Annotated in this window: 62 protein-coding genes and 4 pseudogenes (2 of these 66 only partly in view); 20 read left to right on the top strand and 46 right to left on the bottom strand. The window is 41.4% G+C overall.

Translation table 11 applies throughout. The annotated features are described in order from the left end of the window. The 4 genes from BXP28_RS19575 to BXP28_RS22980 all read right to left on the bottom strand — a co-directional run. A protein-coding gene (locus BXP28_RS19575) for an ABC transporter permease (RefSeq protein ID WP_023484840.1) crosses the window boundary here: on the bottom strand, positions 1-912 show its 5' portion. It extends 1,032 nt beyond the left edge of the window; only the first 912 of its 1,944 coding nucleotides appear in the window; its start codon is at positions 910-912; its stop codon lies beyond the left edge, outside the window. Then, positions 899-1,669: an ABC transporter ATP-binding protein gene (locus tag BXP28_RS19570; protein ID WP_036655962.1), complete on the bottom strand. Its 771-nt coding sequence runs from the start codon at positions 1,667-1,669 to the stop codon at positions 899-901. Before BXP28_RS19570 ends, BXP28_RS19575 begins: the two co-directional genes overlap by 14 nt. A 251-nt stretch (positions 1,670-1,920) precedes the next feature. Continuing rightward, positions 1,921-2,511, bottom strand: a complete 591-nt coding sequence (locus BXP28_RS19565) for a lipoprotein BA_5634 family protein (protein ID WP_023484838.1) — start codon at positions 2,509-2,511, stop codon at positions 1,921-1,923. 290 nt (positions 2,512-2,801) lie between these two features. Continuing rightward, entirely contained in the window at positions 2,802-2,954 is a 153-nt protein-coding gene (locus BXP28_RS22980) for a hypothetical protein (RefSeq protein ID WP_155116221.1), read from the bottom strand. A 248-nt stretch (positions 2,955-3,202) separates the two neighbouring features. Here BXP28_RS22980 and BXP28_RS25360 point away from each other — a divergent pair, with 248 nt between their 5' ends. Next, positions 3,203-3,379: a small, acid-soluble spore protein, alpha/beta type gene (locus BXP28_RS25360; RefSeq protein WP_309554773.1), complete on the top strand. Its 177-nt coding sequence runs from the start codon at positions 3,203-3,205 to the stop codon at positions 3,377-3,379. 63 nt (positions 3,380-3,442) lie between these two features. Beyond that, the gene (locus tag BXP28_RS19550) at positions 3,443-3,889 is read left to right on the top strand and encodes an Hsp20/alpha crystallin family protein (protein ID WP_023484837.1); all 447 of its coding nucleotides are present in this window, start codon (positions 3,443-3,445) and stop codon (positions 3,887-3,889) included. A 1-nt stretch (position 3,890) separates the two neighbouring features. On the opposite strand, the gene BXP28_RS19545 is transcribed toward BXP28_RS19550, so the two are convergent. Further along, entirely contained in the window at positions 3,891-4,430 is a 540-nt protein-coding gene (locus BXP28_RS19545; RefSeq protein WP_023484836.1) for a hypothetical protein, read from the bottom strand. Between the two features lie 79 nt (positions 4,431-4,509). Here BXP28_RS19545 and BXP28_RS19540 point away from each other — a divergent pair, with 79 nt between their 5' ends. The 5 genes from BXP28_RS19540 (at position 4,510) to BXP28_RS19520 (ending at position 7,678) form a co-directional block, all read left to right on the top strand. Then, complete coding sequence (locus BXP28_RS19540) at positions 4,510-4,734, top strand: spore germination protein (protein ID WP_036655957.1); 225 nt, start codon at positions 4,510-4,512, stop codon at positions 4,732-4,734. Continuing rightward, positions 4,731-5,252 carry a hypothetical protein gene (locus BXP28_RS19535; RefSeq protein WP_023484835.1) on the top strand — a complete coding sequence of 174 codons (522 nt, stop codon included), beginning with the start codon at positions 4,731-4,733 and terminating at the stop codon, positions 5,250-5,252. Before BXP28_RS19540 ends, BXP28_RS19535 begins: the two co-directional genes overlap by 4 nt. A 24-nt stretch (positions 5,253-5,276) precedes the next feature. Next, positions 5,277-5,576, top strand: a complete 300-nt coding sequence (locus tag BXP28_RS19530; protein ID WP_023484834.1) for a hypothetical protein — start codon at positions 5,277-5,279, stop codon at positions 5,574-5,576. 623 nt (positions 5,577-6,199) lie between these two features. After that, positions 6,200-6,955 carry a hypothetical protein gene (locus BXP28_RS19525; RefSeq protein ID WP_023484833.1) on the top strand — a complete coding sequence of 252 codons (756 nt, stop codon included), beginning with the start codon at positions 6,200-6,202 and terminating at the stop codon, positions 6,953-6,955. Positions 6,956-6,970: 15 nt separating this feature from the next. Next, entirely contained in the window at positions 6,971-7,678 is a 708-nt protein-coding gene (locus BXP28_RS19520) for an ATP-binding cassette domain-containing protein (RefSeq protein ID WP_036655955.1), read from the top strand. A gap of 110 nt (positions 7,679-7,788) precedes the next feature. On the opposite strand, the gene BXP28_RS19515 is transcribed toward BXP28_RS19520, so the two are convergent. The 4 genes from BXP28_RS19515 to BXP28_RS19500 all read right to left on the bottom strand — a co-directional run bounded on the left by BXP28_RS19515 (position 7,789) and on the right by BXP28_RS19500 (position 10,671). Continuing rightward, positions 7,789-8,079: a hypothetical protein gene (locus BXP28_RS19515; RefSeq protein ID WP_024095313.1), complete on the bottom strand. Its 291-nt coding sequence runs from the start codon at positions 8,077-8,079 to the stop codon at positions 7,789-7,791. Between the two features lie 100 nt (positions 8,080-8,179). After that, positions 8,180-8,410, bottom strand: coding sequence for a DUF1128 domain-containing protein (locus BXP28_RS19510; RefSeq protein WP_036655952.1), 231 nt, complete (start codon positions 8,408-8,410; stop codon positions 8,180-8,182). 71 nt (positions 8,411-8,481) lie between these two features. Beyond that, positions 8,482-9,120: a YigZ family protein gene (locus BXP28_RS19505; protein ID WP_023484830.1), complete on the bottom strand. Its 639-nt coding sequence runs from the start codon at positions 9,118-9,120 to the stop codon at positions 8,482-8,484. Between the two features lie 198 nt (positions 9,121-9,318). After that, a complete protein-coding gene (locus tag BXP28_RS19500; RefSeq protein WP_036655951.1) occupies positions 9,319-10,671 on the bottom strand; it encodes a glucose-6-phosphate isomerase in 1,353 nt (450 codons plus the stop codon). Positions 10,672-10,994: 323 nt separating this feature from the next. Here BXP28_RS19500 and BXP28_RS19490 point away from each other — a divergent pair, with 323 nt between their 5' ends. Continuing rightward, the gene (locus BXP28_RS19490; RefSeq protein ID WP_077585285.1) at positions 10,995-11,909 is read left to right on the top strand and encodes an NAD(P)-dependent oxidoreductase; all 915 of its coding nucleotides are present in this window, start codon (positions 10,995-10,997) and stop codon (positions 11,907-11,909) included. A 63-nt stretch (positions 11,910-11,972) separates the two neighbouring features. Here BXP28_RS19490 and tkt read toward each other — a convergent pair whose 3' ends face one another. From tkt to BXP28_RS19475, 3 genes are all read right to left on the bottom strand, one after another. Next, a complete protein-coding gene (gene tkt / locus BXP28_RS19485) occupies positions 11,973-13,997 on the bottom strand; it encodes a transketolase (RefSeq protein ID WP_023484827.1) in 2,025 nt (674 codons plus the stop codon). 123 nt (positions 13,998-14,120) lie between these two features. Then, positions 14,121-14,996: a formyltetrahydrofolate deformylase gene (purU, locus tag BXP28_RS19480; protein ID WP_023484826.1), complete on the bottom strand. Its 876-nt coding sequence runs from the start codon at positions 14,994-14,996 to the stop codon at positions 14,121-14,123. A gap of 59 nt (positions 14,997-15,055) precedes the next feature. Then, positions 15,056-16,201, bottom strand: coding sequence for a deoxyribonuclease IV (locus tag BXP28_RS19475; RefSeq protein ID WP_077585178.1), 1,146 nt, complete (start codon positions 16,199-16,201; stop codon positions 15,056-15,058). Positions 16,202-16,423: 222 nt separating this feature from the next. Here BXP28_RS19475 and BXP28_RS19470 point away from each other — a divergent pair, with 222 nt between their 5' ends. Continuing rightward, positions 16,424-16,834 carry a DUF2621 domain-containing protein gene (locus tag BXP28_RS19470; RefSeq protein WP_046655057.1) on the top strand — a complete coding sequence of 137 codons (411 nt, stop codon included), beginning with the start codon at positions 16,424-16,426 and terminating at the stop codon, positions 16,832-16,834. Positions 16,835-17,106: 272 nt separating this feature from the next. Here BXP28_RS19470 and BXP28_RS19465 read toward each other — a convergent pair whose 3' ends face one another. Together BXP28_RS19465 and BXP28_RS19460 are read right to left on the bottom strand one after the other, a co-directional pair. After that, positions 17,107-17,319 carry a DUF3006 domain-containing protein gene (locus BXP28_RS19465; protein WP_024095317.1) on the bottom strand — a complete coding sequence of 71 codons (213 nt, stop codon included), beginning with the start codon at positions 17,317-17,319 and terminating at the stop codon, positions 17,107-17,109. 11 nt (positions 17,320-17,330) lie between these two features. Continuing rightward, entirely contained in the window at positions 17,331-18,221 is an 891-nt protein-coding gene (locus tag BXP28_RS19460) for a ComEC/Rec2 family competence protein (RefSeq protein ID WP_023484823.1), read from the bottom strand. Positions 18,222-18,487: 266 nt separating this feature from the next. Between BXP28_RS19460 and BXP28_RS19455 the strand changes: the two genes are divergently transcribed. The 6 genes and pseudogenes from BXP28_RS19455 to BXP28_RS19430 all read left to right on the top strand — a co-directional run. Beyond that, a complete protein-coding gene (locus BXP28_RS19455) occupies positions 18,488-18,838 on the top strand; it encodes a YolD-like family protein (protein ID WP_023484822.1) in 351 nt (116 codons plus the stop codon). Positions 18,839-18,939: 101 nt separating this feature from the next. Beyond that, positions 18,940-20,445, top strand: a pseudogene (ptsG, locus tag BXP28_RS19450) (glucose-specific PTS transporter subunit IIBC); the annotation flags it as partial. 90 nt (positions 20,446-20,535) lie between these two features. Further along, positions 20,536-20,709 carry a YjfB family protein gene (locus BXP28_RS19445; protein ID WP_024095319.1) on the top strand — a complete coding sequence of 58 codons (174 nt, stop codon included), beginning with the start codon at positions 20,536-20,538 and terminating at the stop codon, positions 20,707-20,709. A gap of 451 nt (positions 20,710-21,160) precedes the next feature. Beyond that, positions 21,161-21,844: a response regulator transcription factor gene (locus BXP28_RS19440; protein ID WP_036657447.1), complete on the top strand. Its 684-nt coding sequence runs from the start codon at positions 21,161-21,163 to the stop codon at positions 21,842-21,844. After that, positions 21,841-23,622 carry a sensor histidine kinase gene (locus BXP28_RS19435; RefSeq protein ID WP_036655946.1) on the top strand — a complete coding sequence of 594 codons (1,782 nt, stop codon included), beginning with the start codon at positions 21,841-21,843 and terminating at the stop codon, positions 23,620-23,622. Before BXP28_RS19440 ends, BXP28_RS19435 begins: the two co-directional genes overlap by 4 nt. A 255-nt stretch (positions 23,623-23,877) precedes the next feature. Next, positions 23,878-24,573: pseudogene (locus tag BXP28_RS19430) on the top strand (polysaccharide deacetylase family protein); the annotation flags it as partial. Positions 24,574-24,689: 116 nt separating this feature from the next. On the opposite strand, the gene BXP28_RS19425 reads toward BXP28_RS19430, so the two are convergent. Further along, entirely contained in the window at positions 24,690-24,782 is a 93-nt protein-coding gene (locus tag BXP28_RS19425; protein WP_077585177.1) for a hypothetical protein, read from the bottom strand. Between the two features lie 406 nt (positions 24,783-25,188). On the opposite strand from BXP28_RS19425, the gene BXP28_RS25355 reads away from it, so the two are divergent. Continuing rightward, positions 25,189-25,329 carry a helix-turn-helix domain-containing protein gene (locus BXP28_RS25355; RefSeq protein WP_144029654.1) on the top strand — a complete coding sequence of 47 codons (141 nt, stop codon included), beginning with the start codon at positions 25,189-25,191 and terminating at the stop codon, positions 25,327-25,329. A 148-nt stretch (positions 25,330-25,477) separates the two neighbouring features. Here BXP28_RS25355 and BXP28_RS19420 read toward each other — a convergent pair whose 3' ends face one another. Next, positions 25,478-25,903 carry an IS5 family transposase gene (locus BXP28_RS19420; RefSeq protein ID WP_024095323.1) on the bottom strand — a complete coding sequence of 142 codons (426 nt, stop codon included), beginning with the start codon at positions 25,901-25,903 and terminating at the stop codon, positions 25,478-25,480. Positions 25,904-26,081: 178 nt separating this feature from the next. Here BXP28_RS19420 and BXP28_RS19415 point away from each other — a divergent pair, with 178 nt between their 5' ends. Next, on the top strand, positions 26,082-26,369 hold the full coding sequence (locus BXP28_RS19415; protein WP_024095324.1) for a hypothetical protein: 288 nt from the start codon (positions 26,082-26,084) through the stop codon (positions 26,367-26,369). 183 nt (positions 26,370-26,552) lie between these two features. Here the strand turns inward: BXP28_RS19415 and BXP28_RS19410 are convergent, their stop codons facing one another. The 6 genes from BXP28_RS19410 to BXP28_RS19385 form a co-directional block, all read right to left on the bottom strand. Next, a complete protein-coding gene (locus tag BXP28_RS19410) occupies positions 26,553-26,798 on the bottom strand; it encodes a hypothetical protein (protein WP_024095325.1) in 246 nt (81 codons plus the stop codon). A 9-nt stretch (positions 26,799-26,807) separates the two neighbouring features. After that, positions 26,808-27,338, bottom strand: coding sequence for a hypothetical protein (locus tag BXP28_RS19405; protein ID WP_036655940.1), 531 nt, complete (start codon positions 27,336-27,338; stop codon positions 26,808-26,810). A gap of 555 nt (positions 27,339-27,893) precedes the next feature. Beyond that, complete coding sequence (locus BXP28_RS19400) at positions 27,894-28,073, bottom strand: hypothetical protein (protein ID WP_036655938.1); 180 nt, start codon at positions 28,071-28,073, stop codon at positions 27,894-27,896. An 18-nt stretch (positions 28,074-28,091) separates the two neighbouring features. After that, positions 28,092-28,601 (bottom strand): hypothetical protein, encoded by a 510-nt coding sequence (locus BXP28_RS19395; protein ID WP_023484104.1) that lies wholly within the window; start codon positions 28,599-28,601, stop codon positions 28,092-28,094. 377 nt (positions 28,602-28,978) lie between these two features. Beyond that, positions 28,979-30,343 (bottom strand): hypothetical protein, encoded by a 1,365-nt coding sequence (locus BXP28_RS19390; protein ID WP_077585176.1) that lies wholly within the window; start codon positions 30,341-30,343, stop codon positions 28,979-28,981. Positions 30,344-30,604: 261 nt separating this feature from the next. Next, positions 30,605-31,666, bottom strand: a complete 1,062-nt coding sequence (locus tag BXP28_RS19385; protein WP_036655934.1) for a hypothetical protein — start codon at positions 31,664-31,666, stop codon at positions 30,605-30,607. A gap of 268 nt (positions 31,667-31,934) precedes the next feature. On the opposite strand from BXP28_RS19385, the gene BXP28_RS19380 reads away from it, so the two are divergent. Beyond that, complete coding sequence (locus tag BXP28_RS19380; protein ID WP_374049674.1) at positions 31,935-32,213, top strand: DDE-type integrase/transposase/recombinase; 279 nt, start codon at positions 31,935-31,937, stop codon at positions 32,211-32,213. Positions 32,214-32,333: 120 nt separating this feature from the next. Here the strand turns inward: BXP28_RS19380 and BXP28_RS19375 are convergent, their stop codons facing one another. The 4 genes and pseudogenes from BXP28_RS19375 to BXP28_RS19360 form a co-directional block, all read right to left on the bottom strand. Further along, positions 32,334-33,482, bottom strand: coding sequence for a mannitol-1-phosphate 5-dehydrogenase (locus BXP28_RS19375; RefSeq protein ID WP_023485401.1), 1,149 nt, complete (start codon positions 33,480-33,482; stop codon positions 32,334-32,336). A gap of 1 nt (position 33,483) precedes the next feature. Beyond that, entirely contained in the window at positions 33,484-33,924 is a 441-nt protein-coding gene (locus tag BXP28_RS19370) for a PTS mannitol transporter subunit IIA (protein WP_023485400.1), read from the bottom strand. A gap of 43 nt (positions 33,925-33,967) precedes the next feature. Then, on the bottom strand, positions 33,968-36,088 hold the full coding sequence (locus BXP28_RS19365) for a BglG family transcription antiterminator (RefSeq protein WP_077585175.1): 2,121 nt from the start codon (positions 36,086-36,088) through the stop codon (positions 33,968-33,970). An 85-nt stretch (positions 36,089-36,173) separates the two neighbouring features. After that, positions 36,174-37,617, bottom strand: a pseudogene (locus BXP28_RS19360) (PTS mannitol transporter subunit IIBC). A gap of 478 nt (positions 37,618-38,095) precedes the next feature. Between BXP28_RS19360 and BXP28_RS25350 the strand changes: the two are divergent. Continuing rightward, positions 38,096-38,293, top strand: coding sequence for an integrase core domain-containing protein (locus BXP28_RS25350; protein WP_077585283.1), 198 nt, complete (start codon positions 38,096-38,098; stop codon positions 38,291-38,293). A 674-nt stretch (positions 38,294-38,967) separates the two neighbouring features. Here the strand turns inward: BXP28_RS25350 and BXP28_RS19350 are convergent. The 9 genes from BXP28_RS19350 to BXP28_RS19315 form a co-directional block, all read right to left on the bottom strand. Next, complete coding sequence (locus BXP28_RS19350) at positions 38,968-39,450, bottom strand: hypothetical protein (RefSeq protein ID WP_051427985.1); 483 nt, start codon at positions 39,448-39,450, stop codon at positions 38,968-38,970. Positions 39,451-39,548: 98 nt separating this feature from the next. Further along, on the bottom strand, positions 39,549-39,977 hold the full coding sequence (locus tag BXP28_RS19345) for a 3'-5' exonuclease (RefSeq protein WP_023484400.1): 429 nt from the start codon (positions 39,975-39,977) through the stop codon (positions 39,549-39,551). A 172-nt stretch (positions 39,978-40,149) separates the two neighbouring features. Further along, positions 40,150-40,677, bottom strand: a complete 528-nt coding sequence (locus BXP28_RS24650) for a hypothetical protein (protein ID WP_235430746.1) — start codon at positions 40,675-40,677, stop codon at positions 40,150-40,152. Further along, positions 40,652-41,035 (bottom strand): hypothetical protein, encoded by a 384-nt coding sequence (locus BXP28_RS24645; protein ID WP_023484398.1) that lies wholly within the window; start codon positions 41,033-41,035, stop codon positions 40,652-40,654. The genes BXP28_RS24650 and BXP28_RS24645 overlap by 26 nt, the downstream gene beginning before the upstream one ends. Positions 41,036-41,051: 16 nt before the next feature. Next, positions 41,052-42,191 carry an MFS transporter gene (locus tag BXP28_RS19335; protein ID WP_158529831.1) on the bottom strand — a complete coding sequence of 380 codons (1,140 nt, stop codon included), beginning with the start codon at positions 42,189-42,191 and terminating at the stop codon, positions 41,052-41,054. Between the two features lie 28 nt (positions 42,192-42,219). Continuing rightward, complete coding sequence (locus BXP28_RS24640) at positions 42,220-42,345, bottom strand: hypothetical protein (protein ID WP_024095335.1); 126 nt, start codon at positions 42,343-42,345, stop codon at positions 42,220-42,222. An 88-nt stretch (positions 42,346-42,433) separates the two neighbouring features. Then, positions 42,434-42,886 carry a MarR family winged helix-turn-helix transcriptional regulator gene (locus BXP28_RS19330; protein WP_226989776.1) on the bottom strand — a complete coding sequence of 151 codons (453 nt, stop codon included), beginning with the start codon at positions 42,884-42,886 and terminating at the stop codon, positions 42,434-42,436. Between the two features lie 145 nt (positions 42,887-43,031). Then, positions 43,032-43,352: a YjdF family protein gene (locus BXP28_RS19325; RefSeq protein WP_235430747.1), complete on the bottom strand. Its 321-nt coding sequence runs from the start codon at positions 43,350-43,352 to the stop codon at positions 43,032-43,034. Between the two features lie 395 nt (positions 43,353-43,747). After that, entirely contained in the window at positions 43,748-44,083 is a 336-nt protein-coding gene (locus BXP28_RS19315; RefSeq protein WP_024095336.1) for a helix-turn-helix domain-containing protein, read from the bottom strand. Positions 44,084-44,189: 106 nt separating this feature from the next. Between BXP28_RS19315 and BXP28_RS19310 the strand changes: the two genes are divergently transcribed. Next, positions 44,190-45,233, top strand: a complete 1,044-nt coding sequence (locus BXP28_RS19310; RefSeq protein ID WP_158673691.1) for a glycosyltransferase family 2 protein — start codon at positions 44,190-44,192, stop codon at positions 45,231-45,233. Between the two features lie 101 nt (positions 45,234-45,334). Here BXP28_RS19310 and BXP28_RS24635 read toward each other — a convergent pair whose 3' ends face one another. From BXP28_RS24635 to BXP28_RS19260, 11 genes and pseudogenes are all read right to left on the bottom strand, one after another. Further along, positions 45,335-45,451: a YjcZ family sporulation protein gene (locus tag BXP28_RS24635; protein WP_226989778.1), complete on the bottom strand. Its 117-nt coding sequence runs from the start codon at positions 45,449-45,451 to the stop codon at positions 45,335-45,337. Positions 45,452-45,689: 238 nt separating this feature from the next. After that, a complete protein-coding gene (locus tag BXP28_RS19305; RefSeq protein ID WP_036655922.1) occupies positions 45,690-46,088 on the bottom strand; it encodes a hypothetical protein in 399 nt (132 codons plus the stop codon). A 12-nt stretch (positions 46,089-46,100) separates the two neighbouring features. Continuing rightward, entirely contained in the window at positions 46,101-48,062 is a 1,962-nt protein-coding gene (locus BXP28_RS19300; protein WP_024095338.1) for a pre-toxin TG domain-containing protein, read from the bottom strand. A gap of 354 nt (positions 48,063-48,416) precedes the next feature. Beyond that, complete coding sequence (locus tag BXP28_RS19295; RefSeq protein WP_023485294.1) at positions 48,417-49,022, bottom strand: ADP-ribosyltransferase; 606 nt, start codon at positions 49,020-49,022, stop codon at positions 48,417-48,419. Positions 49,023-49,548: 526 nt separating this feature from the next. Continuing rightward, a complete protein-coding gene (locus BXP28_RS19290; protein ID WP_051427981.1) occupies positions 49,549-52,161 on the bottom strand; it encodes a binary toxin-like calcium binding domain-containing protein in 2,613 nt (870 codons plus the stop codon). A gap of 70 nt (positions 52,162-52,231) precedes the next feature. Beyond that, positions 52,232-53,422: a hypothetical protein gene (locus BXP28_RS19285; protein ID WP_036655921.1), complete on the bottom strand. Its 1,191-nt coding sequence runs from the start codon at positions 53,420-53,422 to the stop codon at positions 52,232-52,234. 911 nt (positions 53,423-54,333) lie between these two features. Continuing rightward, the gene (locus BXP28_RS19280; RefSeq protein WP_036655919.1) at positions 54,334-54,780 is read right to left on the bottom strand and encodes a hypothetical protein; all 447 of its coding nucleotides are present in this window, start codon (positions 54,778-54,780) and stop codon (positions 54,334-54,336) included. 723 nt (positions 54,781-55,503) lie between these two features. Then, on the bottom strand, positions 55,504-56,196 hold the full coding sequence (locus BXP28_RS19275; RefSeq protein WP_023483966.1) for a hypothetical protein: 693 nt from the start codon (positions 56,194-56,196) through the stop codon (positions 55,504-55,506). Between the two features lie 70 nt (positions 56,197-56,266). Beyond that, positions 56,267-56,512: a hypothetical protein gene (locus tag BXP28_RS19270; RefSeq protein ID WP_051427980.1), complete on the bottom strand. Its 246-nt coding sequence runs from the start codon at positions 56,510-56,512 to the stop codon at positions 56,267-56,269. Between the two features lie 189 nt (positions 56,513-56,701). Then, positions 56,702-57,190, bottom strand: a pseudogene (locus BXP28_RS19265) (peptidoglycan recognition protein family protein); the annotation flags it as partial. Next, on the bottom strand, positions 57,190-57,221 hold the end of the coding sequence (locus BXP28_RS19260; protein WP_036655918.1) for a BhlA/UviB family holin-like peptide. 205 nt of this gene lie beyond the right edge of the window; the window shows 32 of its 237 coding nt (coding positions 206-237); its start codon lies beyond the right edge, outside the window; it ends in the stop codon at positions 57,190-57,192. The pseudogene BXP28_RS19265 and the gene BXP28_RS19260, both read right to left, overlap by 1 nt.

Here is a 57,221-nt window from a genome sequence, read left to right as displayed (position 1 = left end):
TCCGATAGCAACCAGCGTAACTGCACTGAGGGTAGCAATCGTCGCCAGGGTAGTTGCATTTCCTTTGATCCGGTACAGCAATTGGGATGTACTTACCAGGTTCATGCCGCTATAAAAACTTTTTTTATTTCTGCGTCTGACTCTGATCAGGATAACCGTAAAGAAATGAAACAGCAGGTAAGTTCCGGCTACGGTCAGGAACAGAATCGCCAACGGAAGAAGCATAGGGTTGCCAAATTTCGTTAGCATTTTCAAAAAGTTATAGGCCAGATAATATCCGGAACTGATCATTGCAACGGCCAATAAGGCAATCACAAAAGACCCCTTAGGCACCTTCTCTCCACGGCTTTCCGCCTTAAAGAGATCGATCAGCTTAAAACGGTAAATCAGTCTGTAACCCTGGAAAGATGTATACAAAATAATGACAAAGAATACAACAGCCGTGTTGAGAACTGCTGCCGCAGGTATCTCAAAATTTACACCGATATCTACACCCATAAGCATAAGCAGCAGCTTGGTAAAGCCACTGGATAACAGGGCGCCAATTCCGATTCCAACTATCAGGGCGATGAGCCCCATAAACAGATTCTCATAGGCCAACATCTTGGCGATTTGTCTTTTTCTCACACCCAGAAGCGAGTATAACCCTACTTCTTTCTTGCGTTTCCGTGTGAAAAAGCCATTGGAATAAATGATAAACAAAGCGGAAAACAAGATTAATAATACACCGGAGAAAGTAAAGGCCCCTGATATTTTCTTGGAAGCATCAGCCGCTTGCTGGATTTGGGAATTATACTTAATCGCTGCAAAGACGTAGTAGATCACAATACTAAATATCATAGAAACAAAATAAATGAAATAGTTTTTGAAATTCTTTCTGATATTACGCAAAGCAAGATTAAATAACGTCACTTACTCCACCCCCGATAGATGACAGCATGTTCAGAATGGCGTTAAAGAATTGTTTACGGGTCAGGTCTTCCTTACGCAGTTCGGTAAACAGTCTGCCATCCTTAATGAACAGGACCCGTTGGCAGTAGCTGGAAGCAAAAGCATCATGAGTAACAAGAAGAATCGTAACTCTATCTTGTTCATTCAGCTCTTTCATACTTTCCAGCAGATCGGTTGCCGATTTGGAATCCAAAGCGCCTGTCGGCTCGTCCCCCAGGATCAGGCTCGGGTTGGATACCATCGCACGGGAAGCCGCACAGCGCTGCTTCTGGCCTCCGGAGATCTGGTAAGGGTATTTATCCAGAATCGGATCAATGCCGAATTTTTTGGCGATGCGGACTACCCGCTCATCAATTTCAGCAGCTTTAACATGGGAAAGAGCAAGTGGCAGTGCTATGTTTTCCCGGACTGTCAGAGAATCAAGCAGGTTGTAATCCTGAAAAACAAAACCCAGTTTGCTCCGGCGAAACAGCGCCAACTGCTCCTCTTTCATTCTCACAATACTTTGGCCGTCAATTATGATATCACCTGAAGTAGGTGTGTCGATAGTGGAAATTATGTTCAGAAGAGTTGTTTTTCCGGCACCGGATGGGCCCATAATTCCGACGAATTCCCCTTCATTCACTTCCAAATCAATATGGTCCAAAGCCATATACATATTATTTTTAGCACCGTAAGTTTTCGTAACACCTTTTGTAATCAGTACAGGTTTCGTCATTGTCTTTCTCCCTCTTTCTTGCACGTTTTCTCGATAATCCAAGTATCTATCAAATCCGAATAATCAACCATCGATTAAAGTGACCCCATCTTACAATTTCGTCACGTAGATAGCCGCTCCGTCAGAAACATAAGGCATCTGTGTAAAAAAATACCAATACCCGCAAAAATGCTGTTTGGCATCTCATATACGCAAGTAACTTTACATGAACCGGACATAACCAGGCAGAATTGACTCAATTCTGGGGAATGTTATGTCTTCTTGATGGTAACAGATTGAACCTTGTCCACATTCTCCCCAAAGCTTCCTATTTGTTCGGACGGGTCTTTTTTGGTTTCCAGAATTCCCATAGCCTTTTCCGTTCCGGGCATAGCGACCATATCCGCATCATCTGCTATGACGATCTGATCAGCATATGTGCGGCCAGGACCAACTATATAATTACCTTCATACTTCACGCTTACCTGATTGCCGTCCAAGGTCAAGGAAGAACTTTCTTTTTTAGCAAAAAGCAGGGGCTTTCCTTTGGATACATTCGGGAACGAACTTAAAATCTCCGTTTTGTCTTTGTCGATGATTTTCCTGAATAACCCTTTCTTTTGAAGAGAATCTGCTGTTGATTTGCTCATGATCAGAACCGTTTCATCCCCCTGTTTGGCTACTTTAATCTTTTGTATTTCATTACTGGCAAGATCAGATTTTTTCTCCTCTATCTTGGCTTCCACCTGTTTAAAATCACCAAAAATAAGAACACCGTTCGCCCCCTCCCCAAATAAAGAACAACCGGAAAGCAGAATTGCAAATAAAGCAAGTGAAAGGCCGAAACCTGCCATTTTTCTCATTAGACATCTCTCCCATCTTTTTTAAGTAGAGGCTGTATCCTCCCCAATACGCTTTACCCTATCAATCCGAGAAATAAGGTTCTATCGATTAAGGTGACCCAGTATGACAGTTTTGTAAGGTTAGGCAGAACCTGCCCGGCTATTTTATAAGTTACAAAACGGTATAAAACAGTATAAAAAAGAAGCAGTCTAGCCGCATCGCGGACCGGACTGCAAAGTTATTGCTCTCTTATAGTTTCCAGGGTTTTACTGAATCAATGTTGTTTTACTGAATTGCATACAAAATGAAATTAAGCAGAAATATCCCCGCTATACCATACAAAACAGAAGGAATGTACCGGATATAAAGCACAATAGCCATAATTAAAGTAAGCAGTGTTGGCGAAGAAAGAAATAATGCCGGCAAGCAGTTCCTGCTTGATTGTGGTTCCGCAGCGATCCAATTGGAAAACCTCTTGGATTTTTACATCGTTATTATAACCGAGGCTCTTGAAGAAATCCATCATATACTGCAAATTCTGGGCATTCTAATAGCAGGAGGTGAGAAGATGGCCAGAAGAAGAAACCGCAGAACGGCTTGGCCCGGCGCTGAGCAAAGCCTGATATTTTCAAAGCGAAAGTAGCGGAAAAAGAAGGATTTAAAGCCGTCCGGGGAAAGCCCGATTCCGTTAAATATGAAGTAGCACGTTCCTTGGGAGTTCCATTGCATCAGGGATATAACGGGCACCTCAAATCCGAGGATGCCGGAAAAGTGGGGGGACGAATCGGGGGCTCCATGGTTAAGGAAATGATCCGGATGGCTAAAGAGCAGATTTCCGATTCCAGCCCTGAACAAAGAGGAAGCAGCAGCCGGCGTAATAAAATGTAGCAAGAATCAAGGATTAGCCTCATAGACTGTACTGTACGAAGATTATGAGATGCAGGTGAGGCAATGAAAAATCAACCTCTGTCATCCAATATCAATTGGAAGTCTATTCATGCTCAGGCAAACGAAGTTCTGGGAGAAGACTTTTGGCAGGATATGGCCGGACTTCTCCCTAAAAACGGCCCCCGCATTGATGTATACCAAACCGAGGAAGAATGGTGGATGAGTGCCGAACTTCCAGGCCTTTACTCAGCTGAGCAGATATCTCTTTGTGTCAGCGGCCATGGACTGGTTTTAAGAGGGGAACTGGTTCGCCCGTTTTCAGTAATGGATCATCAAATTTTGCGGGCAGAACGTTTTTTTGGACCCTTCGAATGCAAGGTGCCGTTTCCCGCCCAATCAAAGCTGGATTTTAAGGAGATGACAGCCCATTATTACAACGGGCTTCTAACCGTTCGTATTCCCCTTCAGCAAGATCAAAAAGAGACAAAGATCCCCATAGAATTTGCCTAAATTACAGCTTGAACTCAATGTTCATTTCCTGAAGATGAACACCGGTATCTTTAAAAAGCGATACTTCCAGGAGACCGTCCTGAAAAACAGCTTTCCCCATTCGGCTGGCAACTTTACAGGGTAAAGGAATGATTTCCGTCTGATCCTTAGGTAGACCTTCCACCCTCAGCTGATGATCACCTGCAAATAGTTTAATCCGCTTTAGGTCAGTTTCTTCAGGGAGATGCAGACGTGCTTTCATTTTATGTGATAAATCAATCAGTTCATAGTGAAAGTTCCCGTTTTGCGAATTTAGGGCAGCCTGCTGCTGCGTTCTCGGCGAAGCAGGCGCAGCATTAGCTTCCGACTGACACTTTCTGTCCGGAACCGGGGACCCCGTCATTTGTTCGTTAAATTGCTTCATATAATCTTGCAGCCAGGACCAATCCGTACCCTGACCAAAAAAGAAGGGAATGTTCTGAAGCGGGGAGTTTTGTTTAAACCATTGTTCAAATACCCCCCAGTTGAACCATCCGCCCGGACCCGGTTGTTGATTTGTCATCGTATACCACCTCATTGATTATTTTCAGGGTTTATCTGAACTAACTGGCCTGGAGGCCAGGCTGAAGGGAGGGATCGCTTTGGCTCGTATTCATTTTGGTTCCGTTCAAATCGGTTCTATCTCGGATTCTTCGGCCGTTCACTCAGGGGAAAACCATCTGATTGGATGGAAACAGGCCAGCAAAAAAAATGAAGGCTTCGGTAAACTGGGGGGCCGGAAAAACCAATATGCAAACAGCAGTCACGTTGTATGTGATAAGGATGTGTTGGATGAAATAGGCCCGGAAATGAATGAGAAGCCATGATCCGCTGGCTGGCCGGCCGAATAAGCCGTAAGCCGGAATCTTCTACTATCCAGCCTTCAGATATCAGGCGGCTGGAAACCAGGATACAGGAACTGGAAAGGCTGTTGAAGGAAACTCTTCGGGAGCAGAAGCAGGCCCCGGCTTCTGTTCCTCCGCCTCAGCAAACATCTCCTCCAAACATACACATTCATACGATGCATGTACATCATGCCACGATGGATAGTCTGAGTTTCCGTCTGGATGCTTTGGATATAAAAGAATTAAGCGGCTCCTTGAATCTTGGTAATAATTTTGGTACTAACATGAAAAAACCTTCACCTGCAAAATCCAAAACCACTCCGGAACTCCATACGAATCAACGGGAAATAACTGAATCAGCCGAAAAACGGAATAACCCTCCCACGCGTCCGGAGCGAAGGTTCTCCCGACCAGAGCTTTCTTCGCCTAGTGGAACGGTACCCATTACTTCGACCGCATCCGGCTTCAAAATTTCCCCAGTTCAAAAGGATAACCGGTAAAACTGCGAAGAAAGAGGTGCAGACATGGGTTCATCCCTGCTCTCCCCCCAATTTGTTATCGGAATGATCCGGATCGGCTCTATCGAAGGGGCCTCCTGTTTCAATATGGGAAATAATTATCCCGCTGCCTTCGAAAATCACCAAAAGCTGACCCAGGGATTCGGTTCAATTGAAGGTGACGGTAATCATATCGATGGAACAAAATCTTTGCTGCACGATTCTGACTTTATTGATATGATGAACCTGCCGGGCACCGAAGTGCCAGATTGGCTGCAGCGGCTCATCCAGGAATCCGCCGGTCAAACCGGCCTCGGTAAAGCCTAGAACGGGGCCTCCTGTGGAGGTTTGAAACTTACAGGGAACGGGTGCCAATGTCGGTGACGTTCCCTGGTTTCGCGTGTCCGCATAATCAACATCTGGAATAAAACCCGCAGGTAAATACCTGGGACTCCATATTAGCCTATTCGGAAAGAACAGCATTCGTACCCGAAAGTATAAAAGGAAATAGTTCCCCGCCCTCTCACCTGTGAAAAACTGTAAATCTCATGAACAGAATACTCATATTGACATTTAATACTTCGGCCAATACAATAATTGTGTATGGTTATAAATGTATTTTATGGAATATATACCTTAATATAAAGTCATTTATACATCTCGTTTGTCCATTCTGGAGACAATTCTCATTCAAGAATTTTAAAGATTTAGTTCCTGAATCGTTCTGACAACAACTTTGGGGCTTAGGTGATCCATAGGAATAACTTTTCATGTTTTCTCCGTAGCAGGACAAGCCTGATCAAACACACACCTCGTTAACAACTTCAACGGTCGGTTAAGAGACATCTGTTAATGTACAAGTTGCTTCAAGCATACTACCGGTTCAGCTTTCCATACAAGCTCTGATCCAGCTATTTACAACTCTCTGAAAGAAGGTGAACCAATTATTCATGATAAAAGAGTATTTCCGGCTATATACAAAAATAACTTTGACGAATAAAGTAGGATTTTTATGGTACTTGGTTTTCCCATTAGTTGCGTTTGTTGTCTATCATTATGATTGGATCAACAGTAAACCCGATATTCAATCCTTTTATGTTCAAACAAGTATGTTCATAGCGTATATTATATTCGTTATGTCTATTGACGTAACCACCAGTTTAATTGCTATGAGAGAAACGGGATTTCTTAAAATGTTTAAATTCGTTTCCGGCAGCAAGTCGGCTATGATTATGGGCAAAATACTCAATCAGCTCGCCTTTCTTCTTCTTGCCACCTTGATATTCTCCGTCATTACTGGCCTGATGATGCTTGATGATCTAAAAGATGCAGGAATATTTGTAATCTGTTCCCTGTTTTCCAGTTTGTTTGCATCCATTCCGGTAACCTTTTTCTTTTTGATCCTCCTGCTTATTCCCATTAAACAAGAGTCTTTGGTTACTATCTTAAATATCCTTTTATTTGCCTTATTTTTTATCACGGCCAAGAGCCTGTCCCATTCCGCTTCATGGGGCATCCTACTACTGTACCTGAATCCTTTGGAGTTAATAAGAAGCCTAACTTTCCTTGTAACGGAAATCATAACGGGCAACAGTTTTCATAATTTTGGTTTATTATCCATAGGAACAGCCGGTTCAGCCTATTTTATCTTAGGCTTATTTAGTCTGAAGTGGATGAAAATTACTTCACCTACACAGCGAACGTAGAATATGGAGGAAGCTATGATATCAATACAAAATCTGACCTTTCAACACAAAGGATCCCCTAGAAAAAATTTGGATCGTTTAAACGTTGATTTTCACCCCGGAATAATCAATGTACTTATTGGGAAAAACGGGTCGGGCAAGACCACGTTATTTGATTTAATTACAAACCTTATCAAAAGACCTGAAGAAATACGGGGAGTACCGGAGGACAGGGAGATCATCTATCAGCTGGAAGGGCTTTTATTCCCCAATGTTCTTAAAGGGAAGGATCTTTTTAGATTTTTTCTATACACGGATTATAAAAACAAAATCAAACTCTCCAATGCCCCGTACTTGGATGAACATATGGCTCCTTCTGAAATAGAATTAATGAAAAGAGTATGGCATGCCAAATATGGCCAATTGTCCATTGGAGAAAGAAGATATCTTAGTATTCTCGCCATTACCCTGATGAAAAGAAACCTTTACATTTTCGATGAGCCGACGTCCGGGGTCGATCCGGAAGCAAGATTTCAGATTCTGAAAAGAATAGAAGCTCTTTGTCTGCATACAAATGCCGTTGTGTTACTTTCCACTCATACTCTGCATGAATTCGAGAAAATTCATTGCAAGATTCATTTGCTGCATCAGGGAAAGCTAAAATTTGAAGGCTCTTATATGAAGTTTTTAGAGAGTACACAACATCACGATCCTGACCAGGCTTTTAATCAAAAAGTTCAGTAGAACTTTCCCCAACGCTTGGATAGATAACGCCCATGCTGGCTGCACTAAAACAAGGCTGCCCTTTATCAGGGACAGCCTTTTAAAATACTGGTGGATAAATACAGGCTATTTTACCAAAAGAACGGTCCGGGGCCGCCGAAAAACCCACCTCCGTAACCGTAAGGTCCAAAGCCCCATCCTCCAAATGCGGCAGGTCCAGTTCCAATGGCAAGCAAATCAAACAAAACTAAGGGAATAACGGCTTTGGTATGGACTTCCTTCCCATTGTTTGCAGAAAGGTACAATTTGTCTCCCTTGACCCGAACCAGCTTTCCGCTCACCTGGGACCCATCCTTTTTATAAGCCACAATATGCTGGCCAACCCATTTTTGTACGTCCTCTTTACTAAGCTTCGTGTTCATCCGTCCACCTCCTATCTTGCGGGGTGTGTCCTACCGCTATACAAGATATGTAAAAAAGGCAGAGCCCGATTGGATGAATGTGCTCTCAGGGACAAATGAACTATGCCTGCCGGGTACGGAGCTTACCTAACTCTGATGTGATGGCATCAATCTCACTAATGCTGAAATGGGGCTTGCTCATCACCATATCATATAAGTCTCTCAGATCCTCATATTGTTCCTCGCTTATGGAAGAAGCTTTTATGGAACCTCCGGTCGCCATCCTCAGTTTCTTTTTTATTTCCTCAAACATAAACTGTACATTTTCTTCCGACCATTGATTCAAATCCATCCTTTTCATCCTTTCGTGTAAACAGCTGCATCTATTGTACCATTATTATGAATTGACTCCATTATTTGATTTTAAGGCAGGGTCTCGTGATCCTTATACATAACATCTCCTGCCGTAATCACACTTTGACCTTGCGTCAAATCCGTCATCCATGCCATGAAAAACTCCGCCTCCTCTGCAAGCGGATAACAAAATAGGCTTACTTTGTCGGTAAACAGTGATTCGCCCAGCATGGTTCCTTTGTTTCTTAATTCATTCTGGACTTTGCCCAGCCGCGTATAATCAAGGTCAATACGGATCTCCTGGTGTAAAATCCGGTAAATTGGCCTGGCCGCTTCAATAGCGGCAACAGCCCCATCCGTATAAGCCCTTACCAGGCCTCCTGCCCCCAGCAGAATCCCGCCAAAGTAACGCGTTATTACAATAACGATATTTTGCATTTTTTGATTACGGATGACTTCAAGGATAGGTTTCCCGGCTGTTCCGCTGGGTTCTCCGTCATCTGATTGCTTCTGAATCTGATTGCGTTCGCCAATCATGTAAGCTGAGCAGTTATGAGTAGCCATTGCATGCTGCTTTTTAATCTTCTGAATAAACTGGACCGCTTCCTCTTCCGTATAAACGGGCTTCGCATGACCGATAAAACGGGAACGCTTAATCACGATTTCGGCTGCATTTTCTTGTTGTACTGTCTTATACTGTGGAATCATTCCTAACCTTCCTGTGTTTTCTTTAATTGCCTATTTCATACCATTTTACACAATTCAAAATATTTGTACAATATGGAAATTTGATTATAGGAATAAACTCCTCCTTCGGGAGGAGTTTATTCCCGCATACAAAGTATGGCTGATATAAAAAGGGTAAAGGACGGAACTACCAAATCGCCCCATCCCCATCCCTTTTCATTATTTAAGTCTTTGCTCCAGTTTGGCTTTATTTTCTTCATAACCCGGTTTGCCAAGAAGGGCGAACATGTTCTTTTTATAGGCTTCCACACCCGGTTGGTCGAATGGGTTTACCCCGGACAAATAGCCGCTTATACCGCAGGCTTTCTCAAAGAAGTAAACCATGTATCCGAAAGTATAAGCGCTCATATCCGGCAGCTTCACGATCAGATTTGGCACACCGCCGTCGGTATGGGCCAGCATCGTTCCTTCAAAAGCCTTTTTATTTACGAAATCCATTGTTTTTCCGCTCAGAAAGTTCAGTCCGTCCAGATTGTCCTTATCTTCCCCGATTGTAATTTGTTCCTGAACCTCTTCCACCAGCAGAACAGTTTCAAACAGGTTGCGGGATCCTTCCTGGATGAACTGTCCCATAGAGTGAAGGTCCGTCGTAAAGTCAACGGAAGAAGGATATATCCCCTTCTGGTCTTTCCCTTCGCTCTCTCCGAACAGCTGCTTCCACCATTCAGATATGTAGTGAAGGGAAGGCTCATAGTTCACCAGGATTTCAATTGCTTTTCCTTTGCGGTGAAGGGCATTGCGGACAGCTGCATATTGATAGCTGGCATTTTGGGCCAGTTCCGGGGTCGAGTATTCTTCGCGGGCATCGGCAGCCCCTTTCATCATCTCTTCAATATTGATCCCGGCAACAGCAATCGGAAGAAGGCCAACCGGGGTTAATACGGAAAAGCGTCCGCCCACATCATCCGGAATAATGAAGGATTCATATCCCTCTTCATTAGCCAACTTTTTCAAAGCCCCTTTTTCCCGGTCTGTAGTGGCATAAATCCGTTTGCGGGCTCCCTCTTTTCCATATTTCTTTTCCAGTACTTCACGGAAAATACGGAATGCAATAGCGGGCTCTGTAGTTGTCCCCGATTTGGAAATTACATTCACCGAGAAGTCTTTACCTTCCAACACTTGAAGCAAATGGTTCACATAAGTGGAGCTGATATTTTGTCCGACAAAATAAATCTCCGGTGTACTGCGTTTTTCCTTGGGCAGCTGGTTATAAAAGCTGTGGGTAAGCATTTCAATCGCTGCCCGGGCTCCCAGATAAGAGCCGCCAATTCCGATCACCACAAGGGCATCCGAATCAGATTGAATTTGTTTCGCCGCTTTTTGAATGCGGGCAAATTCCTCTTTATCATAATTAACGGGGAGATCGATCCATCCTAGGAAGTCAGAACCTGCCCCGGATTGATTATGTAGAAGGTCATGGTCCGTTTTTACCTGGTCTGCCAGATAATCCACTTCATGGCTGGACATAAACGTTAGGGCTTTGCTGTAATCAAACTGTATTTTTTTACTCAAAATTCTCTCCTCCTTGTTCTTCTTTTTCTCTCCTTAGCATACTTTTTTGCTTGTCTCTTTGCAAGTTCACAGAGGTATAACAGCATGTTACAATGATTAAAACAGAACAATCTTTTAATCCTGGCGTTTGAGAAGAAAGAGCCATTTCGATGAATTTATTTCCAGTATGCGTTTTCCCAAACATACCGGATCTTGCGTTCGTGGGAAACTTATCCTCCTTCCCGGAAAAAGCCCTCTTTTCTTTCAGTTATATAAAATCTGCCAGAAAACGGCAGGCACTTTTTTCACAAACCAAGGACAATTACTTGCACAGGGGTGAAAATATGAAGCGTATCGGATTTATTGGACTTGGCACGATGGGGCTTCCTATGGCCCTTAACCTGGTTAAAAAGAATTATCCGGTAAAAATATATAACCGGACGGCGGAAAAAGCGGAGAAACTTGTTCAGTCCGGGGCCGAACAGGCCTTTTCTCCGAAAGAGGCGGCAGCTGATACAGATGTCGTATTCACAATGCTGAGCAATGATGCAGTAATCCGCGAAATATTTTATGGGAAAGACGGACTTATAGAACAGCTTGCAGAGGGCCAGACAGTCATTGACTGCAGCACGGTTTCACCCAAACTGAGCCGGCTGCTGTATCAGGATTTGGCGGCCAAGGGAGTCCGTTTTCTGGATGCTCCCGTTACGGGGAGCAAGCCAGCCGCAGAAAGTGCCACTCTCTTGTTTATGGTAGGAGGAGACAAGGATACATTTAATCAGCACTACGATCTTTTGATGGATCTAGGAAGTAAAGTTTTGTATATGGGGCCTTCCGGGTCTGGTTCGTATACCAAGCTCGCCCATAATACGATTGTGGGGATTAACGCAATCGGCCTTATGGAAGGGATGTCCCTGGCCGCTAGAGCCGGCCTGGATACTTCCTTGTTTCTGGAAATTGTCAAAGGAGGAGCGGCCAACAGCCGGCAGGCTGAACTGAAGGGCGAGAAAATAATCAACGGCGATTACAGCGTCCAGTTTTCCCTCCAGCTTATGCTCAAAGATTTGCTGCTCGCTTCAGAGCTGACCGGAGAATTCCAGCTCCCAACCCCTCTTCTTCATGCAGCAACTTCCCTATTCCAAATGGGTCTCAGCAAAGGACTCGGTGAGAAGGACTTATGTGCGGGAGTGCAGTGCTATGAGGAATGGATGGGCCATACAGTCGGCCATCAGGCTTCTGTTAAAACCCAGGAAACTTAAAAACAGCAAAAATCCTCATTCCCTTGAAAGGAATGGGGATTTGCTTCACAAGCTTACAAATTTTTAAGAAAGAAGAGCCTTCACTCTTTTCGCCACGTTTTCAGGAGTAAACCCATATTCGCGCATTACTATGTCTCCAGGAGCAGAAGCGCCGAATGTGGTGATACCAAGAATATCCCCTTCGTCCCCTACATAACGCTCCCAACCAAGCGGCATTGCCATTTCCACAGCCAGACGCTTTTTGACTGCAGGGAGAATCACTTCATCTTTATACGATTGAGGCTGCTTCTCGAACAGTTCCCAGCTTGGCATGCTAACTACGCGAACGTGAATGCCTTCCTCGGCGAGCAGTTTCTGCGCGGCTACTCCATGCTGGACTTCAGAACCGGTTGCCAGGATGAGGGCATCTGGTTGTCCGTTAGGCGCATCAGCCACTACATAAGCTCCCTTGGAGAAATTCTCACGAGCTTTCTTCACGGAACCTTCCAGGTTAGGCAGCGCCTGACGGGTTAGCACAAAAGCGTAAGGGCCTTCCTCCGGATGATTCATCGCGTAGCGCCATGCTTCCGTCGTTTCTGTAGCATCCGCCGGGCGGAAGACAGTCAATCCCGGAATGGAACGCGCTGCCGGAAGCTGTTCGATTGGTTCGTGGGTAGGCCCGTCTTCTCCTACTCCGATACTGTCATGGGTTAGCACATAGATCACGGGCTGCTTCATCAAAGAAGCCAGACGCATAGCCGGACGCAGGTAATCCGAGAAGACGAAGAAGGTACCTCCGTAAACACGGAGACCGCCGTGAAGACTCATACCGTTCATTGCTGCCGCCATACCGAACTCACGGACACCAAACCAGACGTTGCGTCCGGCGTAATTATCTGCATTGAATACCGGTGCCCCTTTGATTTCCGTATTATTGGAGCTTGCCAGGTCAGCAGAACCGCCAATCAGCATTGGAACGGCTTTTGCTGCGGCATTGAGCGCGTTTCCGGAAGCGGCACGGGTAGCGATTCCTTTATCTTCCGTACTGTAAGTCGGAAGATCAGCGTCCCAGCCTTCCGGAAGCTTTCCTTGTTCCATGTCCTTGAACTGCTTGGCCAATTCGGGATACTTCGCTGCGTATTCTTCAAACATGCTATCCCATTCCTTGTTCGCCTGAATGCCTGCTTCTTTGACTTTGCCATAGTGTTCACGGACTTCATCCGGTACATGGAAATCAGGCTTAAGCGGCCAGCCATAATACTCTTTAGTAAGCCTTGTTTCTTCCTTTCCGAGAGGAGAACCATGAGTACCGCCGTGGCCGCCGACACCGGCTTTGTTAGGGCTACCGTATCCGATCGTTGTTTTCACTTCGATCAGCGTAGGGTGTGCTGTTTCGGCCTTGGCTTCCACGATTGCTTTATTGATAGCTTCAATGTCAGTTCCGTCCTCTACACGAAGCACATGCCAGCCATATGCTTCGAACCGCTTTTGGACATCTTCATTAAATGCCATGTCGAGGTCCCCGTCCAGGGAAATATCGTTGGAATCGTAAAACATAATCAGCTTGCCGAGTTTGAGAGTTCCTGCAAGGGAAACAGCTTCGGAAGCAATCCCTTCCATCATATCCCCGTCCCCGCAAAGCGCAAAGGTATAATGATCAATAAGTTTATAATCTTCTTTGTTATAAGCAGCCGCTAGATGAGCCTCGGCCATTGCCATACCTACAGCCATTCCCACACCTTGTCCAAGAGGTCCGGTGGTCGCGTCAACACCTGGGGTATGCCCGTATTCCGGATGGCCTGGCGTCAGGCTGCCCCACTGGCGGAAGTTTTTAATTTCTTCCATCGGCAGGTCATACCCGCAAAGATGAAGCAGGCTGTAAAGCAGCATGGAACCATGTCCTGCAGAAAGAACAAACCGGTCACGGTTAATCCAGCCAGGGTTTGCCGGATTATGTTTCATCTGCTTGGTCCATAGTGTGTACGCCATAGGCGCTGCTCCCATTACAATCCCGGGGTGGCCCGAGTTCGCTTTCTCAATGGCGTCAATTCCGAGTGTCCGGATAGTATTGACCGCTAATTGCTGAATGGATTGGTTCTTTGCTGTCATATTCAAAAACCTCCTATATCGAAATCCCTGATCTTATTATTCTGACGGTGCATTATTCCTAGTGTAAATCTTGCCTTGTACCATTTCAAGGAAACTGCCGGAAGATTCCGCCATCAATCCCCATTAAAATACGACGGTTTTGTTTCCATGAACCAGAATGCGGTCCTCCACATGCCATTTAACAGCTCGTGCCAATACAATCCGTTCAATATGCCGTCCGATCCGCTTGAGATCCTCCACATTATCCCGGTGGCTTACTCTTTGTACATCCTGCTCAATAATGGGCCCTCCATCAAGTTCTTCCGTTACATAATGGGCCGTGGCTCCAATAAGTTTGACTCCCCGTTCATGCGCCTGTGCATACGGCTTACCGCCTACAAATGCCGGCAGAAACGAATGATGGATATTGATGATTTTGTTTTTATAATGATCAATAAAGGCCGGGGAAATAATCTGCATATAACGGGCCAGAACAATGACATCCGCTTTACCGTCCAGCAGCTCGAGATGCTTCTGTTCCGCTTCTTCCTTCTTACCCTTAATCACCGGTACATGAAAATACGGGATGCCAAAAGGTAGAACCAGTTCTTCCATGTCCGGATGGTTGCTGATCACCATCGCAATGTCGGCATCCAAATCCCCTGCCCTCCAATGCCAGAGCAGCTCCAGCAGACAATGGTCCTCCTTGGATACAAACAGGGCAAGGCGTTTCTTCTCGCTTGCAACGAAGAGCTTCCACTGCATATCAAAGCGGGATGCCGCTTCTGCAAAATCCTGCTCCAGGACGCTGCGCCGGGACCCTAAATCGGGCAGGTCAAACTCGATCCGGATAAAGAACATTCCTCCGGAAGGGTCCATCGTGTATTGATCCGATTGAATGATGTTGGCTCCCTGTTCATATAAAAAACGGGAAACAGCCGCGACAATGCCCGGCTGATCTGGACAGGAAATCAGCATTCTTCCCCGTTCTTCCCCCACCTGTCTGCTTGTATGCTCCATTCTTGTATGGCTCTCACTCACTGTTTCTCTCTCCTTCTCTCTATCTGCTTTCGGCCGCTCTATTCAGCCTGTGTTTGTTCTGCCAACTGCTCAGGACTTTGCCCGCTCAGCCATACGGTTATGCGCTGATTAATCTCTTCTTCCACTAAATCCTTGAAGATTCCCTTATCTACAACCTGGTCATACAATCTTTCAAACGGTTCACGCCCGTCGGCTTTTTTGGCCTTTGCATCCGTGCGAAGCACTTCCCATGTATTCAGTACAAAATCCCGGCAATGCTCGTCCTGCTCATGAAGGAAATGATCCAGTCTGGCAACATCCTCAATAAAGGAAGCACCGAAGCGCTCTGCTACATTGCCTCTTAGCAGGGCAATTTCAGCTTCGTACATCGGACGCTGGTTTTTTGGATCTTTCCCGATCCAAGGCGTCTCCAGAATCATTGGAAGATGGTGAAGTTTCTCATGGTTAACGACCCGGTTAATGGCGTCAAAGCCGATAAAACCGGAACCAACCGGCGAGTGACGGTCCTTCCGCGCCCCGCATTTATTTTTGCTGTCATTTAAGTGAACCACCCCGATCCGTTCAAGGCCGATCACCTGATCAAAATGCTCCAGGACTCCATCCAGGTCGTTCACAATATCATACCCGGCATCATGAATGTGGCAGGTATCCATACAGACGGACAAGCGTTCATTATGTGTAACTTTATCGATAATTGCTGCGATTTCCTCGAAACTGCGCCCAATCTCGGTTCCTTTCCCTGCCATTGTTTCAAGTGCAATATTCACGTCCGTTTCCCTGATGCCTTCCAGAACCTCGTTCAGCCCCTCAGCAATCCGGTTAATCCCGTATTCGGCATCTTTATCCGTATATGCTCCCGGATGGAGCACAATCTGTTTTACTCCGATGTAATGAGTGCGCTTAATCTCCTGCTGCAAAAATTCGACAGCCAATTGATACGTATTAGACTTATAAGAGCCCAGATTAATAATGTAAGGAGCATGCACCACGATTTCATCGATACCGTGTTTTTGCATAAGTTCTTTTCCTTCTTCTATATACTGGTCCTCGATAGGTTTACGGCGCGTATTCTGCGGCGCTCCCGTATAGATCATGAAAGAAGTAGATCCATAGGAAATGGCTTCTTTGGCCGCATTTAATAACCCTTTATTTGAAAAAGAGACATGTGAGCCTATTTTTAGCATGTAACACTGCTCCTTTGTTCATTCACTTTTCTACTTATTTTACAAGTATTGTCGCAAGAAAGCCAGAAATAAGGTATAATTACCCAGTAGAGTTTACGGCCTGTTTTCCGCATGAATCAGGTATTCCGGACTTTAGCCAAAACTTACCAGGGAAAACGGCCCCCCTGTCATTTGATAGAAATTTATTATACAGGCAGGTGAACATGCGTGCAAAACGGATTTATGTGGGTCACCGTCTTCTGGGCTGCGATCCTGCTTGGCTTTATGGCCATAGGGGGCTATTTCATGTTCAGGAAATTCTTGAAGGTGCTTCCGATGGCCGACGGTAAATCCAAGCTTGATTGGCAGAACCATTATGTAGAGGCTTCCCGGCACTTATGGACCGACGAATCCAAAGCATTTTTGGATAAATTGGTACAGCCTGTACCCAAACCGTTCCGGGACGTGGCCAGACATTCCATCGCCGCCAAAATTGGTCAGGTGGCACTTGAGGAGAAGGCCGGAGAGGTAACGAAAGACCATTGCATCAAAGGCTACATTCTCGCAACCCCGAAGAGGGACCACTCTTTTTTGATCAAATTTTTGCAGCAGGAAGAGATCGACTATTCACCTTACAAGCACATGCTCGGATAATCACTGGAAGGGTTATTCCCCATAGAAACGTCTCAAAATAACGGCTTCTGGGAAACTTTTTTGATTACCCTAAATAATACCATCCCAAACCTGGTTGAAGAATAAAAATGAAATTCGTGTATATCTTGTCTTTGCCTGTTTTTTGCAGCGGTATCAAGATTAAATGACCTATCATTGAACCTCTCATGACTAAAAGTCAGTCATGATTGAATTCACTAGTGTTCTGGGCCGATTCATAAAGCCAGCCTGCCGGCTGGCTTTAATCGTATGCCCTAATCCTCCCACACCTCGTCCATAAGCTGTTTGATTTTAGCTGTACGTTTCTTTGTTTCTTCTTTATTAGTACGCCAGATGCCATCCACTTTTTCTACCACGTCGCCGGCCTTCACATCCCCTGCCACTTCCTTCTTGGGAACATCCACCATATCTCCGTCCAATTCAATTACCACGTAGCCTTCTTCCAAACGGTCCACGATAGCCAACATACCAGATCTCCCTACCTTTCTGTTTGCATGCGGATTTGTTTGCCGTCACTGATAGCCGCGATTGTGCCTTGCTCGTCATTCCGGTACACTTTAACGCCCTGTTTCTCCAATCTTTGCAGCACTTTCTCTTTAGGATGCCCGTATTTGTTCCCTTTCCCCACTTGGATAACTGCTGCTTTGGGTTTAACCTTGTTTAAAAATGCCGCTGTAGTGCTGCTGTTAGATCCGTGATGTCCAACCAGCATCAGATCAGCCGATAATTCTGCTTTTGAAGCAATCATGTCCTGTTCACTTTCCGATTCGGCATCACCTGTGAGCAAAATGGCGTTGGCTCCGTGCGTCAAACGAACCACTGCACTGTTATTATTATTATCCTTATAAGATTTCACCGGAGCAAGCATCTCTACCTGCACATCCGGGTCCCAGTCCAGTTTCACCCCTGCTTTGGCCGTCGTAACCTTCAGCCCTTTTTGTTTGATCGAAGTTAACAGCGACTCATAGGTTTTGGTATTACTGGAGGCCTTGGGCAAGTATACCTTGCCGATATCCAGATGATCGATGACCTTATCTAGCCCGCCGATATGATCCGCATCCGGATGAGTTCCGATGACAATATCCAGTTTAGTGATCCCGTACTTTTTCATATAGTCCAGCATCAGTTGCTCCTTGTCGTTATCTCCGGCGTCAATCAGCATGGTCTTGCCATTTGGGGAAACTAACAGTTGGGATGCACCTTGTCCGACATCGAGAAACAGTACTTTCAGACCACTCTGGTCCAAAACGCTGTCTCTTAAATAGTCTGGGCCTTTCGAAGCGGCAGGTGCTCCGGCCATCGTGCATCCCGTCAGTCCCAGTAATCCTGCTAACAGCAGAAGGGATATAAGCCATTTCTTGATGTTCATCTTCCATTTAACTCCTTTTTCAGCATGCTTCCAGTTCTCTTAATCTCTTAGGCATAATTATGCAAATCACGCATAAGAACTCCTGTTCTATCATACCATATACATGGTTTTCCGCATATAAGCCGAAGGTCTTGAATTCCTTGATTGTAAGAGAGACCCAGTAAAAATGAACAAAAAGTTCCGGCAATATTAGCGCTTGTTCCTGCCCCTGCTTTTCCTATACACTAAACTAAGAATGCCTGTTCCGAATGAAATGAGATGATGCAATGGATAAAAATAAAGACCAAACCGATCACTTTTTCGAAAGTACTGCCTTGACGCCCGAGTTAACCAAACAAATTCTCGATAAGCTTCAGTTTGAGAAACTGCGCCGCAAAAAAGCCATAGTTACGCTTCATGATCAGGGTCTGATGCATAAAGCCATAACGGAGTCTTACCGGATCCATCGGCCAATCACCCTGCTTATACGGCTTCAAACCGGAGAAACGGCTGAAATCACCGGTGTGGTCACCGGTATTAATCAAGTGCTGGAGCGTATTCGCATGCTTCATCTGAACGGAATGGAGTGGGTGCCAAAAGACAGAATTATAGGAATCAAAATGGAGTTAATTTCTTAACTATCCGTTCCTTTAACAAGGAGCGGATTTTTTATTCTACGTGCATGCAGAAGGAATAATTGGAAAACCTAACCTCAAGATGAATGCGAAGGAGAATCCATATGTTCAAAAAATTGTTCGGTTTGCTCCAAAAGGTTGGAAAAGCATTAATGCTGCCTGTTGCTATCTTGCCTGCGGCAGGAATCTTGCTTGCTTTCGGCAACCTGCTCCATAATCCTGATTTTTTGCAACTTGCTCCTTTTTTTCAGACCCCTATTATCCAGGGCCTGGCCAGTGTAATGGAGAATTCGGGAAATATTGTATTCAGCAATTTATCTTTGCTCTTTGCGGTTGGAGTGGCAGTTGGCCTTGCCGAAGGAGAAGGTGTGGCCGGTCTTGCGGCCATTATCGGCTATTTGGTTATGAATGTAACCATGGGGACTATTCTCGGGGTTACTCCCACCCTGGTTCAAGAAAACATGGCTTATGCGAATGTGCTTGGTGTTGATACGCTTCAGACCGGAGTATTCGGGGGAATTATTATAGGGATTCTTGCTGCCTATCTGTACCGGAGGTTTTTCAAAATCGAGCTGCCAGCTTACCTGGGTTTCTTTGCAGGAAAACGGTTCGTCCCTATCGTCACGGCGGCCGCTTCCCTGTTAGTGGGAATCATTATGGTATTTATCTGGCCGTATGCCCAAAGCGGGTTAAACGCATTTTCCCACAGCATGGTAGATTCTAACCGGACTTTATCCGCCTTTATTTTTGGTGTTATTGAACGTTCTCTGATCCCCTTTGGCCTGCATCACATTTTCTATTCCCCCTTCTGGTTTGAATTCGGAGAATATTTAAATAAAGCGGGAGAGCTCGTTCGGGGAGATCAGAAAATCTTTTTCGCCCAGATTAAGGACGGGGTTGCGTTAACGGCGGGCACCTTTATGACCGGGAAATTCCCGTTTATGATGTTTGGGCTTCCGGCTGCCGCTCTTGCCATGTACCATGAAGCAAAACCCGAAAAGAAAAAACTGGTTGCCGGTATTATGGGGTCGGCCGCTCTAACATCCTTTTTGACAGGGATCACTGAGCCTATCGAATTTTCCTTCTTGTTCGTGGCTCCTCTGCTTTTTGCCATCCATGCTGTATTCGCGGGATTGTCCTTTATGACTATGCACCTCCTGAACGTCAAAATCGGGATGACCTTCTCCGGCGGTGTCATCGATTACATTCTATTCGGCATCATACCCAACCGTACCCCCTGGTGGCTCGTCATACCGGTAGGGCTTGTCATAGCGGTCATCTACTATTTCATGTTCCGCTTTGTGATCCGCAAATTCAACCTCAGAACGCCCGGCAGAGAACCGGAAGAGGAGGAAAATATCAAGGCCGGAGGCGGAGATCAAAACGAGCTGCCGGTGCAAATCCTTGAGGCTTTCGGAGGCAGGGAGAATATTTCTTCTCTGGACGCCTGCATTACCCGTCTCCGCATACAGGTACACAATGTGGATGAAGTGAACAAAGACAGGCTTAAAGAGCTCGGCGCTGCCGGGGTGCTGGAAGTGGGCAACAACATTCAGGCCATCTTCGGTACACGGTCTGATACAATTAAATCCCAAATGAAGCAGTTGATGGACCAATCGTGATTTGCAGCAACTGCAAAGCCCTTACTATAACAAAACATTAGCCGAAAAAAACCGATAAAAGATAAAAGGAGGTGCGTTATGGATATCGCCGCTTTATCTATGGTCATGAGCCAGGCCAAACTATCCCAGCAGGTGGGAGTCAGCGTACTGAATATAGCCAAAACCCAATCGGAACAGCAAGGCCAGGATCTTGTCAAAATGCTGCAAAGTGTACAGCCTCATCTGGGAGGTAACCTGGATATTCGGATTTAAGTAGAAATACCCGTACTCCTGTTTAGGGTAGACGGGTATTTTTATTGTTCCAGTTATCCCAATTCAAGCAGCATCTCTTCGGGACTCCTCCATCTATTCAAGATGTCTGACTACTCGTCGTGCAGCACCGCAACGAGCGCTGGAAGAGCCGAGCGGCGGAAACTCCTCCATCCATTCAAATCCGCTGTCATCCTATGTGCGGTCCCATACCATGATCCAGAAAATGGCTGCAATTAAAATAATTAATATTACACATGTAACCAACAAAGAGGACACCTCCTGAATAAGAAGTGTTTCCATAAAGTATGCCGGTATAGATGAAGAGGTTTGGTGTACTATCACGGTAATCTTTGCCAGAATGATTTTTAATTTTGGAAAGGAATCTTTATCTTATCTTTACATGGCTTTGATATTCTCTATATACCCAACAACTATTGAAGAGGAAAAAAACATGCAAAAAACAATTTTGGTTGTGGAAGATGAACATATTTTACGTGAAATTATTAAAGATTATTTGTTAAATGAAGGATATCAGGTACTGGAAGCAATAAACGGAAAAGAAGCATTAACTTTATTTGAAGAAAATGAAGTACATTTGGTTATCCTGGATATTATGATGCCGGAATTGGATGGCTGGTCTGTTTGCCGTAGGATCCGCAAGACATCCAATATTCCTGTCATTATGTTGACAGCCAGAGCGGATGAAGATGACACGCTGCTTGGATTTGAGCTTGGTGCAGATGATTATGTCACAAAACCGTTTAGCCCCCCCATCTTATTGGCACGGGCAAAACGGTTACTGGAAAGCCGATATGCCATAGAAGAAGAGACAAATGGCAATTCACTTTCCAGTTGCGGTATTCACGTAGACTTTCCCTCACGTACTGTCAAAGTAGACGGGAAAGATATTAATTTGACTTACACAGAGTTTGAAATACTAACGTATTTAATGCACAATCAGGGGATTGTTATTACAAGAGAACAATTAATTACAAAAATTTGGGGGTATGAATTTTCTGGTGATGACCGCACAGTGAATAGTCATATCCGAAATTTACGGACTAAATTAGGGGATAAATCAAAATGTATTATAACAGTTGTAAGAGCTGGTTATAAATTTGAGGGGAATGTATGAGAAAAGGAATTGTCCTAAAACTTTTTCTACTGACAACCGTCTTATGCATGCTGATTTTAGCAACCGTTTTTATGGGACAAACTATATTTTTCAAGCAATATTATGCGAACCGGAAAGTAGATGACATTAAAACCGGTATTCAATCTTTTGAGCAGGCATACTTAAATGCCGGAGAAGATGTACAAACGATTGAAAAACTGGAACAAAATTTTCACCGTGAACATGGCACATGGATCACAACGTTAGATAGTTTAGGAAACATCAAACATATAAATGATTTTTACCTGGAAATAAAATTAGACCCTTCCAGAGATAAGACATTCTCTGATCGTGTAATCAAAATCCCGCTATACAGTTTTATGAATCTGAAAGATATCCAGAAAAAAAAGGAATATATCACCAAAGGGGCCCGGTTTACTATTTTTGGAATAAAAAAAGATACGATAATAGCCCCTTGGAAATTACTGGTGGAAGGTGGACTGTTTAGTATAGAAAATAACCAATTAACATCCAGATTGGATGGATTACCTCAAGAATATTTTAAAGAGAACACGATGGATTTATCTGGAAAAATCACTAAAGTGCAGCTGTTAGAGGAAAATGCAGCACCTAATCATATTTATACAAATCATATGTTCATAGAACGAATCAAAGAATTCCAGGCAAACCTGATATTAAATGAAAATAATCCCGGATTTAATTCCTTACAGGTGCTTGATTATGAAGAAAATGGGATCAAATACAAATTGTTGATCAAACCCATAAAAGATCAGGATGGTACAACAAGCTATATATATGCCATGACATCATTGCAGCCTGTTGATGAAGCGGTGCAAATGATTAAAGATTATTATATATATTTAATTGTATTTGTACTGCTCCTGATTTTTCTGGTTTCTTTTTATTATTCAAAAAAGATTGCAAAACCTTTATTGCTTATAAACGACACAACAAAAAAAATGGCGAACCTGGATTTTTCGGAGAAAATCCCCATTAAATCAAAGGATGAAATCGGGGACTTATCCCAAAATATCAATACGCTTTCCCATTCATTACATTCACATATTCATCAATTGCAGCAAGACATAGAAAAAGAAAAACAATTGGAGAATACACGGAAAGAATTTATTGCAGGTGTATCGCATGAGCTAAAGACACCTTTGAGCATTATGAAAAGCTGTATTTCTATTCTAAAAGATGGTGTTGCCAGTCATAAGAAAGAATATTATTTTGAAGCTATGGAAAAAGAAGTAGATAAAATGGACATGCTGATTGTTGATATGCTTGAGCTGGCCAAATTTGAGTCCGGTACGTATAAAATGAAAATGGATACTTTCCATATCGATCAGGCTATTGAACATATATGTGACCAGTTATCAATGGAAATAAACAATAAGCAGCTGAATGTTCATAAAAAGCTCTCCAGGGTTAAAGTACTCGCGAATCAGCACCGGATTGAACAGGTCATTACTAACTTTATCACCAATGCGATTCGGCATACTCCGGAAAAAGAAACCATCATGATATTCACGGCAGAAGAAAATGAAAGGGTAAAAGTATGTGTAGAAAACAAAGGTTCTCACATCCCGGAAGAACAGCTGGATAAAATATGGGAACGTTTTTATCGCGGGGATACCTTTCGCCAACGTTCAAAAGACGGAACGGGTTTGGGACTTGCTATTTCCAAAAATATTTTGGATCTGCATGATGTCCGGTATGGGGTATATAATACAGAAGACGGAGTATTATTTTACTTCTATTTAAATAAAACCGTGTAGAAATTAGTTTCTGCACGTTTTTTTTCTTTAACTAATTTCGACATTACCTGCACGTTATCTTTATCTTTCTCTATTAATCTGGTTATCAAGTCAACAATGATAGAGAAAGTGAGGATGAACATGAAAATATCGCGAAATAATAAAAGAAGAATACTATCGTTAGGAGTTACACTGGCAATTGCTATTATACTGCTCTTTGTTATACAAAAATTCACTTTTATTATTGCCAATGGGGCCGTAGAGGAAAATACCAGGCAAGGTGTTACCCAACAGCAGAACCAGGTTAAGGATAGTCAAACAACTCCTGCAAAACCGGAGAAAAAGGATGGGAAACCTGCGGGAAAAGTCGTTTACCTTACATTTGATGACGGTCCTAGTAAATTAACAGGCCAATTCCTGGATGTTTTAAAAGAACATGGCATTAAAGCAACATTTTTTATGATAGGCAACAATCTGAAAAATACGAGCTTGCAAAAGAATGTACAACGGGCGGTAAAAGAAGGACACTACGTGGGTGGGCATAGTATGACACATGATAGCAAAAAGTTATACGACGGCGGACAGTTTGTACCGGAGATGAAAGAAACATTATCTCTTATCCATGATATTACAGGGACTAGTCCTAAATTAGTCCGCCCGCCTTACGGCTCTGCGCCGGGACTAAAAAGTGAGCAGATCCGCAACCAAATTGCAAAAGCTGGAATTAAAGTTTGGGATTGGACAATCGATTCCAAAGACTGGAGTTTAAAAGATAATCCAAAACAAATTGTAGAAAACATTAAAAAGGCAACGACAGAAGACTTAGAGGTTGTTCTAATGCATGAAAAACCAGAAACCTTACAAGTACTGCCTGAAATCATTGCATTTTATAAACAAAAAGGATATCAGTTTGCTGTATATAATGATGCTGACCATTTTCACCTTAATTTCCTGAAAGATAACCGTCTGTAAAGTTAGTACATGCAGTCTTTCCCAACGCGCGGCTCTCCCGGCGCGCGTTGGGAAACTGTACGGCGGGTGATCAGACCCCATGCACACAGATACGATTGTTTTTCGCAAATTCCTGTCTATTTTATTCGTCCAAACGTAAGACGATGCTTGGCCCAGTATCCCCTATTAATGTCCGTATATCCAACTCCCTTATTGTTGGCGTTATACATCTTTCCATTTCCCACATATATTCCAACATGAGACACACGCAGAAATTCGGACCAAATGCGGTTGAGAATATCTGTATTTCCATTTAGCTTGTACTTCCCTGGCTCATTCTATACCTGTATCTTTCATGCAAAACATGCCCGTTTAAAATTTTAAGGGGAAAAATATACGGATTGTCACAAAAAAAAGAAAACATAGAATATATCTAATAAAAATGAGATTATGTCATCATCCATTAGTTCTATTTCCCTTTTATTCCTAAAGAGAGTGTGAAAACAGGAAATATACTGCTGATATTTTAAACCAAAAGTAAAGGGAGAGCGACCTTCCCGCCGGATGGAAAATTGAAAGACATGAAATGAAAGGTGTTCGTTTGATCAAACCGGAAAATGGCACCTTGGAAAGCATATGGGCCCACCTCAAGAAAGTAACGGATACATTAAAATCTTGGGATTAATTATATTCCAGAACGGGGCAAATATTAATGAGATCATGTATAAAGTGCATATCAGCCGCTCTACAGTTTATCGTCAAATAGATAAAAATTAAGGAAGTCATAGTAAAGAACGTCCCTCACATGTTCTTATGTTTTAATTACCTGGCAGGATCGTGTGGGAAAAGACGAAAAGTCTTCAATTCGAGGAATTCTATATAAGCCTGTACCGTATCATTATCATAGTGCTTACCAATAAGAGATTTAAACTCTTGAATTATTCCAAGTGCATCTACAATGGCATGAATTTTGGTTGTTATTCCGCCTCTGGAGTGTCCGATGTCCTGAAATTGCTGCCCCCTTTTGCGCCCGCCCCATGCTGATGGACGCGACGATGGTTGCGTCGATCATGATATTTTCCAAATCGGGAGATACGGAAACTTGCTTTAGAATTTCATCCCATATGCCGGCCATCTGCCAGCGTCGAAAACGAGTATACACTGTTTTCCATGAACCATAATGCTCGGGTAAATCCCGCCAAGGTGCTCCAGACCTTGCAACCCAAAGCATGGCATTTAGCATCATGCGATTGTCTTTCGCAATGCGCCCACCTTGAGGTTTTCGTTCTGGTGGCAGTAAATCTTTAATTTTTTCCCATTGATCATCGCGTATTTCGTATCGTTTTTCCATATGGAAAGTTTATCATGTTTTGGAGTGAACTTATAGTTTCCGGTAAACAGGATTGGAAAGACATCATTCTAAAAACTGTATTAAATGATAATGTTACCTATATTCCTAATTCCATGACAGGAACACTCCCTAATGGCACCACGGGAGCATTAGACGATAGTTGGTGGTCAGGGCAATTTTGGCCCTTAATATGCCTGATATGAATACCAGCATGAACGATGTGACCGTTTCTTTTAAAGCAAAAGCCAATAAATTGCCAACAGCTGCCTCCGTTACTGAAAAGGCTGACTTTGTGGGAAGCAACCATATAGCGAGTACTGCTCCGGCAGATTACGTAATTCAGCCTAATCAGGTACCTGAAGTGATAATAAAAGAAGCTGGACCTATTCAGGCTGGGGAAGATTATGAAGTAAAAGGAACTGGAAAGATACTGACGATTCTACAAATACTCTATACTTTAGTTTAGATGGTACCCTGCTTAAATCTGAAGTACTGGATAATGGAGGATCTCCCGAACCAGTTGAATGGAGTTATCTTGTATCAAAGGACCAATTAAAATTAAGGGGTTAATCCGTTATTAAATTTTTTAGGCATGGGGTATGGACTTGTTCCTATATCTTACAGACCGTTGAATCCTCATTTAAGTAACTCATTTTGGAATGTTGTTTACTATTTTATGAGCTGTTTTTATATCCACTCCATATAATTCACGTATCTTTTTTATTTGCTCTATTTCTGACATTGAGTCCAACTTTAGATGCTGAATTTCATTGGGATTTCGCGTAATGATGGAGTAAATATTTTCTTGCAATATTTTCACTTGCTTACTTTTAGTTATTAATGATAATAAAAAGCTCACAGCAAGAATAGTATATAGTATAATTATCCAAATCATATCAGTCTCCTAGAAGCAAGCTGTTTTTACAGCTGTTATGCCTGCAAGCTCTGCTACTAAGTCTTTGCCAGCTTCACCTAAAGCTTTCCATTTCTCGCCTTTGGTAGTAGCACCCCAAATAATTTTTGCAGCTTCTTTAACTCCACCAAGTGCATTCACAAGACTTTTAATTTTAGCTAATTTAGCAATTGGAATTGCAGTCGTTACAATAGCTCCTGCAATAGCTAAAGAACAACCCAGCCATCCGCGTTTGACTCTGTCGGATTTAACTGTAAAGTCTATATTTTTTTCTTTTAAGTATGCATTTATTTGATTTGCATCATTGGTATTAATTATTTCATCAGGAATGCTTTCTATTTGTTCTAAAAGTTTATAACCTTCTTCTCCACCTAAATTAACAACATGATCTAATTCTGGTTCTAAATATATAGTCTGTGTCATTTGTTTTTCAGCAGCAAATGCAGAAACGCTTGGTGTGATAACTGTCAAACCCATGGCTAAAGCTAACGTTGCGCAAGTAATCTTAATATTTTTGTTCATTTTCCAACCTCCACTTTTTTAATAACAAAAAGAGTATACCATAAAATGTGGGATAAATGATAACTATTCTCAATATGAGCAAGACCCACTGTTCAAAAAGAAGATCATGTTGCACAAATTAATACCAACGTGATCCTTTTTCCATGGGTGTAGGAAGAATGGTTCAATTTATACTATGCCAGTGCTAAGCAAATGATTCCTAAATCCGAACTTGAATAAGTGTCGCTACTTATGCTATTCTTACAGCAATCTTGTTTCCCACCGAACATTTTCATGATAGCTCCCTGCAACTTGGGGAGCTATTTCTTTGCACATTGCCATAAAAAGCGTGAGCGCCTCAACAGTTAATTTTGGCGCTTTTTGTATTGCTCGTTAAGTTTGGTTGCAAAAATAGGTCCAATATTGTAGAATGGTTGCAAAAGCATGAGGAGGTGCATTTGTTTGAAAATAGTGGTTTCTCAAGTTCCACGAGACATTATAGATGTTCATGTTCCATTTTTAAATCATCTCGTTGAGCTTCACGGCTGTCTACTTTACGGGGGTAAATAAAATGCTTTAACTCTTTTTTCGCTTTATATAACGTATAAAGTCATACAATAAGCCCATTAATAATGCAATAAACAGAATATTACGCACCCAATAAAGTATTTGATTGTGAGGGAAAATAATGGGCAGTACAATAAAAATAATGATAAAAATCAAAACAAACCCATAAACCACTGATTTTTGACTCATGCTTCACCTCCTTAACTGTTAAAATGCAAGTGATGTTAAAATCTTCATTATCCACCAAGCCACAGTTTTGTTAACTCCAAGAGCAATCAACCCTTCGTAAACAGCATCTTCTACAGCTCCTGTATAATGATCGATAAAATCTAGAAGCTTCGCGAATCCTGCCACTCCACCAACTGCTACTTTTACCTTACTGGGAATCATATCCCATGCTTTTTTTAATGCTTTAACGGCCCAACTTAGTTTCCCTCTTTTCACTCTATGTTCGCCATCCGTAATTAAGTCACCATTTGAGTTATAAGCCTCACCATAGTAGAGTGTAATTCCGGTACTCTTCATTCCAAATAATTGTTTGATTTCAATGTCTGATAAGCTTAATTGTTTCAATTCTTCTTTAGTTGGTGTATAAATGTTCTTTTCTTCTATTCGTGGACTTCCTTTTTCTGTCGCAAAGGCAGCAGGTGTAATTGCAGATAATCCGATAAGCAATGCCAATGTTGCTAAACAAATCTTCACTTTTTTACCAACCATTCAAAAAACCTCCCACAAGATAATTTTCTCACATATTATAGCATTGGTTCTACATTTTTCCAGTTTATTTTTTTTTTGCGAGAGGAGTTGTTTAGGCTTTACGAAGAGGCATGCGCGTCAAACCTGTAAATGCAATCCGGATTTCCCGATCCGGATTAAGAGGTAGTGAAAATAACCGGCTCAAGAAGCCGGTTATTTAGGGCCTAGAAATTTTTTATTGTCCAGATCCATGTATGATAGCAACAGACATAGTAGGTGCCTGACCAGATCCATGTATAGCAGCGACAGCAGAACCTTCAGAGGTAACTTGTAGCGTACTGAGAGTAATTCCACTGCCTAGTATTGCGGTAGCCAATACAACACTTAATAGCAACTTCTTAGATTTTTTCAACCTCCAACACCTCTTTCATCAAGTTTCCGATTTTTTCCCTTTGGGGGTCCGAAGCATTGTTTTGATACTGCTCAAACTGGGCTGCACACAATATAGATATAGAGTGTCTTTTTGTAGGGATAGACAGGGATAGACAGTGTAAGATGGATTCCAATCCTGTAGTAAAGCGCTGTTGATTCAACTCATATATTCCTTTTTGGTAATAAAATTCAATATGATATTCAATCCTTACAACGTTTACATCATTTTCTAAAGAAGGCTCAGGGAACTGTTCTAAGATATGATCTATGGAAAATCCATGTGCATTTGCGGCTTTTGTAATCAGGAGAAGACCTTCAGGAATATCATTTGGATGCTCGGCAAGATAATTTACGTATTCATCAAGTACACTGAGATCATCCCCTAAAAGTAGTTTTGTACCATATTTATTTGCTCTTGCCCAAAGGCGGAAGTTGTCTACTTCTTTCTTACCTTGTTCGTCTAAAATCTCAAACCAACTAAGATCTTCATATCCTTCTATATATTGTTTCGTCTTCTCATAATGGCCTTGTTTGAATAGTGCAATACTCTTTATCAGATAGGATTGGCCATAATACACAACAAGAGGGCGTTCTGTTTTCAGTGGTTCTGATTCACTGTTGTTCTTTTTCATTAGCAGCTCTTCCTGGTATCTGATCGTAGCGAGTATTCTTAATTCATCAGCAAATTGCTCAGTTAGGTTCCATTTACCAAGAGAAAGGCAAACATTCGTTAACTGCAATAAGGCATCCAATTGAAAAGCCTCAGGGAGTTTTTTACGGAAGTCTTCAAAACGAATCACTGCTTTATAATTTTCTTCGGCATTAGCTCCGATACTCGCCCTGAAAATTCGGTAATGACTGATAGCCAAACGATCCGAGTGATTAAGCTTTTCCTCCTCAATGACTTCCTCATAAAAAAGAAGCGACTCTTCAACAAGACCATTCAGATATAATTCCTCTGCTACAGAAAAAAGAAGTTCGATGTACTTGGGATGCTCCACTAAGATATGTATGGCCTTCATGATCAAGTCGGTTTTCCCCAGCTCGGAACAGCGAATTAAAAAGGATTTCATTCTGGGAACTGCCAATCTGTTGTTAAAGAAACACTCAGCAAGGTATAGATCATAGTAATGTCCTTCTGGTAAGTCGAGGGCTTCTGTTAACGTATCTAACTGTTTCATAGTGATAGGCCGGAGTCTTCCTTCCCTTCGGAGGATATCACTTAGATTCCCTATATGAGAGCCTCCTATCTGCTGAAGTTTTGATAACGTACATCCGGCTTCTGATATGGCATTTTCAAGTTCAACACGCAGCGCAATTCGACTATCCATTTTCATCCTCCTTTTCAAGATTAAGAATACCATATATGGTTAATTTTAACAATGTTAACTATTTCCCAATTTTCCTTGGTCTCTTTGGACGAGCCGCCAAACTAGCTCTGATGCTTTTTAATATATTTTTGATCAAATAATCGTCATGGATTCTTCTACTTAGAGTTGGATAAAAGGTACTGACACTTCCCTGGCTCCAACCGGATACGTTCTTCTAATCTTCTTTCTGTTTAGCCTTGTTTTTGCGTCTAGCCGTTAAAACTATTCCTCCTGGATATTCTTTTTAACAGAATGTTTCCATAGCACCCGTACATGGTCTGTATTCCCCTCATAAAACGCAACATTTATCAAGTCTCCGTCTTGGATCCGTTTGTTTATGACATCCTGTTCCCCAAGGTAAAGTACAATGTTATCATTGCCTATATTTATGGGTACAATTTCACTACCTGCGTAACGTTTCTGTACACAAAATTGGCCGTTGATCTCTTCGACAAAGCAAAAATCAACTTGAACGCGATCTGTTGTAGGATTTTTTGACTTCTCGACTATGTGATAATCATACATATACTCCTGTCCAAATGGCTTCACTGCCAGTTTATCCCCGTTTTCAAGCCCCATTCTCTTCACATCAGTTTCTTTAACAAATATATTGCTACCATCATAAGCAGCTCCCATGACGAAACCGCCAATTAATTTCCTTCGAAACTCGTATAGTTTAGTCTTGTCGACATAAGTTTTAGTATTTTCAGCTTCTTCCAGATGATCTGAATTACAATTACCTTCTATTGATTCCGGTGCCGGCAATAAATTATCTAAAGTAAACCTTTCCTTTTGATCAAGAAGTCCTTGAAACCCTACAGGCCATTCTCCCAGAAGCAGCTGGAGCTTAGATAGTTGGTGATTGAACTGCAGTAATTCAGAAGTAAGTTCGTTCATTTTCACCAACCGGGTCACTTCGGTGACATAAGCCGGTGATTGTTCAGTAACATATTTTCTTGTGTAATAATAATTCAGTTCCATCTCCAATGATCCGATCTTTTCCTGTACTTCCATTTGGACTTTATAGAGCAGGTATTCTTTATCACTTTGTATATAATCAATCACTTCTTCTAAAATCATATCCTTAAATCTATGATCGGACGATTCGGTATACTCTATAATGTATTGGCCAATCGGAGAACTTTGTAACAAAGAATCAAAAAACTTCCGGAAACTTGCATCCGTAAGCAATTTTTTATTCTCCTGAAGGATTATTGAAAACATATGAATATCCGTTTTCGCCAAATAAAGAGCTATTCTTTCTACAATCTCTTGGTTACTCATTAAAAAATTTCCTTCTCCTTAGATTTTAATTATAAATACTAGCTCCTTTGTTAGACTCAACCCGTATTTTTCCCAACTTCAGCTCCTCTTGTAGCCACAATCTGACGAATCAGCCGGACACATGCTATACAATCAGCCTTTGCTCTGTGACTTCCGATTTTTACCATTCGAATGTCCTGATTCAGGCTGATCCAACGCCTACTGAAGCGTAAGAAACAGGAAACCGAGGATCCCCATCGTTCTCTCGTAGAAGCTACATATTACAGGTATGGTTACGGATGTGACTCAGTATCGTGTGGGAGACACTTGGCTCTATCTTTCAGCCATCAAGGATTTGTCCTACCACATAAGTAGGCGCAACGATAATGAGTTGGTTCTCCAAACGTTTAGAAACGCCTTTAAACAGACGAAAGACGTGCCTGGATTGATCGTTCACAGCGACCAAGGATTCCAGTATACGTCCTACGCTTACCACGACATGCTGCCAAAGGTTAGCGCCCAAATCAGCATGTCTCGCAGGAGCAATGTTATGACAATGCCTCGATAGAGCTTTTTCCCACATTTGAAAACGGGGTCTTGACCAAATCAACTAACAAAATCTTTAGGCTAAAAAATGCTTATGAAACGATCGCTTCCGTTAGAGCGGTCGTTATAAATAACTATTGTTTTAATTGCTGTTCAGTTCTTTGTATTTGTCTTGAATAAGACAGCTTAACCTGCTGCTCTCCCCCAAACCTGTATAAAGTTTAATTGCGCCAGGAAGCCCTTCCTCCCGGATAGTCTCCTGTATTTGGTTAGCTTCGGGATCTTCAGCATAATCGAACAGTAATGCTGCCGCCATGCCCGTTGCCAGACCCTCTGGAGTAATCCCAAACTCTAAAGCCTGCGATGCCGGATTTACAAGACGGTCCCGGAAACCCAGCTTACGGACCGGTGACCGGCCAATACGTGTAACCTCATCTGCCAAATACGGATTCTCAAAACGGGTCAAAATTTTGTGAATGTACGCCTGATGTTCTTCCTTAGGAAAAGCGTATTTCCGGACTAATACTTCCCCCGATTCACCCAAAGCTTTTAAAGTTATCTTCCTGATCTCGGAATGTGTAACGGCCTTTTCAATAGATGAAATACCGTAGTGGTAACCCAGATAAGCGGCAATGGCATGTCCGGTGTTTACAGTAAACAGCTTTCGTTCAATATAAGGAGTCAGGTCATCCACATAAAGAGCCCCTTGAATTGGGGGGACCTCACCTTGAAATTTGGACCGGTCAATGATCCATTCAAAGAAAGGCTCCACCTCTACCGTCAGCCTATCTTCATGCTGCTGGTTAGGAACGATACGATCTACTGCGGAATCCGGAAATCCGATTAATCCGGATATACGATCCCGCTCTTCTTCGGTCAAAGTTTCGAGCACATGCTGCTTCAGTACAGTGCTTCCCCCTACCATATTTTCGCAAGCAATGACATGAAGAGGAGTCTGATTCTCCTTCACCCTTTCCCGGATTCCATGACGGATTGTCGGAGCGATTAACGGCAGAATGGATGGCCCGACAGCTGTCGTAATGAAATCAGCTTGGATAATTTCCCTTACAACAGCCTCTTCATCCTGACTATTTACGGCACGTACTCCTTCTACCTCTATTTCTTCCTGACCGGCATCCGCAATCCGGACTGTATATTTTCCTCTGCAGTTGATTTCATTCACCACATCCTGATTCACGTCCACAAAACATACTTCATAGCCGGATTTACTAAGCAACAGCCCGATAAATCCTCTTCCGATGTTTCCAGCTCCGAAGTGTACGGCTTTCATCTTATTCATCCCCCTGCTCAATCATATCGATAACGGCTTTGGCGGTATCTGCATGAACCAGCTTATCTACATTTTCCTCTTCCGAGATTAAGAGAGCCAGGTTTTGAATGATATCCAGATGCTCATCCCCAACCGCAGCAATTCCTATCAGAATCTTTGCCACATTCCCGTTACCGAAGTCTACTCCTTCGCGGACTTGAACTACTGAAATTCCCGTAGACCGGATAAAAGTCTTTGCTTCTTTGGTTCCATGAGGAATAGCTACGCCGAAACCCATATATGTTGTTTGCAGCTCTTCCCGCTCCATCATGCTCTGAATGTAATCTTCAGAAACGCAGCCTGCCTGAACGAGTAATTGGCCAGCCATTGTAATGGCTTCTTTTTTTGTTGCCGGTTTGGCGTCCAGTTTAATTTTGTCTGCAGTTAAAATGGTTTGTGTCATTGTGTTTCCTCTCCTTTTAAAAATCATCTGTATAAATTTGGGGTTAAAGCTTTTTCTGGCAAAACTCAAGCAATTGGCCGGACAGGTAAGCATTCAGCCTGGCCTGGTTTCCGGAACTGAATATATCTACAGGCTCCCTTTCGACAAAAAGGGAACTGACGAAGCTCAGGACTTCAAGTTTTTCCTCCTTCACCTTTACCGGACTTAGCAGCAGCATCAGCCTGCTGATGCCTATCCACTGCTGGTCCATGGCAATAAGGTTTTTTTCTTCACTTAAGTCATACATTGTGAAAGAGGTGGTATAAACCGATTCGTGCCGGCAATGAAAAAAGGCAAGTTTTGATCCGGGAATGCCAAGTCCTCCTTGTTTCTCCCTCTCCAACAGCCTGGCAGTCACAGCTTCGGCATCTCCCAAAACTCCTTCTTTGCTCAAGCCGGTACAAATTTCAAGCAGTACCTCCTCGAGACTTCGTCCGTTTACCCTCAAGTATTCGAGACGAAATTGTCTGCTTAAATGAAGTGACTCTTCCAAATATGCCTTCCCCTGTTCCATAACCTGTAAAGATTTGACTGTTGCCCTCATTTCCTTATCAGACAGTCCTTCACGTACCTTTTCTTTCTTTCCCTTCCGGACCGCCTCTTTTTGTTCCAGCAACCTGCGGATCATCTCTACTTCCCCATCAGTTAATAATGGACTGACCAGTACATATTGAGAGGCATCAATAGGCAGCTTGACCGTTGAAATAATCAGGTCGAAAGCACCGGGATCAATCTGGTCCAGTTCAAAGATAGAAACATTTTTCAGTACCTGCAGTTCAGGAATTTTGTTCCGAATCCGAGTGGCCAGCATTTTCGACGTGCCAATACCGCTGGCACAAAATACTAATCCTTTAAATGTTTTATGAAGCAAATGCTTGTTATCCAGAGAAGCCGCTATATGCATAACAAGAAATCCGATTTCATCGTCAGGTACTTTCACTTGCGGCATTACCTGATGTACCGCTTCTTCCACTATCTGATACACATGGGCATAATCAGAGCGGATTTGGTCCAGATACGGATTTTGGACAATAATGTTTTCACGTATCCGGTAAATTGACGGCTCCAAATGAGAGACGAGCCCCTGCATCAGGTTTCTGTCTGAAAGCAGGTCAGCATGAAGTTTCTGTTCACAGTAACTAACCAGTTCGTAGACTAAAGTGGAAAGTTCAATATTTTCCGCATCGATCCATTCTTCGCTTGGTTTTCGCAGTTTTCCGCTTTTAATATATGGGGTAAACCCGCAAGCCTCGTCTTCCGGAAGTTCGACGCCGAATGTTTCAGCGATATGTCTGAAAATTTTTTCGGCCACATTATATTCCGGGGCCCTTTTGGCAGCTTCTTTGGAAGTAGCATCCAGGCTCAGCTCCTGGCCAAGCTCCAGACGTTTCAGCATAAGGGCCAAATACACCATAAAATATAAATAAGATGTGTCGGCAAAGGGAGCCATCAGTTCTTTATCGATTTCTCCAAGAGCCGAATCGATCATCTCAAGCTTATCCCGGGCAATCAGATCCAGCAATTTATTGGAAACTGGAGAAATGCGGGCCTGCCGGTCTCTTAAAGCCGGATACCCTTGAATCAGCATAAACAATTCGGCATCCGTAAAATGGCCGATAATCAGAGACAGAATGGCTTTTCGCTTGGCTTCTTCGCTCCCGGTTAGCAGAATGCCATACCCTCGCCTACGGATCAGCCTCAGCTTATATTGCTTGAACCAATCTGCTAGCTGGTTCAGATCATTGCTGACTGTAGCCGCCGTGACCTTCAATTCATTGGATAAAGTAAACAATTTGATTGGTTCAGATGATTCCAGCAGCATGCTCAGCAGGTAGACCTTGCGTTCCGGCACTGTATATTCTTGAACCGGTGTAAACAAAAGGGCCTGCGTCAGCTTATCCTTATGCTCCTTGCTCCCCTCCAGTTCCAGCCCCACTCTCGTTTTTTTCCGGAGCTTTAACCGATATGAATCCAGGATTGTTTCAATAGCTTTCAACTCACGATGAACGGTTCTTGGGCTGATATCCAGCTCTTTCGCTATCTGTTCAACGGTAATGCTTTCCTCGCGGTGAAGGAGCATAAACAAGATCCCCCTCTGCCTTGAAGGAATGTCTAGACCTTTCATTCGCCCTCACCTTCTTACCTTTTATATTCATGGTCCAAAAGGAAGAAGGGAAGCTAATTCTACAGTCGCCCCTTCCTCTCTCTCCTTATTCTTTTTTCAATTCTTTCACGAGCTCATCGTATTTAGGGCTGGATAAGAAGTTATCCACCGAAACGTGGTAAGCGTTCGGTACTACTGATTTTGCCCGGTTAGTCAGTGTCTGCTGGGTAATAACAACATCTACATCCTGTGGAAGATCGTTGATCGCTTTATTCGTGACTTCAATATCTGTTATGCCAGCAGTTTTAAATTTCTTTTTCAAGATGGATGCACCCATGGCGCTGGACCCCATACCGGCATCACAAGCAAAGATCACTCTATTTACCTTCGCAGGAATTTCTTTAACAGCCTCATTCGCAGATGCTGCCGGAGTTTCCGAAACTGCCGAGTCTGCATCTTGAGCGGGCTTGGTTTTCATTGCCTTCATTTTCTCAGTCGCCGTCTCCAGATCACTTTCATCTGCCGATTTGACGAACGCACAGGCAATCAGAAAGGAAATGACGGTACTTACTAAAACCCCGGCAAGCACCGGTACCAAACCGCCTTTTGGTGCCATAGCCGCCAGAGAAATAATGCTTCCGGGAGAAGGAGTGTCAACAAGCCCTGCATTCAGCAGATGGAAGGTGAATAACCCTCCCATTCCGCCGCCGATTACAGCAAGAATCAATCTTGGATTCATCAGGATATAAGGGAAATAAATTTCGTGAATACCACCAAAGAAATGAATAATAGAGGCACCAAGAGCCGATTGTTTGGCCGAGCCTCTGCCAACGATAATGTAGGCAAGAAGAATACCAAGACCGGGGCCGGGATTAGACTCAATCAGAAAGAAAATTGATTTTCCCGCTTCTGCCGCCTCTTTTAATCCAAGCGGGCTGAAAATCCCGTGGTTGATAGCATTGTTCAGGAACAACACTTTTGCCGGTTCTACGAAAATACTTACTAATGGAAGCAATCCTGCATTGATAATAGCTTGGACACCGCCAGCTAACGCGTTAGTGAAAGTGCTTATGACAGGACCGACTCCCCAGTATCCGAAGATAGCAAGAATAGCCCCCAGAATACCGGCGGAAAAATTGTTCACAAGCATCTCGAAACCCGCACGGATTCTTCCTTCAAAAAGTTTGTCCACCTGTCTCATCAAATATCCGCCAAGCGGACCCATAATCATGGCACCAAGGAGCATAGGAATGTCGGCTCCTATAATAATCCCCATCGTGGCTATTGCACCGAGGACTCCCCGCGCGCATCATAAATCATCTTACCGCCCGTGTATCCGATCAATAGTGGAAGCAGATACTTAATCATCGGATCGACCATTTCGGCCAGGGAAGCGTTTGGCAGCCATCCGCTTTCAATAAACAGGGCCGTAATCAGCCCCCAAGCAATAAACGCCCCGATGTTTGGCATGACCATCCCGCTTAGGAACCGGCCGAACTTCTGAACGCCAACCTGAACGCTTCCTCCTGTTTTCGCTTTTGTTGCCTGATTCATGAGCAGACCCTCCTTATAAATTTCCCCATCGTCTTACAAAAGACATTTTACAAAATAGAGACAAGTAAGCGATATCCTATCCGGCTCATAACCGGTATTGTTGCTTGCTTTACTTTTATTATCAAACAGGAGGAAACAAACCTTCAATCAAATGAAAACACACTCCCGTCACGCGAATTCCTGACAAATTTAAATAAAACCTGCCAAATGGGCGTGAAAACAGAGTAAAAAGAATCCCCTTTAATTAAAATTTTCGCATTTATGCGAAAATACAGACTGTCGACAAAGTGATATGCTCCCCTTATAGTAGACAGGTGAAATAATAAAAACCTGCTACTATGAAGGGAGCATTTCTTATGTCTAAAGTTCAACCCTGGTGAAATGGCGACGCCGATATGTCCATGGTTTGGAAGGATTAGAAGTTCGAACAAAGAAGCAGCTATTCTGCATCGATAGGCCTGTGAGCGCTTCAAAATTGTCCACGAGCGTATACAGCCGAAGACTCCTAACAAGAATGCTCATATCGAGTCTTTTCTTGCCATTCTAGAGATAGAGTGTTATCAGCGTCACGAATATGAAAGTTATAAGCAGGCGTACGAAATCGTTAGCGGCTTTATTCATAACTACAACCACAACCGCATCCACGGTAGCATCTACGACATGTCGCCTTAAGAATACATGGATGCGGTCAGGAAAAAAACCGTGGAGCCAAAGACAATAAAGGTGTGAAACTCCAGAATAAATCGCAATTTGGAGAAATTTTATAAAATCAATTTGATAGGAGGTACAGTGTCCACAATTAGGGAGTTTAACCTTCATAGAATTTCCGCCCAGTTCTGAGGTGATACGTGCATTCAATCAGATATCCAGGCAACTCGTTCGCGGAGAAAATAAAGATTGGCGTTTTCTTGAACCGGTAATAAGTTGCAAAATAAAATTTCAATGTTTCACAAAAGCCGGTAAGCTTTGCTCCCCCAAATTTGAGGAATTCTGTACATTCTGTGCAACCCCTATTGAATACATTCAAATAGAGTGATAAAATTAGCTTAAGAATTATATACTAAAAATGACCGCAGACGCTGCTAACGTCCACGGTCTTGCAATAGCCGCGCTATAACTATAGGCGGTCGGCTTAATTTGGAAGTCAACACGAAAAATAGATCGCGTTGAAGAGTCAACCTAACCATGATAAGTAAATAACCGGTTCCTTGTACACTTAAGGGACCGGTTATTTTATTCGCTTCATTCCAGGTTGTTGAAGCAGCTTCTTATCTGGATTGACCAAAATAAAAAAGCCTTTAAAACTTTCCTACTCGTTCTACAAAGCTCTTTAATTTATCTTGGAATTAGGGAAGGTCTATTTTTTGTGATGCCGCTTTTCCCCAATATTCTCCATTGACATTAGTACCGCCACCACTCCAGGTAAGTTTGTAATCTCCGATACGCATGCCTTGTGGAAACCCTTGTTCAAAGTTTTTCCATGTTAATGAACCACCAGCGGGAATCGTTTTACTGAAATACACAAGACCTGTATTGCTATGCTCCAAGTTCACAGTAACCGGTTTAGTGCTATGGTTCTGCATAAACAACTTTAAATGGCCATAATTTGCATTGATATTAAAGGTCCTTACCACTGTTGCTCCACCATTAGCTGTATCGTGCCAAGTCTTATCAACTTCCATAGGAGTGATTTCGATTTCCTCACTAGATGTCGAGTATGTAGACGGGAATACTGCATTAGTTGCAGGTGCCTCCGCAGCAGCAGCCGTTACAGCAACCGTCAAGAATAGAACCGATAAACCTGCCAAGAAAGTGTTTTTTTTCTTCATAGCTTGAGTTCTCCTTATGTATAATCTATAAATCCATAAATAGATTAGCACATATTGGTTCATTAAAAAGTATAGTTTTTTGACGATTTTAAGTTAATTTAATCAAAATCGGCATTATAAATTAGCAAGGTCTTACCGGAGAGAAGTTTTTGAACCTGTGCCCAAACTTCAAGCCAACTTGGAGCATCAGCAACCATTTCGTTCGTGATTCCATGGATCATTGTTGCTTCTTCCGGAATGGGGCAGATCGGTTTAACCAACGACGCAAAAATCAGGTTTTTGTCAAGATCGATAATGGCAATGTCTACAATTTCGGAGTCATATTCTATTCCAGTGGTTTCTGTATCCAAGATAAGATATTTGGACTTAATCCAACTCCGGATAAATTCAAGAGCATTCTCGCTTGTTTTCTCAATAAAGACTCTTTCCCGGCAATAATCACATATACCCTGATACAATTGTTTGCTTCTTTGTCCGAGCAGCCAGTTGCGCGGCGCGTGCTTTAATAATTGCAGCTTTTTGGCCAAACGGTTTCAACCCATTGCCCGAAGATCGGTTTTGCATTTTAAATGATCCGGTACATTCCTCCAGCCGCCGTGTATCCTTTCCATTTCCCCTCAACCTCCACGCCTCATGTAGTTTGGCCGCAGCTGTACGGCGCACTACCACAGCTTCAGCCAAATCCTTAAACACAATTTCTTATTTTTGCTTTTTGATTTGTTCGATCTGCTTCTCATACGCTTCAGATTGTTTCTTTAATTCCTGCTCATGTTCCTTGCGAAGCTGTTCAATACGTTCATAAAAAGATTGAATTTTTATTGTCGATTCTTCGTTTGATTTTTGGAGCTTATCCTGGAACTCAGTCCGAATCTGTAACAGCTCGCGTTCTTTTTCGACCTCTTTCTTTTCGACGATACGTCCTATTTCTGCTTGATGACGTTCCTCGGCTTGACGAAGAGCCTCTTTCCGGATCTCATCCAAGCTTTTAACATTTTCTTTTTCTTTGTTGAGTTCCTCTTGGAGCTTAGTGATATGTTGTGTTAACCGGTTAACTTCGCGTTTGCAAGACTTACTCTCTTCATAACCTTGGCGAAAGTCATTTACGAGTCCGGTTAACGTATCATTTTTTTCTTTGTACTCCTGGATTAACAACTTGTTATTTTCACTGGCTTCTTCCATCTGGCGAACAAGGCGTTCAGCTTCATCTTTCATTTGTTGATCTTTCAACTTCCTCCGAAGCAGCTTGTAGTTGCTTTTTTAAATCACTTATCTCAAACTGACATTCTTCAATCATTTGATTTTTAGACTCTTTCAGTTCTTCAGCTTTTCGATGGATCTCCTCTTTTTCAAAACTGGAGCGTTGAATCATGTTCATGACCAACTCGTTAATTCGGTTGGTATGTAACTCTAGCTCCGAAACATCTTTCTGGAAGTCCGGCATTCCATTTTTCATATCCCGCATAACCCAAAGGTTGGTTACAGCTTCGATCCAATCTTTATCTGTCATTCTGGATGCTTCAATGGTGCTATTGATTCTGTTCTTTAAATCGTCGGTCATTTTAAAGCCTTTTGTGGTTTCAGCCATAATATTGCTCTCCTTTTTAGATTGATACAAATAGTATCGAAATCAATATTCCAATCAGAAGGATCCAGTTACAGATATGGAGCGAGTCGGCGAATAATTGCGGGATCGTCGAATTGATTTCGCTCGCCTTGGCCTGGTCAATGATTTCGCTTACGCTTGAACCCGATTGTACCGGCAGACCGTTCCCCTCCAACCCCGCCGTCAATTGCCGAGATAGCTGAATATTCACGTAAGTCCCGACAATTGCAGATGCAATGATGCCACCGATGTTCCGGAAATAGCTGACGCTTGAGGTCGCTACTCCTACCAATCTGTCATATATCAGGTTTAGCCGGTAACTCATGAACGAAATCAGCTTGCCGCCGATGATAGAGCCAACCATCACGCTCAACATGAGTACGGTCAGGATAACACCTGTACCCGAGACTTTTTGCTTATATACCTCCGTCAAAAACATCGGGATAAATAAGATCGACATCACTTGCGTGCTTCCTTGCATAAAAACCGTAAGCAAAGTTCCGCTGACGACGCGGTTGGAGAACATATCGAGCGGTATAATCGGCTCCTGCGCCTTTTTCTCAACGAGGATAAAAACTATCGTCGAAATAATAAATAGGACAAGGAGCGCCAAAACCTGCCAAGAGGACCAGCTGTACTGCAATTCAATGAGTCTCATCGATAGGATTAAAGTAACTGTGGCAGCAATAATCATCATCGCGCCGGTATAGTCGATCTTGGGCTTCTCGTGCTTTTTGTTCTCTTTCATATTCGACATAATTATCAAAAAAGCGGCAAGACCTATCGGCAGGTTAATAAAGAAATTCCATCTCCAGTGAAAAACCTCGGTAATAAAAGCTCCTATCAGTGGGCCTACTAGTGCCGACAGACCGAAGGTGATGCCGAACAACGCTTGCATGCTCCCCCATTTATCCTGTGGATACAGAACCATGAGCAGCGTGAACGTTACCGGCATAATGATTCCTGCTCCTATCCCTTGAATGCCTCGATAAATAATAAATTGCGGCATGCTCGATGCATACCCGCACAGAAGGCTGCCAGTCAGAAACAGTATCAGCCCGATCATATAAAATCGTTTACGTCCATATAGATCGGACAACTTGCCGATTACTGGGACAACTGCAGTAGAGGTTAACATGAAGACCGTGAACACCCAGCTGTACAGCTCAAAAATGTCCAAGATCCTTCAAAATGATCGTCATCCCGGTAGAAACAATCGTTTGATCCATCGAAGAAATAAATAAAATGCTCATTAGCGCGAATATAATCCATTTTGTCTGGGATTGATTCATTCTCTCAGCCTCCACCCATTATGGTTGTATATACAATTATTTGCAAAGCGATACGATCGTTACATGTGCATCGCCATCTACCCGCTCATCAGTTGTCCTTCAAACCTCTTCGCAATTTCAAAATAATTTCCAATAATATGCTCTGTTCTTGCTCCGTCAGAATAATCGGGAACACCTTCTCCTCGAAATGAACCTTGACATCGACCAGAGATTTCACGATCATTTCTCGATAATGCTCACTCAGTTTAATCATATAGCTTCTGCCATCGTTGGGATTCGCCTTTTTCTCAATAATCCCTTTCTGGAGAAGGGCAGGGAGAATTCTCGAAATCGTCGTTTTATCACGAAGTGTCGCCTCACCGAGCTCAGTCGGTGTAATGGAATCCCGTTCGTACAAAGCGATCAAAATTTGCCATTGCTCCGGCGTAATCCCGTATTGCTTGAGCGGTATGCTCGTCTCTTCACGAACCAGTTGTCCGATCCGATGCAGATTATAACCAAGGCTGCTGTGCATATCAGATTCATATGGTTCCTTCTTCAACGGCACACCCCTTTAACCAATATCTTTAGGCATACGACAAATCTTAACACAAAGTAATTGTATATGCAACTATATGAGATACGAATTTTTATCCATCCGCTCAACGTCCCCTATGCTTCGCCTTGGCTTTCTGCCGTGCCACTTCTCACTTATAAGCATTGATCTCTTCCCTTCGCTCTTTCGACTCCACGATTCTCTGTTTCTTACGTAGTTCCAACTCCTCTTTCATCGCTTGCTGCGCCTTGGAGCTGACATTGCGTGTCGATGTCTCCTTCTTCGTCTCTCTGATCATTCTTTTGGGATTGACCTTGAACTCAACCCTCTGCTCGATGGGAATGGAGGCCGTGATCTGTTCGACAAGCTTCATCATATGCTGATTTACAAATTCCAAAACTTCTTCATCTTTAGGCTCTGCTCCAAAAATGTATCGTCCGGCTTTGAATCTTGCGCCCTCTTCCCATTCGATGACGCCTATCCAAAACTGGCCATCGTATAAGACTGTTAGTTTTATAGGATTGTGCTCCTTCCCGAAGTGTGATATTTACAATCTTACCATAAATGTACAGATTTTCTCAATAGTGCTGCATCATTATGAGATGCTTATAGGCCTCGAGTCATGTTCAAGCAATGAAACAAATCAAAGTAATAAGTGCCGGTGCAATGGAAAATATCCTGTTCGGGATGCCTAAAATTATGGCTTTCTCGGCCGCATCCCCAGCATATAAGTGGAGTTTAGTGCGGCGCATTCCCTTCCATACTGAGTAATACAGCGATTGGACAGAAATACGCGGCTCTTTATCCAAGAGCTCTTTTTCGCTGAAACCCTTCCCTTCTATATAAGTTGAACTAAAGAAATCAGGATCAAAACCTGATACAGAGACGATCAATAATTGAATCGGGGCTTTTCATTATTTCGTCCATAAACTGTATCATGCGAAGCTGTTGCATCCGTTTCTGGAAGAGATGAACGGGTGCACCGGGAGAATACTTCATTTGCAGAGCCGCTAATCCACCGGTTTCATACGCTTGGATGTAGTTTTTCACTGTTTCTGCGCTTCGGTTCAGGGTCTCGGCAATCTCTTTAACTGACTTTCCCTTCAGGTGCAAATACAAGGCTTGGTAACGTTCATACATGCGCCGTTTCTTTGCTTGTTTCATGGCTTGTGTCACTTCGTTTAATGCGAATAGATTATTCATCTTAATCCCTGCCTGTCTGAATGGGTTTCCTTATCTTATTCGACAAGCAGGTGTACATTTCCTTACCATTCTTTTCTAAAACTTAAGTTCAACTTATATAGATTCATTGGATTATCCCCGCAATCTATATGATATTTACGTTATAGCCGATAACTGCACTGATAGCACTGCTCTTGTGGCTCGGCATAACGGCGCTCATTTATTAGAACGACATGACCCGACAAAGAAATCTAAAGGATACGGACTTGAATGGGCGTTTAATCAACTATGGAATATGGAAGCTCGTGGAACCACCTATGATGCAGTCCTGGTATTAGATGCAGATAATCTCGTCACGCCAAACACATTGAAGGTGCTTAATCAACGCATTGTTAGTGGAGCCGAAGTATTGCAACTTTATCTCGATTCCAAGAATCCTAAAGATAGCTGGATTTCAAAATCCTATGCCTATGCTTATTGGGCAACCAATCGTATATACCAATTGGCCCGTGAAAAGTTGGGGCTTTCCGCTCAGCTTGGTGGTACGGGTATGTGTTTTAAAACATCCGTATTGAAAAATATAGGATGGGGAACTGAATCGTTAACGGAGGATTTGGAATATGTGGCCCGTTATGCTCTGGCTACAGGAAAAACTGTTCGATGGGTTCATACGGCCAAAACGTTTGATGAAAAGCCGTTAAAAATGAAGGCTTCATTCGTCCAACGTTGTAGATGGGCGCGGGGTCATATCGATTGTAGTTTCAAGTACGGATGGCCACTTCTTAAAATGGTATTTAGTCGAAAAGGATTCATAGCATTTGATATTTTCCTATATCTCTTCAACCCATCACGTATTATATTAACATCCATAACGATGTTTTCATTTCTAATGGCATGGTTATTTGATTTCGGTCTTATACGGCACTCATGGGTATGGTTTACTGCCCTTATTATCTATTACATCATACCTTTAATAGGACTTATTATGGAAAAGAAGTCAAAAGCTATCTTGTGGACACCACAAGTATATCTATTCTCCATCTCATGGGTTCCTATTTGGTTTATCGGATTGCTCCAACGTAAAAAGAAAACGTGGAATAAAACAGTCCACACCAGAAGCCTGAACGACTCGGAATTACAACATCTCGTAGGTGAACGAGAAACTGCGTAATGTAGTTATTGTTTAAGTAAGCCCTTCGGGGCTTTTTATTTTGCACAAAAATAACCTGCCGCAAAGACAGGTTATTGTTATCCTATTTCTCCTACACTTGTTTAATATAAAAAGGTTCGAGAAATGATGACCAATAAAATGAACAGGACTAGAATCGCTCCTGTACTTGTGAATCCCCCATAACTTGAGGTTCCAGCACCGCATCCTCCATACGACATAAGTAACACTCCCTTCCTTTAGGTTCAATATATTCTATGACGGAAATCAGAGCATGCTTGGACTTTTGGAACCAACCGGGCTGCGGTAAGGAATTTAAGAGCTATTTTTTGTTCTTTTCTATTTACTTCCTTCTCCTCCTTTGAGCCTTTGGAATTTTATTAGCGATTTTGTCAAGTATATGGTAGTGCTTGAACAATGGATTCATACAAAACTGGATTGCTTCCCAAAAGAAATGAACTATTCACTAAATTCGTCTATCTCTTTCTTTCTCTTCAAGAAGATTCGTATCGCTTTATCTTCCCGTTCTAAAAGATCATCATGATGTGATTCAATGGTTACAAGTTCTTTGTAGCCCCAGACAGCACTAATACTGTTTTCATATCCATAAAATTGATAGTACCATTCTAAAGGAAGCAAAGAATCTGTTACCTCAAATAGTTCGGCAGGATACCATGATGGAAGGTTTTCATCATTCCCAAGTATTAGGTAACTTAGAACCCCTCTGTAAAGATGTTGTCCGTATACAATATAACTTTCATCAACCTTTAAAGAGTATTTTGTTTCATCGGAGTTTCCCAATTGCTGTGTCTTTTTCGATAGCTTGTTACCTGTGTTAGCAATACACCTGACTTTCATTGAAACACCTCGTTATTTAATCTTAAAATCATCTATTTCTCTAGTTTTCGGATTGTATTGATAATGCACCTCAACACCATTAACATTTTGCGCTTTTTTAACCCATCCCTCGGAGGCAGGCCATCTCGGATCAGTATTTTTACCTTCTAACGTCTTACCTGCGGCAGGATTTGACATAGCTTCTTCCATCGCAAGCCGTTCCTTAAGATTAGTTGGTTGATGACCTCCTTTTGATTGTCCCCTTCCTGCTACCTTAGGAGTCCCCTTAGTTTCAGTAACCATTGATTTTGTAATTTTATTTGCTTTCGCCTCAAGCTCTGTTGCTTTACCCGCAATCTTACCTACCTGCTTGAATTCACCGCCCACAATAATACCAATGATACCTAGCACATAGTCAGGTCCCTCTAAGCGAACACCCGTTATCGGGTCGTATCCGGATATAACTTCGCCACCAGCCTTTATATTTCCTACAATAGGAATTAAATCAATCGCTACTGAGACGTTTTCTAGCGTCAGATAAGAACTAAAATCAAATCCTAAGCTCTTTAATTTAGGAAGCTCAGAGCCTCTGGTTTCTTTTTTAACCTTAATAGGGTCTTTAAGATATTTCTGTAGAGTGTCATGGGCTTTTTTCGCTTGATCTATGGCTGAATTCGCCACGCTCATCCCATTGTTCGCCTTATTGAGACCTGCCTGAGCCTGCTTCATTCCCGTATTCATGTCCGTAAGATTCTGAAGAATGTTCGAGACCGCACCATTAATGACATCTAATCCAGACTTCATTTTTTTAAGCCCTTCATTTATTTCATCACAGGCTTTTTTAATCATATCGCCAGCTTCTTCTATTTTAGAAGTATCAATGTGAATATTTGAAAGTATTTCGCCCACAGAAGAGCTCATATGTTGAATGCTTGCATTAAAATCTTCCCAATAACCATCCATGGACGCTGACCATTCAGTTAGTTCTTCAAAAGACTTATTAAGCTCTGAAAAATCTAAATTTAAATCGAAATTATCAAAGAAATTTTTAAATTCATCCCAATCAAAGAATGTTAATTTCTTTTGAAGTTGAGCAAGGTCATCATAATATTTTTGAAGGTCTTCTTTAGAACTTTGCAGATTCACAAACATATCGGATTGCAAAATACTGTTCGCTTGAGAATTATCATAATTAATATATTTATCGCTAACTTCAATAGTATTCAATAATACATCTATCCACTTTTCACCGACCCAAGTATTTACCTTATGGTACCATGGCGATTGGAATTCTAACAAAGTAACGGTTTGTGGAGATAGTGAAAAACCTGATTTAGCAGAAAATTGAGGTTGGTCATATAGATCCGCTTGTCTTGCTAATTCAACTTTTTGTCCATTTGGAGCTATCCATTTTTCACCGAGCCAGGAAACGATTCTGTAAAGTCCATTGGGATGTTTTTCAAGTACCTTTACTTTTTGAGGTGATACGATTCCAATACTTTCAAAGATCGACGAACTATTGTATAAAGGTGTACTTTTGGTTAACTGTAAAGGAACTGTGTCTGCTATGATCCACATATCCCCTCTTTGCGTTTTAACTTTAACAAATCCATCTGATGTTCCGTCAAGACCCAAAACGTAATTTATGTAAGACAATTTGTATTTTGTGGTTTTATCCAAATCTGGCCCCTCATACAACCTGAGAGATCGTTCGGTTTCTCTAGGTATTACAACTGCCCCTTTGGGTGCAATCCACTTATCCCCTAGCCAAGTGGAAACTTTAAACCAGCCATCCGGTCTTTTTTCTAAGACCTTTACTTTTTGCGGGCTTATCGTAGAAATAGTTTTCGTAGAGAAAGAGGGAGCATCGTAGATCGCTGTTTCCTTCTCCAAAGTTAACCTTGTTTCTTCTGCAAAAACAGTTTGGGTATAGGGAGTAACAAAGCTAATAACTGCAAAAATGAACAAAACTGCAATATTCGTTATTTTTCTCATAGAATCCAACCTTTCATTATATGATATCTACTTCCTTATACTCCTCTTACTTCCATAAAATAAGAGACCGCATAGAAATTTACCATATATTTCCCTGTTATGTAAATATACAAGTGCGGAATTCAACACAATTGAGGATCAGAAAAGATCTGGTTGCAAAAACAAGGGTTTCTGGGTGAGATGGTTGCAAAGACCTTTTGTCAAGAGTTTTTTTAGATTTTTTTCTGTATTTAAAGTTGTACCCCTTGACAATCTTGCCTACAACCAATTCACTAAATAAAAGCGAAACAATTAATAGGGATCAATGTAAAAATAACCTGCCGCTAAGACAGGTTAATTATATCCTCTATGGACTCAACTTAATACTCTGGCCTCTACTTTTAATCTCTGCGATCCACCATTTACAATAATCTTTATATTATCAATATAATATTTAGTATCTCTGGGTAGTAACATCTCAAGCTGGCCGGGATAGTAACTAATAGGATCTACATACCCAGCATTACCCCCTTTAGGAATCTTTAATTCTATAAGAACTGGTCTTGCAAGAAATAGTGTTCCATTAACTAATGATGTGCTTAAGTATCCTCGCTCCAATAACATTGTTCCTTCAAATTCTTTTTTAATTTTCTTGGCCACTTCCCCATTAACCTTATTCCCATTCATCAAAGTGGTTTGGAATTCTTTTCCAAAAATAATCCCATCTGTACCACGATATACTGTTACCGAATCCTTTAACTTTGTTTTAATCAGTGCTTTGTCTATTAGTTCAATTTTCTTATCCATGTCAGGTTTGGATCCTATACCCTCTTCTCTAAGATAGGTATTAATAGGACTAGCGTTTCTAGTATATAGTGTAATTTGTCTTTTTTCTTCTTCTGTTAATGTTGATTTCCATTTCGAGTATTCTTTTTTTCCCCACTTTTTTGCTTTTTCCTTATCAATACGAAAATCTATCATGATATATTCATCTTTTATTGGAAATTTTGTTTTTTAATGGTTAATTTTTCGTTTGAACTTAACTTATAAAAAAAATAATTGCCAAGCTCTCTTAGCAAGCTTAAAATTTTAATAAGAATTTTATTCTTCGATGCTTTATATATTTCTTCCTTTCCTGATGAATTCGAAAAGGTGCTTTTAGTATTTCAAATGCTCTTTTTTTCCTTTAAGGTTTCGTATATTCCATCACAGATAATCTTTTCAGTTGATTATTCAAGTAGATGATAACCTCCTAACAGCATTTGACCTCCAACTAGTTTAGCAATCGTAAAAAATGCTTCGAAACTTCATGCAAAAAGCATATTAGGAAAAATAAAAGGAGTGAACCTGACTGGCACCAAATCACTAAAAACGCAAAAATTCACAACCAACTATTTGAATAACCGTTACCACGTCCAAAACAAGATCAATGCAAAAATAACCTGCCGCATAGACATGTTATTTCCATCTATCTTAAAATCCAGTTTATCTTGTAATCTTTAATATCTTAGACTTTCTGGGGAAATTTGAAGTATTGTGATGGTTTGTTTTCATCTAGTGTTGCAATTCGAATTAGCCCTCCATCTTTTACTTTTCCATCTTTACCAGTGTCATATTCTAATACTTTGCTTCTATCCAAATAATTTATAATTTGATAGCCCATTTGGTTTGGATTAGTCGATTTTTTCAAATACCAAAATTGATTTTTATGAGTTCCTCCTGTATTTTGTGAAAAAACTAAAAATGCAAGTTTCTCAATCCATGTCAAAACATGACCAGTAGATGTATCAATAATTTTACATGTTCCATTACCCCAATATTGAATTGAAAATTTTTGTTGTTCGGTCTCACCCTTATTTTTCATAACAGGAAGACTTCTATCATTTGTAATGATTTTTTCTCCTGATATTCCATAAATATAAAATTTATCGGTATATTTAATATTTTTAGCATATTCTATATTTTCTTTTTCCAATTCATCAATACCTCTTCCTATTTTTACAATAGAAAAGTTATCAATGTATATAGGATCGTTGGTATTATTCTTAATATGAAGTTTTAAATGGTTTTCCATGTCCCCAAATGTTTTAAGTACCATCTTCTCATATTTATAGTCTTTATCCACTTTAAAGTTTCCAAATTCTTTGACTCCTGTTATTCCATCTATCTCTACAATAATATTCTTATCCTTTGTCGGACTTCCTTTAACGGCCATCACAATTAAATATGTAGCATTACGCTCAAGGCTAAAGTTTCTATATACTCCTTCTTTTTCTTTGCCTATCTCATAACATTGACCTTTATACAAAGCATGTTCTGTATCATAGTCCCCTCCGCTCCACTTGTCGGAATTTTTCGTGAAGTCATCATATAATACAGGAACATTGATTTGTATATTCATCTCTGGTCGGATGGTCATACCATAAATGGTTTTTATGTCCGGTTTCCTTTCTTGTTCTTCCTTTATCTTTTTCTCTGTCTTTTTATCAAATACAAGATGAACCAGATCAGGGCTTATAATATGTCTGTTGCCTGTTTCTTCATCTATGAAATAAAAATTTTTGTTCTCTTTATCTAAGAACATCCCTATCGATTTTTCTAAGGCTTCTCCCAGTGTCAATTCTGGAGTTCGATCATTGGGATTCAGGGGGTCTTTTGCCGCAACACGCCGTTCAATGAATCGGTTTCCCCCCATATTAATCAGGATACCAGCCGTCATACTTTCTATTTGCGGCATATAATGAGCCCACTCATTTTCCTCCAGTACTACTTGCCCGCCAGCGGGAGATCTTTTTGCAAATGCTCCCTGAAATTGAGTCGTTTCTAACTTTAATTTTTCTCCCGATTCTAGTCTATCCAATTGATTGATATTAAGAGCAATGGGAGCCGAACTAAACTGATCTATTGTATTTAAAGCCACCCCATGTAAATGTTGTTTAGGATACGTCTGCCCGGGCGTTAAACTAAGCGATCTTTGATTGAGTTGTCCGGTGACGGTAGCAATGGTTTGTCTTCCTAACACTAAATTGGTGGTCGGAACCAGGTTATATACAGGGGCTGTCCCCGTATTATAATAGCGTACATTGGCATTCATATAAGCAGATTGTCCGGTATTTAATTCTAATTGATGCTGCCAATCTTGCCCTGAAGTATTGGAAGAATCAACGGTATGCGTAGAGGAATGGGAATAATGGCCGGTAACAGATGCTGAAAATCCTTGAAAAAGAGAAAAGCCCGTACTTACATCGATTCCTAACGTATTAGAGTCACTAACACTGGAAGAAGTGGACCGACTAACGGTCTTTCCCTTTGTCGAGCTAATATTTTCATTATTTGAAAGAATCAGTTCTTCCATGCCAACTGTAATACTGGGATATGCCGCAACAAGAGGATCCCTGGCTACTTTGTGAATTGTACGATCAAGCGCGCCACTTGCTTTTTCCAAATCCGAATAGGGGTCTCCAGCCGTATGAGATTCATATGGATTTGAAACAAATTTTTTAAATCCTTGCTTGATTAATTCTTTTTCTTCTTGTGATCCCTCTTTAGGCCAAGGAAAAACGGCTATATTGTTTTTCACATAATATCCGTTCACTTCCCACTCATCACAAATACCATCTTCATCTGTATCAGGCAGTTTATTCTCCGTTCTAGAATCAGTACCCATTGGAAGACTTTCAAAAGAAATGATTTCAGGAATAGAAAAGGTTTCAACCTCAATCTCTTTTGTTTCTTGTTGATTGAAGGTATAGTGCACGTCTAATTGAAGCAGCTCTTCTTGTTCTGTCATCGGATTTCCAAAGTAAGCTACCACGAATGGATAACTTTTTCCTGCTTCTAACTGTATTTCTTGATCCTTAGCATTTTCGCCGTCAATCAGAATATGCGCAAAACAATGAGGATTAATGGTGAATGTATAAACGCCGCTTTCCTTTGGCGTGAAATTAGCTAACCACCGAACAGATTGTATTGTCTTTTTAAAATCAACGCCATCTAATGTTCTTTTATCTAATTTAAACCCATTGATGCCCCGTGCCACAACAAAGGCCAGTTCGTTAAAATTGTCTCCGTAGAAGAATTGACCTACAGCTTTTAGCATTTTCTCTTCTGTCTGTATCATTGGGAGTTCCCCTTTTCTTTATATAAAGTAGGTGATTCTCTTTCATACCGATAAAATGTTGGATGCTCTACTATTTAATTCTTTCTAATTTAAAAGAATCAATATATCCTCCTTTTTTATAGAAGTTGGCGAAAAATTCAAATGTCAGATTTTCTTCGCCGTCCCCTACAGTAAATTCCTTACTCACTTCTTTGAATCCCTTATCTATGGACGGTAAATCATACGAGTTCGAAGAAAAGATTTCTCTTTTTTTAGAGGAACTCCTACCGGGTATCAATGAAAGTGCCATTTTATCCCATGTACTTAAAACATCTGGTTTGATAAAAGCCGTAAATTTGTATGTGGCTCCTTTTTCTAAGCTGTACTCTTTATGAGCCTTAATGGAATCATTAGAATAGATGACATGATCGTCTGTTAGACTATTGTCTGGATCTCTAACAATCTCCCATTGATTTGCAGAAATAAACTTCCAATCCCTAAGGTTTTTATCCTTCCAAGTACTCTTATCTACAGCATTGACTACCACATCAAATGTAAGGTTATGTTCTTTATCATTTTTATCTTCTTCTCCGTATTCGTCCCATGCATGGATTGTAGCGGTGTGCTTACCAGGGTTATAAGAATTAGAATATAGTTTATTTATAAATTCTGCTTCCACTTCTCCAGCACTACTTATTACATTAAAAAAATCCGTAGCGTTCACTTCCGAGTCGAGGTTGATTTCGCAATTTATCTTAGGTTTCACTTGTAATTTTGGTATCTCCTCAAATTGTGTAAACTCTAAAGTAATGCTGGCCGCTTTATTATACCCACTCTCATTCCCCCTATCTTTCCACCAGTAACTGCAATGATCTGGAGCATCAGGAAGATCTGGCCATGATGGTGTACATGATTCTTTGCGTTCCTCTAAATGAAAATCATATATATATTCGATGTGTAAAATTACATTTTCTAACACAAATTTTCCGTTTTTAATTCTTTCTATTGTTAATACCTCAGTAGAAGGATTATATGATATATTTATATTTTTATTTTGGTTAATAAAACTAGTTATAATTTTTTCAATAGAATAATACCCAGTATAATAAATATTATCTTCCCAACGTTTTCGGTTAAACTCATGTCTATTAGGAAATTTTATTGTTAATTTACTACCTTTTAAGTAGCCTAATTTAGAATTATGATTTCTAATATATCTCTCCAATTCATTTTTAAGATGATTTTTAATCAAATCAAATTCACCAAACCTAATTACATCCATTCAAATTTCCTCCTTATTATTTTGATTTTTTGGGTCCTCTTGCCAAATAATTTTTCGGTAACTTTTATTTTTTTCCCCCTTTTGTAACAAAGTATATATTTAATTCTTTTATAAAAAACATTTATTTTTTCACCCATAGATGAAATTTTTAGTAATGCACCTGGCCAGTTAGGAAAAACATATACAAAAACAAAAAAAAGAGTGAACCTGATAACAGGCCCACTCTTTTGTCGATCTAATATCCTTTTTGAAATAAGACACCTTTTCTGCCGCTACAAACACCTCTTTATGATTTTGCAACCATTCTGCAATAATGGACCCATTTTTGCAACCAGACCGTTTGTGTTAAGGAAAATAAAAAAAACCAGCCAAATGACTGGTTCGTATGGCCGCTGATTAATGGGTAGTTAAAAGCCGTTCCAATAATCAGAACAAGGAGTAACTTCCTCCTCCATTATTATGTGTTAAAAAAGATTAACTACTTTCTTTTCATGGTGAATCCCAGCCCCTAATATAACTATTTACATCTTTAAAACCCTTGAATTATAAGGGTTTTTCTTGTTCGCGTCTGTTCGTATCCGAGTGAATTATGGTGATTCCGAGTAGATTTCGTCCCCAATTTGTCCCCAATGGGGACGTGCTAGCGTTGTTTATCAGATTAATTAAAATTGCTAACACGTATATTGCTAAGTTCCAGACATGATGTATCTGCGTTTCTTAGGTGAATATGCTCAGTTCTTACATTGCCTTAATACTTTTTGTTAGGGTGTAGGTCGGTCCTGTAAGTAAGTGAAACACAACCCGTAGGAACTTTAGGGGTTATGAATATTCTCGTATTCCCGGAAACTTCGATTAATCCAAAAATATAATAAGGTCTACTCCATTAAATGAGTAGATCTTATTATATATATCTATAGGTAATTGAGTAATTGAAGGATTTCTTTATTAAATTCTGCACTTGATGATTTTAATAAGGACGGGACCTCTATAAAATGCACAATAAGAGCTCTATTAACTTTGTAAAAGTAGTCTTTTTTATCTCCTGTAAGCAGATCCACGATGTCTCTTTTTAACGAATCACTAACTTTCCCCCATAAAAATTCCGATTCTTCCAAGTGTTTATCAATGAAAATTCTAACATGATTAATAAAGGGGTCATCTTTATGCTGAAAGGTATCCCTTAATTGTGTAATCGTCATTTCCTCTGCTTTAAGTGATTGGTTCGCATAAACTTGCTTCGTATTTTCAGCAGCGCTAGCACTCGCCGCGAAAATACCAAAAGTACTAAATCCAATTACACTTGCTAACGCAATTCCTCCACATTTTTTCACTAGCGATTTTGGCCTTTTTGTTTTCATAATGATCCCTCCCGATTTGGATGTAACTCCTCTTTAAGGTAAATTGTACCACGAAAACCAACAGAAGGTTTTTTAATTATGTTATAAAATAGTTAATTATTGTTATAAAAGGAGTGTTTTTGTAATATAAAGTGATTGTTAAAGTAGGCATTACCATTTACACCCAGTTCCTTCAAGGAGCCGAGTCCACCTTTCAGTCGAGTTGTCAGAAAAATCAAAGTATGTTACTCTTATAATGTACATCCTCTTGATAAACATTTGTGTACCCATTGTCAAAAAAAAGGACCACGTCGGTAATTTAATACCTTCGTGATCCTTTTTCCATGGGTGGATGATACACGGTTTAATCTAACCTATGTTAGTAATAAGGGAATTATTCCTGTTAAACCTCTCAAACATTTTTTTCCAGTTCCTTAAAGGAACCTAGTTCATTTATTGTAAACTTCTAAGAGCGCCTAGGAAATTGATCCTTAGCGCTCCTTTTACATATTTCATATTAAATGTTTCAATTTACAGGATTAGACTTATTTGCTGTCGAAGAATAAAATGTAAATCTTGTAAATTTGAAAGGAGAAAATATGAATAAACCTAATAATCCCAATCAAAGACCCCAACAGCCTAAGCCTAATCAAAAACCACCTGGGCGTTACGTTGATAAATCTTTACCGCAGATAGAAAGAAGATCCATAGACAGAAATACAGCAATTGAAATAAAAAAGCCACCTAAGTCGAATTAAATTCTTCTATTTGTTTTGTAGGTTTTTGTAGGTCTAATTCTTGTACTACCATTCCATTTTTTATATCCACATAGGAACGGATCACTTCATATTGATAGGTAAGATCTGATTCTAAAAGCTCTTCACTTCTTTCTAATATTAAAGCGCGTTCCGTCTCAAACGGACGGGACGCATTTTTAACAACTCCTAACAATGTATTTTCCGGTTTGTCGATTTTAAACATTTTCACGGGTAAGGCACCTTCATTTTTTGTTTCATTAACCTTTAGAAAAAACTCATCCCATACTGCCGGCATTTCAGAAAAAGACGCAATTCCTATAGATTTTCTGGTTGAATTTACAACTTTTCTTTGTAAAGGATACAGCCATCTTACATAAATGTAACTCAAGCTAAAACTGACTGGAATGCTAATCACAGCAAACCAAGCTAAAAACTCAATATTTCCGGCATTTGTCTTTACGTCATAAAGTGTCAAAATTATCGGTGTCCTGTAGACCATTCCAACGAGATTATAAATAAGCACAGTTAATATTGACACTGGAAACCATAACAGTGCGGAGATCGCACCCATCTCACCTGGATTATGTTTTATCACTGGATTTATACCAAATGATTGTATCCAAAAATACATAAGAAAGCCAGGAAGAATAAAAACTAATGTAGAAATAAAATTTTCCATAAACTAATCCTCCTGAATATGTTAATTCTTCCCTTAGCGTATTGATTCCTGCTTAATACGGTAATAATCGTTACTGCTCCTTCTTCACAGCGCTCTTACCAGCACTATATAGACCGCATGAAGTAAGGCCGGAGATAATACCGTACATAATGCCCGTTTTAAGATCCCACGGAGCCAGGTAAACAACACCTGCTGCAACACCCAGAATAACAGACAGAACCGGAGCCAGACGAACTGGCAGTCCGATTCCTTTCGCCATTTCAACAAGACCGACAATAAAGGCGACAATGACAGTATCTGTAATTTCTATATTCATAGCGTCCTCCTAAAGGCTGCTCGCCAAAATGTGGTTATTCAGCCATACCAATTCGTCAACGGTAAGGCAACGTTTTTCTATTTTAACCATCCAATTCCAGTCCGTGAATAGTCCTGCATTCCAGGCTTTCCCCATATTGTCATAGACCTGTTTCCATTGCCAGTCTTCCAGTTGTAATGTTCTATTCATGTCTTCCTCTCCTTCGTAAGCTTGTTTAATTCGCTCTATAAAGCTTGGTATTCTTCCCTCATCTAACATTCTGTGCGGGCAGTATTTGCCACTCCAGTGCTGGTGTGGAACCACATTCTCAATAGGAATACAAAACTCTTTCATTAGTTGGGCAATGACAATAGCTGCATTGTCCTCAGCCTTGTAATATCGGCTGCCGCCGGACTTAGAGTAACAAATTTCTACGCCTATGGATTGACGGTTTCCTGTCCCGTACCCGTCTCCACAGTGCCATGCATTTCTGTCAAAAGGAATGCCCTGAACAACTTCTTTATCGTCCACAGCAACGTGGAAGCTGACTTCATTGTTGTTTCCAATCATATAACGAATCTCATTTTCTGCGGGAGCATCGTTATACGTATTGTGGAACGTAATATATTTCGGTGCCATTTTATTCGGACATTTAATTCCATATTTACTTGGGTCAACTAGCATTTCTCTGATTTCCATCATTCAACATCTCCGTCATGTTTTTCTTTTA

The organism is Paenibacillus larvae subsp. larvae (assembly GCF_002003265.1).
Lineage (GTDB): Bacteria > Bacillota > Bacilli > Paenibacillales > NBRC-103111 > Paenibacillus_H > Paenibacillus_H larvae.
Note: the sequence above shows the minus strand (reverse complement) of the source record. Positions and strands in the feature narration are given on the sequence as shown.

Bases quoted from the DNA above. Each gene is read 5' to 3' on its own strand.
- BXP28_RS19515 (WP_024095313.1), bottom strand. From the start codon at position 8,079: ATGAACACGAAGCTTAGTAAAGAGGACGTACAAAAATGGGTTGGCCAG.
- BXP28_RS19410 (WP_024095325.1), bottom strand. From the start codon at position 26,798: ATGATTTGGATAATTATACTATATACTATTCTTGCTGTGAGCTTTTTA.
- BXP28_RS19400 (WP_036655938.1), bottom strand. From the start codon at position 28,073: ATGAGTCAAAAATCAGTGGTTTATGGGTTTGTTTTGATTTTTATCATT.
- BXP28_RS19380 (WP_374049674.1), top strand. From the start codon at position 31,935: ATGGTTACGGATGTGACTCAGTATCGTGTGGGAGACACTTGGCTCTAT.
- BXP28_RS19525 (WP_023484833.1), top strand. From the start codon at position 6,200: ATGATAAAAGAGTATTTCCGGCTATATACAAAAATAACTTTGACGAAT.
- purU (WP_023484826.1), bottom strand. From the start codon at position 14,996: ATGGAGCATACAAGCAGACAGGTGGGGGAAGAACGGGGAAGAATGCTG.
- BXP28_RS19280 (WP_036655919.1), bottom strand. From the start codon at position 54,780: ATGAAAACAAAAAGGCCAAAATCGCTAGTGAAAAAATGTGGAGGAATT.
- BXP28_RS19300 (WP_024095338.1), bottom strand. From the start codon at position 48,062: ATGAGAAAAATAACGAATATTGCAGTTTTGTTCATTTTTGCAGTTATT.
- BXP28_RS19275 (WP_023483966.1), bottom strand. From the start codon at position 56,196: ATGGAAAATTTTATTTCTACATTAGTTTTTATTCTTCCTGGCTTTCTT.
- BXP28_RS19270 (WP_051427980.1), bottom strand. From the start codon at position 56,512: ATGAATATAGAAATTACAGATACTGTCATTGTCGCCTTTATTGTCGGT.
- BXP28_RS24640 (WP_024095335.1), bottom strand. From the start codon at position 42,345: ATGAATCAATCCCAGACAAAATGGATTATATTCGCGCTAATGAGCATT.
- BXP28_RS19460 (WP_023484823.1), bottom strand. From the start codon at position 18,221: ATGAACATCAAGAAATGGCTTATATCCCTTCTGCTGTTAGCAGGATTA.
- BXP28_RS19315 (WP_024095336.1), bottom strand. From the start codon at position 44,083: ATGAATAATCTATTCGCATTAAACGAAGTGACACAAGCCATGAAACAA.
- BXP28_RS19335 (WP_158529831.1), bottom strand. From the start codon at position 42,191: ATGTTAACCTCTACTGCAGTTGTCCCAGTAATCGGCAAGTTGTCCGAT.
- BXP28_RS19545 (WP_023484836.1), bottom strand. From the start codon at position 4,430: ATGACAAATCAACAACCGGGTCCGGGCGGATGGTTCAACTGGGGGGTA.
- BXP28_RS24645 (WP_023484398.1), bottom strand. From the start codon at position 41,035: ATGGCTGAAACCACAAAAGGCTTTAAAATGACCGACGATTTAAAGAAC.
- BXP28_RS19490 (WP_077585285.1), top strand. From the start codon at position 10,995: ATGAAGCGTATCGGATTTATTGGACTTGGCACGATGGGGCTTCCTATG.
- BXP28_RS19465 (WP_024095317.1), bottom strand. From the start codon at position 17,319: ATGTTGGCTATCGTGGACCGTTTGGAAGAAGGCTACGTGGTAATTGAA.
- BXP28_RS25355 (WP_144029654.1), top strand. From the start codon at position 25,189: ATGGGCCCACCTCAAGAAAGTAACGGATACATTAAAATCTTGGGATTA.
- BXP28_RS19370 (WP_023485400.1), bottom strand. From the start codon at position 33,924: ATGACACAAACCATTTTAACTGCAGACAAAATTAAACTGGACGCCAAA.
- BXP28_RS19505 (WP_023484830.1), bottom strand. From the start codon at position 9,120: ATGATTCCACAGTATAAGACAGTACAACAAGAAAATGCAGCCGAAATC.
- BXP28_RS19425 (WP_077585177.1), bottom strand. From the start codon at position 24,782: ATGTATAACGCCAACAATAAGGGAGTTGGATATACGGACATTAATAGG.
- BXP28_RS19405 (WP_036655940.1), bottom strand. From the start codon at position 27,338: ATGAACAAAAATATTAAGATTACTTGCGCAACGTTAGCTTTAGCCATG.
- BXP28_RS19290 (WP_051427981.1), bottom strand. From the start codon at position 52,161: ATGATACAGACAGAAGAGAAAATGCTAAAAGCTGTAGGTCAATTCTTC.
- BXP28_RS19305 (WP_036655922.1), bottom strand. From the start codon at position 46,088: ATGAAAGTCAGGTGTATTGCTAACACAGGTAACAAGCTATCGAAAAAG.
- tkt (WP_023484827.1), bottom strand. From the start codon at position 13,997: ATGACAGCAAAGAACCAATCCATTCAGCAATTAGCGGTCAATACTATC.
- BXP28_RS19375 (WP_023485401.1), bottom strand. From the start codon at position 33,482: ATGAAAGCCGTACACTTCGGAGCTGGAAACATCGGAAGAGGATTTATC.
- BXP28_RS19535 (WP_023484835.1), top strand. From the start codon at position 4,731: ATGATCCGCTGGCTGGCCGGCCGAATAAGCCGTAAGCCGGAATCTTCT.
- BXP28_RS19565 (WP_023484838.1), bottom strand. From the start codon at position 2,511: ATGAGAAAAATGGCAGGTTTCGGCCTTTCACTTGCTTTATTTGCAATT.
- BXP28_RS19440 (WP_036657447.1), top strand. From the start codon at position 21,161: ATGCAAAAAACAATTTTGGTTGTGGAAGATGAACATATTTTACGTGAA.
- BXP28_RS19420 (WP_024095323.1), bottom strand. From the start codon at position 25,903: ATGGAAAAACGATACGAAATACGCGATGATCAATGGGAAAAAATTAAA.
- BXP28_RS19455 (WP_023484822.1), top strand. From the start codon at position 18,488: ATGGATAAAAATAAAGACCAAACCGATCACTTTTTCGAAAGTACTGCC.
- BXP28_RS19445 (WP_024095319.1), top strand. From the start codon at position 20,536: ATGGATATCGCCGCTTTATCTATGGTCATGAGCCAGGCCAAACTATCC.
- BXP28_RS19390 (WP_077585176.1), bottom strand. From the start codon at position 30,343: ATGGATAGTCGAATTGCGCTGCGTGTTGAACTTGAAAATGCCATATCA.
- BXP28_RS19350 (WP_051427985.1), bottom strand. From the start codon at position 39,450: ATGAAGAAAAAAAACACTTTCTTGGCAGGTTTATCGGTTCTATTCTTG.
- BXP28_RS19570 (WP_036655962.1), bottom strand. From the start codon at position 1,669: ATGACGAAACCTGTACTGATTACAAAAGGTGTTACGAAAACTTACGGT.
- BXP28_RS19550 (WP_023484837.1), top strand. From the start codon at position 3,443: ATGAAAAATCAACCTCTGTCATCCAATATCAATTGGAAGTCTATTCAT.
- BXP28_RS19470 (WP_046655057.1), top strand. From the start codon at position 16,424: ATGTGGGTCACCGTCTTCTGGGCTGCGATCCTGCTTGGCTTTATGGCC.
- BXP28_RS19520 (WP_036655955.1), top strand. From the start codon at position 6,971: ATGATATCAATACAAAATCTGACCTTTCAACACAAAGGATCCCCTAGA.
- BXP28_RS19395 (WP_023484104.1), bottom strand. From the start codon at position 28,601: ATGGTTGGTAAAAAAGTGAAGATTTGTTTAGCAACATTGGCATTGCTT.
- BXP28_RS19475 (WP_077585178.1), bottom strand. From the start codon at position 16,201: ATGCTAAAAATAGGCTCACATGTCTCTTTTTCAAATAAAGGGTTATTA.
- BXP28_RS19365 (WP_077585175.1), bottom strand. From the start codon at position 36,088: ATGAAAGGTCTAGACATTCCTTCAAGGCAGAGGGGGATCTTGTTTATG.
- BXP28_RS19295 (WP_023485294.1), bottom strand. From the start codon at position 49,022: ATGATAGATTTTCGTATTGATAAGGAAAAAGCAAAAAAGTGGGGAAAA.
- BXP28_RS19530 (WP_023484834.1), top strand. From the start codon at position 5,277: ATGGGTTCATCCCTGCTCTCCCCCCAATTTGTTATCGGAATGATCCGG.
- BXP28_RS24635 (WP_226989778.1), bottom strand. From the start codon at position 45,451: ATGTCGTATGGAGGATGCGGTGCTGGAACCTCAAGTTATGGGGGATTC.
- BXP28_RS19385 (WP_036655934.1), bottom strand. From the start codon at position 31,666: ATGAGTAACCAAGAGATTGTAGAAAGAATAGCTCTTTATTTGGCGAAA.
- BXP28_RS19285 (WP_036655921.1), bottom strand. From the start codon at position 53,422: ATGGATGTAATTAGGTTTGGTGAATTTGATTTGATTAAAAATCATCTT.
- BXP28_RS19510 (WP_036655952.1), bottom strand. From the start codon at position 8,410: ATGGATTTGAATCAATGGTCGGAAGAAAATGTACAGTTTATGTTTGAG.
- BXP28_RS19435 (WP_036655946.1), top strand. From the start codon at position 21,841: ATGAGAAAAGGAATTGTCCTAAAACTTTTTCTACTGACAACCGTCTTA.